The sequence below is a fragment of the Pseudomonas sp. 8Z genome, assembly GCF_902506535.1.
In the GTDB taxonomy this organism is placed as follows: domain Bacteria; phylum Pseudomonadota; class Gammaproteobacteria; order Pseudomonadales; family Pseudomonadaceae; genus Aquipseudomonas.
Genome location: NZ_LR733826.1, coordinates 226,581 through 282,187 on the forward strand (window position 1 = coordinate 226,581; position 55,607 = coordinate 282,187).

The window sequence follows — 55,607 nt, forward strand, 5'->3', positions numbered from 1 at the left end:
GCGCTCGTAAGAGGGTGTCTGGCCACGGATCAAGCGTTGTTTAAAGGCAGGGGAGCGCATGAGTTGTCCTTAAATCGCTACCTCCGGTCTGAGCCGGATCGAGTGTTGAGTCATGTCGACCCGCAATTGCATCCGGGCGATGACCGTTCTTTAACCCGTAGAAGCAGCTTCAGCCGCAAAGCCTTGTCCGACTGAAGCGCTCCTGCGTCGTTACAGACCTTGCTCGCTCAGCCACAGGTTGAGCGCCGCGAGTTGCCACAGCTTGGAGCCGCGCAGTGGCGTGAGCTGGCTCTGCGGGTTGGTCAGCAACTGGTCGAGCATGCTCGGGTTGAACAGGCCGCGATCCTGGCTTGGGTCGAGCAGCAGATCGCGTACCCAGCCGAGGGTGGCGCCTTCCAGATGCTTGAGGCCCGGCACCGGGAAGTAACCCTTGGGCCGGTCGATCACTGCACTGGGTATGACCTTGCGCGCGGCTTCCTTGAGCACGTACTTGCCGCCTTCGGGCAGCTTGAACCGTGCCGGGATACGCGCCGACAGCTCGGCCACGCGGTAGTCGAGGAACGGCGTGCGCGCCTCCAGGCCCCAGGCCATGGTCATGTTGTCCACGCGCTTGACCGGGTCGTCGACCAGCATCACCGTGCTGTCCAGGCGCAGCGCTTTGTCCACTGCTGCCTCGGCGCCGGGCATGGCGAAGTGCTCGCGGACGAACTCGCCGGCCATGTCGCCGGTCAGCCAGGCTGGCTGCACGCAGGCGGCGTATTCGTCGTGTTCGCGGTCGAAGAAGGCGGCGCGGTAGGCGGCGAAGGCATCCTTGGCGCCATCGACCTGCGGGTACCAGTGGTAGCCAGCGAACAGCTCGTCAGCGCCCTGGCCGCTCTGCACCACCTTGCAGTGCTTGGCCACTTCGCGCGAGAGCAGGTAGAAGGCGATGCAGTCGTGGCTGACCATCGGCTCGCTCATGGCGCGGAAGGCCTGCGGCAGTTGCTCGATAATCTCGTGCTCGCCGATGCGCAACTGGTGGTGGCGAGTGCCGAAATGCTGGGCGATCAGATCCGAATACTGGAACTCGTCACCGCGCTCGCCGCCGGCGTCCTGAAAGCCGATGGAGAAGGTCAGCAGGTTTTCTACGCCCGCCTCGCGCAGCAGGCCGACCAGCATGCTCGAATCGACACCGCCGGAGAGCAGCACGCCGACATCCACCGCCGCGCGCTGACGAATCTCCACCGCCTCGCGCATGGCTTGCAGCGTGCGGTCGCGCCATTCTTCAAAGCCGTAATTCACTTCCTCGCCTTGCGGGCCGAACTGCAGCGTCCACCAGGTCTGTTGCTCGACCTGGCCGTTTGCGTCGACACGCATCCAAGTGGCAGGCGGCAGCTTCTCGACACCCGCCAGGATGGTACGCGGTGCCGGCACCACGGCATGGAAGTTCAAATAGTGGTTGAGGGCCACGGCATCCAGCGTCTTGGCAATATCGCCACCTTGCAGCAGGGCCGGCAGCGACGAGGCGAAGCGCAGGCGCTCGCCAGTACGCGACAAGTACAGCGGCTTGACGCCAAGGCGGTCGCGGGCGATGAACAGGCTTTGCGTGTCGCGCTCCCAGACGGCGAAGGCGAACATGCCGTTGAGCTTGGGCAGCAGCTTTTCGCCCCAGGCGTGATAGCCCTTGAGCAGCACCTCGGTGTCACCGCCGGAGAAGAAGCGATAACCCAGCGTTTCCAGCTCGGTGCGCAATTCGGGGTAGTTGTAGATGGCGCCGTTGAACACCATCGACAGGCCGAGATCGCTGTCGATCATCGGCTGACCCGAGGCTTCGGCCAGATCCATGATCTTCAGGCGGCGATGACCGAGTGCGATGGGACCCTGACTATGGAAGCCATGGGCATCTGGGCCGCGAGGGGCCATGTGATGGGTGATGCGTTCGACAGCCGCCAGATCCGCGGGGCGTCGATCAAAACGTAGTTCTCCAGCTATTGCGCACATAGTTCCTTACCGGTGTTGCCGTTGGGGAGTGGCTCGTGACTGAGCCTTTTACACCAAAACAAAATAATGCTTTCATGTCAAAGTTTTGGTTGTGATGAATTGGTGCTTATGAGTGATAAAAAAGTTCCTGTTGAAATAGATTTGTCATCTGTCATGGCTTTTGAAATGCCGCTGTTCCAGGCCTTGCGTCGGTTGCAGCAAGCCGGAGAAGTGCACGCCAAGCGCCTGGCTCGCTTCGGCGGGCTGACGCCGATGCAACTGATGATCTTGCAGGTACTGGCCAGTGAGACGCGGCTGACCGCCAGCGTACTTAGCAGCCGCGTCAGCCTCACGGCGGCGACGCTTTCCGGCTTACTCGACCGCCTCGAAGAACGTGGCCTGTTGCAGCGCCAGCGCGATGACCAGGATCGCCGCCGCCAATGGCTCTTGATCAGCGATGCCGGGCGCGAGTTGATCGAGCAGGCGCCATCGCTGATGCCGCCGGGGTTCAATCAGCGTTTCGCGGCGTTGACGCAGTGGGAGCGGCACAGTCTCACTGCAGCGTTGCTGCGCGCTGCTGAACTGTGCGGAGAGATGGACTGAGGTTTCGTGCTTTTTTCAGAAAAAATTCAAGCAGGGTGTTGACTTAGCGTCGCTGCCTGCATAAAGTGCGCGCCTCGCTAAGGCACATGGGTGGTTAGCTCAGCCGGGAGAGCATCTGCCTTACAAGCAGAGGGTCGGCGGTTCGATCCCGTCACCACCCACCATTAGCGAATTTGGACGAAAGTCCAGCCGACGCGCAGCGGTAGTTCAGTCGGTTAGAATACCGGCCTGTCACGCCGGGGGTCGCGGGTTCGAGTCCCGTCCGCTGCGCCATTATTTCCCAGGTCGACCTTATGTCGGTTTGAGATGGCAAAGCCCGCAAGGGCGCCATCAGATGCAAGACGCTTTAAAGAGTTCTCTGGACGAAAGTCCAACCGACACGCAGCGGTAGTTCAGTCGGTTAGAATACCGGCCTGTCACGCCGGGGGTCGCGGGTTCGAGTCCCGTCCGCTGCGCCATATACGAAACCCGTCGATCGCAAGATCGACGGGTTTTTTATTGGGCGATTGGTGGGGGTAGAAGGGCTTCACGCTGGGCTGGCAGGTTTGTGTGCGGTGTTTTGGACGCCGCTGCTGTGTTCTCAGATATTCTGGGTTTCGCCCCCTCGGGCGACTCACTTTTCTTTGAAATGCGCAAAGAAAAGTAAGCCAAAGAAACGCACCCCCGCCATCCGGGTCTCGCTGCGCTCGACTTCCCTCACTCCGGCACCGCTCCGGGGTCGGCTTGCAAGGGCCATCCATGGCCCTTCAAGCCTCTCGTGGCATCCATGCCACTCGCCCCCTGCGCAGTGCCTACGTTCGGCCTCCTGAAGGGGGTATTCGCGCGCCTGAACGAACAGGCATGCCATGGGCTGCTCGGTGTGTTCTGGTAGTTGTGCAGGCGCGATGTGGCTGTCGAATTAAACCAATAAAACTCCGGGCTATTTCTGGGGTGCCTTCGGTTCAGGCGCGTGCAGAGCCCGCCCAGGAGGGCGAACGGAATCGTCGTGGAAGAGGTCGAGCGACAGGATGTCGCGAGAGCCACGGCGGGCCATGGATGGCCCATCGTGGCGGGCCTCTGGAGCGGCGATGGAGTGAGCGAACCCTCGCGCAGCGAGGGCCGGATGAACGGGCGGAGGGTTTGGTTACTTTGCCCGCAAAGTAACTCGCCTGGGAAGGCGAAACCAAAGACATCAGCAAAAACGCGGCAATTCGAAACAGACACCAGAACAACTCACACCGTATTGCCAGTCCGATATCAAGCCCGGCTTCCCCATGATTCCGCGAAGATCCTTTTTATTGGGCGATTGGTGAGGTGTTGGGGGAGGGTGGTGTTCGCGTCGGGGGCGTAGGTTTGTATGTTGGTGTTCTGGGCGTTGGTTGTGGTGCCGATTTATGCCAGAACGATTCCCCCTGCGGCTTTCCGTCATCTTGTCTTCATGCAGGCAAAGTAGCTTGCTATCGGTCAAACGAAATGAACCGAGGAGACCACCAGATGGACGATTATCAGGAAGAGCTGCTCGAACGCGACGCCTTCGATCAGGACGTAACTGAAGCGGACGATGCCACCGAGCTTTGAATCTCGCTGCTGCCTCGGCGTTGGGCGCGGCGGTAGTCGCCGGGCGTTTGCCCGAGCCAGCGTTTGAATGCGCGCTGGAAGGCTTCGGCCGAGGCGAAGCCGAGCAAGTAGGCGATCTCGCCGAAGGCCAGTTCGGTGTCGCGGATATAGGCCGTGGCCAGGTCGCGGCGGGTGTCGTTGAGGATGGTGCGAAACTGCGTGCCTTCCTCGGCCAGTTTGCGCCGCAGTGTCCAGCTCGGCAGTTGCAGGCGGCGCGCGACTTCCTGCAGATCCGGTTCATGACCGTGTAGCAGCGGCCCGAGTAGCTGAATCACCCGTTCGCGCAGGCTGCGGGTGCGGGTCAGTTGCTCCAGTTCCCGTTCGCATAGCTCCAGCAAATGCCGCCAGGTGCCCGGACAATGTTCCGGGTTGCGCAGGGCCAGGGTTTCGTTGCTTAGGCGCAGGCGGTTGGTGCCTGTCGCAAATTCCACCGGGCAGCCGAAGGCGTTCGCGTAACACTCGCCATACTCGGGCGCGGGAAATTCGATCTCGACCTTCTCCAGGCTGATTGAGTGGGCAATCACCTGGCTCAGATTGCTCTGCCAGCCAGCCAGCACTGAATCCACCACGAAACGGTTGTAGGCGTTGTACGGGCTGATGGAATAAAAGTGCAGCCAGGCGCCGCGTGCGTCCTCGTTAAAGCTGGAGCGACCTCGGTAGTTGGCGGTATACAGCGGCTCGAAGCGGGTCAGGGTGCGTGCCGCTTCGCGAAGGTCGGGGGCCTGGGCTGCGCAAATGCCCGCCAAGCCGATGTGCGCGAGGCGTATCAGTCGGCCCATGAGCAAGCCCAGCGAGGCATCGCCGCTTAGGGTGATAGCGCTGTGGCCCAGGCGCATGTAGCGCGGTATGGACAGGCGTGCACGTGGCTCGGCCAGGCGTTCGTGATCCAGGCCGAACTGTGCCAATAGCGGCTGTGGGTCATGGCCGTGCTCGGTGAGTGCAGCGGCCAGCGCCTGGGTAAAACCAACGGATAGATCGCCCAGGCGAACGCGGGAGGCTTTCATAGCCACACATTGATCAGTTGCGCGCCGCTGTGTGCGTCGCCGTAGAGCGGTTGGCCGGGCTCGACCGCCAGGCTGCGCGGTTGCATATTGTGGCTCCAGAGGCGGCCGCGCAATTGTACGGCGATGGCGGCGCGCAAGCCGTGTTGCTGTAGTCGCCCAGCTAGCGCCTGAGCCTGCTCGGCACTGGCTTGCTCGCTGGCTGGCAGGGCCAGCAGTTCGGCCTGTTGCTCGGCCAGCAGGTGGTGGTGTTGGGCGTCATGTGCGTCGTTGCCGAGCAGTACGCCGAGGCGGCCGGCTGGCGTTTCCAGTACCTGTAGTCGCGAGGCAGGCGCTGAGGCGACGGCCTGCTCGCCGTGTGTTTGGCGCTGGGGTTGGCCGAGCGGATTGCCAGCCTTATCGAATACCAAGCTGACGTTATAGAGCGGCCCTGTGGTGACCTTCAACTGGCCGTGCTCGACTCGCGGCTCTGGCAGGACGATGGAACCGGCCACCAGGGTGACGCCATAGTCGCGCGCCAGGCCGCCGAACAACTGTTGATAGTCGCGCGCCATGGTCTTTGCCTTGGTGCGCAGCAGTGCATCCTGCAGGCGGGATTCGCCTTGTGCCGTCAACAGCGCTTTGCTGAAGGCCAGTGGGTTGCTGGCGGCCAGCCAGCGCAGTGCTTGTTGTCGATCCTGGGCTTGATACAGCTCGTCCTTTTCCCCGACGGCCAGTAGCCAGGTGCCGATGTGCTCGGGCAGGACGACCACCGTGCGCGCGTTGAGCAAGCCCAAATCGCGAGCGTGGTCGAGGTAGGCGGCGAGTTTCAGGCGCAGGCGCGCGACACTCTGGTAATCGCTGGTGACCAGTTCGGGCTGGATGCCCAGCAGGTTGCCGCGTGCGCTCGGCCGCCCCTGATCCAGGGCAAGATGGCTGCGCAGGTCGGACAGATAGCGCACAGGGTCACGTTGCTCGCACCAGTGGGCGTAAGCCCCGAGGCTGCCAGTCAGGAGGATGGCGATGAAGAAGATGATCAGTCGCTGCATGACGGTAGGTTCTTGAAGCAGGCGGTTCAGGTTAGGTCGGGTTGGGCTTCGTGCCAAGCGTGGATGTTGCTTTTGATCATTATCTTGTCAGATTCGATCATTGAGCCTGTCGTTTGGCCTCTTTATCGTCTGGCCTCATAACCGACCGCGTGCCCATGAGACCGCGGCGATCCGTGAAGTGCACACCGATGTGGAGAATTCCATGACTGCTCGCTACCCGCACCTGCTGGCCCCGCTCGATCTGGGTTTCACCACGCTGAACAACCGCGCCCTGATGGGCTCTATGCACACCGGGCTGGAAGAAAAACCGGGTGGTTTCGAGCGCATGGCGGCCTATTTCGCTGAGCGTGCCCGTGGTGGCGTTGGCCTGATGGTCACCGGCGGCATCGGCCCGAACGAGGAGGGTGGGGTTTACTCCGGTGCGGCCAAGCTCACCACTATGGAGGAGGCTGAGCAGCACAAGATCGTCACCCAGGCCGTACACGCTGCCGGTGGCAAGATCTGCATGCAGATTCTGCATGCCGGGCGTTACGCCTACAGCCCGAAGCTGGTAGCGCCGAGCGCCATCCAGGCGCCGATCAACCCGTTCAAGCCACGTGAGCTGGACGAGGAGGGTATCGAGAAGCAGATCGCCGATTTCGTCAATTGCGCGGCGCTGGCCCAGCAGGCCGGTTACGACGGCGTCGAGGTGATGGGTTCGGAAGGCTACTTCATCAACCAGTTCCTGGTCGCCCACACCAACCACCGCACCGACCGTTGGGGCGGCAGCTTCGAGAACCGCATGCGCCTGCCGGTGGAAATCGTGCGCCGCGTGCGCGAGGCGGTGGGGACGAATTTCATCATCATCTATCGCCTGTCGATGCTCGATCTGGTCGAGGGCGGCAGCACCTGGGACGAGATCGTGCTGCTGGCCAAGGCCATCGAAAAAGCCGGTGCGACGATCATCAACACCGGCATCGGCTGGCACGAGGCGCGCATCCCGACCATCGCCACCAAGGTGCCGCGCGCGGCGTTCACCAAGGTCACGGCCAAGCTCAAGGGCGAGGTGGCGATCCCGCTGATCACCACCAACCGCATCAATACGCCGGAAGTGGCTGAACAGGTGCTGGCCGAGGGCGATGCCGATATGGTGTCGATGGCGCGGCCATTTCTCGCCGACCCGGAGTTCGTCAACAAGGCCGCTCAAGGGCGCGCGGACGAGATCAATACCTGCATCGGCTGCAACCAGGCCTGCCTGGATCACACCTTCGGTGGCAAGCTGACCAGTTGCCTGGTCAACCCGCGTGCCTGCCACGAAACCGAGCTGAACTACATCCCCACTACCACGATGAAGAAGATCGCCGTGGTGGGTGCCGGCCCCGCTGGGTTGGCAGCCTCCACCGTGGCTGCCGAGCGCGGCCACAGCGTGACCCTGTTCGATTCGGCCAGCGAAATTGGCGGCCAGTTCAACGTGGCCAAGCGCGTGCCGGGCAAGGAAGAGTTCTTTGAAACGCTGCGCTACTTCAAGCGCAAGCTGGAGACCACCGGTGTCGACGTGCGCCTGAACACTCGCGTGTCGGTGGACGATCTGGTCAAAGGCGGCTTCGACGAGATCATCCTGGCCACCGGTATCGCCCCGCGCACCCCGGAAATTCCCGGTATCGACCACGCCAAGGTGATCGGCTACCTGGATGCGATTCTCGAACGCAAGCCGGTTGGGCAGAAGGTGGCGGTGATTGGCGCCGGCGGCATCGGTTTCGATGTCTCCGAGTACATCACTCACCAAGGCCAGGCCACCAGCCTTGACCGCGAGGCGTTCTGGAAGGAGTGGGGTATCGATACAGCGCTGCAAGCGCGTGGTGGCGTGGCGGGCATCGAGGCGCATCCGCACCCGGCGGCGCGCGAGGTGTTCCTGTTGCAGCGCAAGAAGTCCAAGGTCGGCGACGGCCTGGGCAAGACCACCGGCTGGATTCACCGCACTGGGCTGAAGAACAAGAATGTGCAGATGCTCAACTCGGTCGAGTACGTGAAGATCGACGATGCCGGCCTGCATATCCGCATCGCTGGTGGCGAGGAGCAGGTGCTGCCGGTCGATACGGTGATCGTTTGCGCCGGCCAGGATCCCCTACGTGAACTGCAGCAAGGGCTGGAGAATGCCGGTCAGCGTGTGCATCTGGTCGGTGGCGCCGATGTCGCCGCCGAGCTCGATGCCAAGCGGGCGATCAATCAGGGCTCACGCCTGGCGGCTGAGCTCTGAGGGCGGGGGCTGATTTCTTTACCGGCTTCGTCACAGTTTCGGCGTTCAGCCGCCTTTGTCGCGGCTTGTGCGCCGATTTCGTGCTAACCGAGTCACATTGCCGAGGTTGCGTTTTCCCCTAGACTTGCCTGACCAATCACGGACGACGTCTGCGCCAAAGCATTTTTTGCTCTGGTGCACGGCGCCGTGCGCGCATATTCCCCCGTTGGTTCAGAGGGTCATCGATGAGCATGCAGAACAAGCCGCAGATGGTGGACGCCGTGATGTTCTTCAGCGATCGCGGAATCTGCAAGCAGATGCTGTATCCCGAGTTCGAGGCCTTGCTCGATGGTGTAGTGAATATGCCCGAGTTCGCCGACGAGCAGATGCGCGTGGTCTACGTGGTGATCAATCCGCGTTTGCTGGTTAAGGCTGCCGTGTTCTTCTTCCTCGACTTCGATGAGGATGGCCGCCCGGATCGTGGCTGGAACATGCCGCTACAGCATCTGGCTGACCGTGCCGGGCGTGGGCCGGACATGGGCGCCGGGCCGATTCGTCTGGCCTGCCGCAGCCAGTGCCCGGTGTCTTGGCATCAGATGCACCTGTGGGATCCGAGCTTGGCGCCAGGGCACAACGATCTGGTGCTGCTGCGTGATGCGGTCAAGCGCAACCAGCTCGGCTTGCTTGTCGAGGAAGAGGCTGCGCCTGCGGTGGTCGCTGAGCGTCTGCAGGTGGCCTCCGAGGATAAGTGGTACGCGCCGGATCCGGCCAAGGAGGTGGCCGATCAGATGGCGCAGAAGATGGATCAGGAACACCGCGCCAAGACCGCGCAACTGATCCAGCAGCAGCGTTTGCGCATCGCCAGTTTGACTCAGCAGCACGAAGAGGAACTGGCCAAGCTCAAATTGGCCGCTGAAGAGCAGACCACGCGGTTTCGTGCGCAGTTGCAGGGTATGCAGCAGACGCTACGTCAGCAGGAAGAACTCAACGCCAGTCTCAAGGCACAACTGGTTGCCCAGGCTGACAGCTATCAGCACAGCCGTGAGGAGCTGACCCAGCAATTGCAGGCCGTGCAGCGGCATGGCCGTACCGAGAGCGATATTCTGCGCGCGCAGTTCGAGGCCGAGCTGCAGGCCAAGGTGGCCGCTGCGGTGGCGGAGTACAAGGAGCAGGTGGCGGTGCGTGACGTCGAACTGGCTTACTGCAGTGAGCTGGAGGCGCAGCAGCAGGCGGAAATCGAGCGCTTGCAGCGAGAGCGTGACAGTTTCGCCAGTCAGGGCGGTGATCAAGTGCTGGAGCGTTTGGCGCGCTTGGGTGTGGTCTTCGTGGTTTATCATCCCGGCGCTGGGCATCTGACCATTGCCCTGCAGGATGTCGCCCGCTATCAGGACAACCCCATGGCCTATGCCGCTGCCAAATGTTTCGTTTCCGAAGACCAATACCGTCGCTGGCTTGATCACTACCAGCAGCCGACCTGTAACGCGCAGCTCGCGAGTGGCGAGCGCTGTGCGATCCCCATTGATCGCGTTGACACGCCCAGTCGCTTCGTACTCGGGGAGTCCAACTGCTGCGCCCGGCACAAGACCAATAGTCGTCTGCGCACTGTTGGTTGACCTTGGCGATTGTACTTCCTGACTGGCAACCCCGTGCGCCGGTGCAGCGTATTCACCTCGACTGGCTGGAGGCGGCAGGGGTCGAGTTGGCCTGCTTGCGTCTGGATCTGATCGATCCGCTGATCAGCGGCAACAAGTGGTTCAAGCTTGCCCCTCATTTACAGCAGGCGTGTGCAGCCGGTGCTCAGGGCGTGATCAGCCTGGGCGGTGCTCATTCCAACCACCTGCATGCTCTGGCGGCTGCCGGTCGGCGTTTTGGTTTTGCCAGCATTGGCCTACTGCGAGGTTCGCCCCAAGACACGCCAACCGTGCGTGACCTGCAGGCGTTTGGCATGCAGGTGCATTGGCTGAGTCACGGTGAGTACCGCACGCGTCACGCTGCTGATTTCTGGGCGCCCTGGTTGGTGCGTTACCCGCACTATCATCCCGTCAATGAAGGCGGTCTGGCCCTGGCTGGCGCCGAGGGTTGCCAGCCATTAGTGGCGATGGTCGAGCAGCAACTGCCTCGGTTGGGATGGACGGACTTCCACGGTTGGTGGCTGGCCGCTGGCACCGGCACGACATTGGCTGGGCTGGTATTGGCCGAGCGAGGGCGGCGCCTGGTGCACGGCGCCTTGGCTGTCCCTGCGCGCTATGGTGTGCCCGAACAGGTGCGTGCATTGCTGCGGGCAGCAGGGCATCAGGCGCAGGCTTATCACTTGTTTGAGGCTGCGCGCGGTGGCTTCGCGCGCGTCGATACGCAACTAGTGAACTTTATCAGCGTAACCGAACACGCCTGTGGCGTGCCTTTGGAGCCGCTGTATACCGGCAAGGCTCTGATGGCATTGCGGCAGCAGGTGCTGGGCGGTTACTTTGCTCGCGGCAGTCGCCTGGTCTTCGTTCATACCGGCGGCTTGCAAGGACGGCGGGCAGCGCTTGGCTCGCGTGCTGACTACACTGAGATGCAGAGCTTGGATGCCATCACATGACTGACCCGTTGACCCCCGAACAACTGCGCAGCTTTACGCCGCTCAATGCCCTTTCTGAATTACAGTGGCGCGAGTTGCGCAGCCAACTCGTTCCACAGCCCCTGCTGGCTGGGCAGTTGCTGTTTCGTCGGGGCGATCAGGCGCGCCTGACCTACTACCTGTTGGCTGGCGAGCTGTCCTTGCAAGGCGACGGTTTAGCACAGCATCTGGTCGCCGGCAGTGCCGCCAGTTGCCACCCTGTTTCGCCGAGTCTGCCGCGTTTGCATGAAGCCATGGCGATTACCGATGCCAGCGTGCTGGCCATCGACAGCGCCGTGCTCAACCGTCTGCTGACCTGGCGTTTGAGCTATCAGGATCTGCTGCTGGCGCTGGAGCAAGGTGGTGAGGAGGTCGAATGGCTCGAGCGCCTGCTGGAAAACCCATTGTTCGCCAAGGTGCCACCGGCCAATATCCAGGCCATGCTGGCTCGCCTGCAAACTGTGGAGCTGGCCGCTGGCAGCCAGGTGCTGGCTGAGGGCGAGACGGGCGATTGCTGTTTTTTTCTGCGCAGTGGCCGCGCCGAGGTGATGCGTGGTGCCGGTGGCGAAAGCCAGGTGCTGGCCGAGCTGGAGGTGGGCGCCTGCTTCGGTGAGGAAGCGCTGCTGTCGGATCGCCCGCGTAATGCGACGGTGACCATGATCGAAGAGGGCAGCGTGCTGCGTCTGGATCGCCAGGACTTCTTCGCCCTGCTCAAGGCGCCGGTGGTGGCCGAGGTGTCGCTGGGCGAGGCCTCGCGGCTGCTCAGCCAGGGTGGGCAGTGGCTGGATGTGCGCCTGCAGGAAGAGTACGAGCAGGCGCATGCGCTGGAGTCGCTGCATATGCCGCTACAGTTGCTGCGGTTGAAGGCGCGCTTGCTGGATCGCTCACGCACGTACCTGTGTTATTGCGACAGCGGCAAGCGCAGCGCCAGTGCGGTCTTTCTGCTGACGCAACTCGGTTACAGCGCCTATGCCCTACGTGATGGCCTCGATGCCTTACCGGCAGTGCAGCGCGATGCCTTGTTGTGCGAAAGCGGGGCTGGCTATCTGGCGCGTTCAGGTGGGCGAACAGAACGCAGTCGCTAAGCTGGGTCAGACCTCTGGCCACTGATCGTTTAGCACAAATAGCCGTTGCACCTCCAGCCAATCACCGGTTTGATCCTCTTCCAGGCGCACCAGCAATTGCGTCTTGGCGTGTTCGGGTTGGGCGTGCAGCCATTGCTGAACATTTTCTTCTGGCCAGCGCTCGCTGGCCTCGACTCGCGCGCGGGCCAGCCAGGCTAGTCTGGGCAAAGGCTGCCAGCAGGCGCCAGGATGTTGCGCGGCGAAGTCGGCCCAGTCACGGCGGTACAGCCAGTGGCCGCGTAGATGGGCGTCAGACGCGCCGCGCGGTGGCGTGCAGCCCTGTGGCCAGGGCTGAAACAGATAACCGCTCATCCAGAATGCTGCCGCTGGCTGCTCCATATGCAGTAGCCGCAGGGTGCTACGCGCTTCGCGTCGCGACGACAGCGGCAGTTGCTGTCGTGTCAGGTGCGCGAGTTTCAGATCGAGCCGGTCATGGCCGTTGGGGCCGAGCCAATGTGTGGTATCGGCACCATCGGCTGTGCGCGGGCCAAGGTAGAACTTTACCGCCAGCTCCAGGTGATGTTCGCCTTCCGCGTCGCGCAGCAGCAGATCCATTTCGCCGAGGGTTTTGCCGTTCTGGCGCAGCGGCAGGTTGGCGGCTACTACTTCCAGGTCAGGCGCGGCGTGCAGGGCGAATTGCCACAGACGTTCGTAGTACAGGCCCAGACGGTGCAGCGGCTTGTGCGTCAGCCAGCTCAGCAGGGCGGCGGGCGACTGCTCCTGTTGTAGCAACCAGGCATGCAAGCGTTCGGGCTCGCGCTGCCAGATACTGGCCTGCAGAGGGTGGCGTTGGGCTTTTGCCGTCGCAGCCAGCAGGGGCGGTGACAGCAGCGTCCAGATGAGGTCACGCACTGCGGGCGTGCGTGCATTCTGTAACGGGGTGTTGAGTATCATGCCCGCGAGCATAGCGCGGTTTGCTGCGGCTCAGAGCTTTGGCTGATAATCCCCCTTCGTTTCTTATTGTCTGGCAGGAGTCCCATGGAGCAGTTTCGCAATGTCGGCATCATCGGGCGCCTGGGTAGCACGCGGGTTTTGGAAACCGTGCGGCGACTCAAGCGCTTTCTCATCGACCGCCATTTGCATGTGATCCTTGAGGAGACCATCGCCGATCTGCTGCCCGGCCACGGGTTGCAGACCTCCTCGCGCAAGATGTTGGGCGAGGTGTGTGATCTGGTGATCGTTGTCGGCGGCGACGGCAGCATGCTCGGCGCCGCCCGCGCACTGGCCCGGCACAAGGTGCCGGTGTTGGGGATCAACCGTGGCAGCCTGGGGTTTCTCACCGATATCCGCCCCGACGAGCTTGAGCTGAAGGTGGCTCAGGTGCTCGAAGGGCAGTACCTGACCGAGAACCGTTTTTTGCTCGAAGCCGAAGTGCGTCGCCAGGGTGAGGCCATTGGCCAGGGCGACGCGCTTAATGATGTCGTCCTGCACCCCGGCAAATCGACGCGGATGATCGAGTTCGAGCTGTACATCGATGGCCAGTTCGTTTGCAGCCAGAAAGCCGACGGTCTGATCGTGGCCACGCCAACTGGCTCGACCGCCTATGCGCTGTCTGCCGGCGGGCCGATCATGCATCCCAAACTCGATGCCATCGTGGTGGTGCCGATGTACCCGCACACCCTGTCCAGTAGGCCCATCGTGGTTGACGGTAACAGCGAGTTGAAGGTGGTGGTATCGGCGGATATGACCATCTACCCGCAGGTGTCCTGCGATGGCCAGAACCACTTTACCTGTGCACCGGGCGACACCCTGCATGTGGCCAAGAAGGCGCAGAAGCTGCGCTTGATCCATCCGATGGATCACAACTACTACGAGGTCTGCCGAACCAAGCTGGGTTGGGGCAGTCGCCTGGGAGGGCAGGACTGAATGCCCATCGACCCCCATCGTGGCTATGATCTGATCGGTGACATTCACGGCTGTGCGCGCACCCTCGAACGCTTGCTAGAGCGTCTGGGCTACAGCCAGCATGCTGGTGTGTGGCGCCACCCGTCACGTATGGCGATATTCCTCGGTGACCTGGTCGATCGCGGCCCCGGCATCCGCCAAACCCTGCATTTGGTGCATGCCATGGTGAGCGCCGGTCAGGCGCTGTGCATCATGGGCAATCACGAGTTCAACGCACTGGGTTGGAGTACGCCAGCTCTGCCAGGCAGCGGTCGTCAGTATGTGCGTGAGCACAGTGCGCGCCACCAGCGCCTGATGCGCGAGACATTGGCGCAGTTCGAGGATCATCCGCAGGAATGGCGTGAATTCCTGCGCTGGTTCTATGAGATGCCGCTGTTTATCGACGCCGGGCGCTTCCGTGTCGTGCATGCCTGTTGGGATGCCGAGCTGATTGCGCCGCTCAAGGCGCAATTCCCCGATGGCTGCATCGACGAACACTTCATACAGGCTTCGGCTGTGCCCGGCAGCTTTGCCAGCATGGCGCTGGACCGTCTGTTGCGTGGTACCGACATGCGCCTGCCGCATGGCCTGACCTTGACCAGTGGCGACGGTTTTACTCGTTCCTATTTCCGCACCAAGTTCTGGGAAGAGGATCCGCAGACCTACGGCGACATCGTCTTCCAGCCCGACGCCTTGCCGGAGCTGGCGGCACAGACGCCGTTGACCGAGTTGCAAAAGGACGAGTTGCTCAAGTACGGCGCGCACGAGCCGCTGCTGTTCGTTGGGCATTACTGGCGGCGTGGCAAACCCGCGCCGATTCGCGCCAATCTGGCCTGTCTGGACTACAGCGCAGTGGTCGGTGGCCGTCTGGTGGCTTATCGCCTGGATCAGGAAACGCGCTTGGATGCGGGAAAATTCGTCTGGGTCGATGTCGACTCACAGGAGGCGCCGCGATGACGGCTGTTGTTGTCCTACGGGCACCGCTGGATACCGATTTGAGCGGATTTGTCGCGTTGCTGCAGCGTTTGCGCGTCCCGCATCGCGTGGCGGAAGAGGGCGGTGAGCAGGTGCTTTGGGTGCCGGGCGAGGCGTTGGCCGGACAAGTGCGTGAACTCTATGCACGTCACCCACAGGGGGATGCCGAAGGCGAACTGCCTCAGGTTGCGGCGCCTGCGCGGGAGGGCTTCGTCAGCCAACTGCGACGCAGCCCGGTGACCGCCTTGGTATTGCTCGCGACTTTTATCGTCTTCGCTGTGACCTTGGCGGGTGAAAACTTTTCCACGATCCGCTGGCTCAGTTTCGTCGACTTTCGCATCGACGGTGAAAGCCTCTACCTCAACTACCTGGACGCCACCTTGGCCAGTGGCCAATGGTGGCGGCTGATCACGCCGATGTTGATTCACTTCGGTTGGCTGCACCTGGCGATGAACAGCCTGTGGTACTGGGAACTGGGACGGCGCATCGAGTTTCGTCAGGGGGCGATCGGTTTGCTGGGACTGACCTTGCTGTTCGGTTTGTCGTCGAACTTCGCTCAATACTGGTGGGCCGGTCCGTCGCTGTTCGGTGGTTTGTCTGGCGTGCTCTACGGTCTGCTCGGGCACTGCTGGATCTACCAGCGCCTGGCGCCGAACCCGGCTTATCGCCTGCCGCCCGGCGTGCTGGTGATGATGCTGGCCTGGTTGGCGATCTGCATGACCGGCATCTTCGAGTTGCTGCAATTTGGCGCCATTGCCAACGCCGCGCATGTTGGCGGCCTGCTCACCGGCTGCCTGACAGGGCTGCTTGGCGGTATGCTGGCCCGACGTAGCGCTTGATCCGACTTTAGACCTGTAGGGCGGGTGCAACCCGCCTGCTCAGTGTTTCGGCGGGTTTTACCCGCCCTACGATTTATCTGGAGACCTGTATGTCGTCCTTTCTTGATGCGATTGAAAACATTACCCCGGAAATCTACGAAAGCCTCAAGCTGGCGGTGGAGATCGGCAAGTGGCCCGACGGGCGCAAGCTGACCCAGGAGCAGAAGGAGCTGAGCCTGCAGGCGATGATCGCCTGGGAAATGCAGAACCTGCCCGAGGAAGAGCGCACTGGCTACATGGGCGAGCAAGCGTGCAAGTCCAAGTCCGAGCCGGTGCCGAACCTGCTGTTCACGTCTTCGGATACCGTTCACTGATGATCGAGCTAGGACGTGGCTCGCTGAGCAAGATGGCGGCGCGCCTGGAGGCGCCGGTGCAGTACGCCTTCCGCTTGGGCGATGAAGAGGTGCCGGTCAATCCGCTGGTGGGCAAGAGCCTGCGCCTGGAATACCTCGGCGCGATTCATTGCACGCACTGTGGGCGCAAGACCAAGACCAGCTTCAGCCAGGGCTACTGTTACCCCTGTATGCAGAAGCTGGCGCAGTGCGACATTTGCATCATGAGCCCGGAGAAGTGTCACTACGACGCCGGCACCTGCCGCGAGCCGAGTTGGGGCGAGCAGTTCTGCATGACCGATCATATTGTCTACCTGGCCAACTCCAGCGGCGTGAAGGTGGGCATCACCCGCTCGACCCAAGTGCCGACGCGCTGGATCGATCAGGGCGCGACTCAGGCGCTGCCGATTCTGCGCGTGGCTACCCGGCAGCAATCCGGCTTCGTCGAGGACTTGCTGCGCACCCAGGTGGCGGACAAGACCAACTGGCGCGCGCTGCTCAAGGGCGACGCCGCACCGGTCGATCTATTGGCCATTCGCGAGCAGTTGTTCGACAGTTGCGGCGCGGGGATTGAGCAACTGCAGCAGCGCTTCGGTCTGCAGGCCATTCAGCCGCTTTCCGCCGCCGAGGTGCTGGACATTCGCTACCCCATCGAGGGCTACCCGGCCAAGATCACCAGCTTCAATCTGGACAAGCAGCCCCTGGCCGAAGGTACTCTGCTGGGTATCAAGGGCCAGTACCTGATGTTCGACACCGGCGTGATCAACATTCGCAAGTACACCGCCTACCAGTTGGCCATCCACGAGATCGCCGCCTGACCACCATTTGCAGCTTCAAGCCTGCCGCTTGAAGCTGCCTCGAAGAGGCCTCCGCCATGCGTACCGAACAATCCAAGACCATCTACTTGAAGGACTATCAGGTTCCCGATTACCTGATCGACGAAACCCACCTGACCTTCGAACTGTTCGAGGATCACAGCCTGGTGCATGCGCAGCTCGTCATGCGTCGCAACCCGCAAGCCGGCGCGGGTCTGCCGAAGCTGGTGCTCGATGGCCAGCAGCTTGAACTGTTGCACCTCAAGCTGGATGACCGCGAGCTGGGCGAGGGCGACTACAGCCTGAGCGACAGCCACCTGACCCTGCAGCCGACCCAGGAGCGCTTCGTCGTCGACAGCAGCGTGCGTATTCACCCGGAGAGCAATACCGCGCTGGAGGGCCTGTACAAGTCCAGCGGCATGTTCTGCACCCAGTGCGAGGCCGAGGGCTTTCGCAAGATCACCTTCTACCTCGACCGCCCGGACGTGATGAGCAAGTTCACCACCACGGTCAGCGCCGAGCAGCATGCCTACCCGGTGCTTTTGTCTAACGGCAACCCGATTGCCAGCGGCAGCGAGGAGGGCGGTCGGCACTGGGCGACCTGGGAAGACCCGTTCAAGAAGCCGGCCTATCTGTTCGCCCTGGTCGCCGGTGACCTGTGGTGTGTCGAGGACAGCTTCACCACCATGAGCAAGCGTGAGGTGGCGCTGCGCATCTACGTCGAGCCGGAGAACATCGACAAGCTGCAGCACGCCATGGACAGCCTCAAGCGTTCGATGAAGTGGGACGAGGAGGTCTATGGCAGGGAATATGATCTCGACATCTTCATGATCGTCGCGGTCAACGACTTCAACATGGGCGCCATGGAGAACAAGGGGCTCAACATCTTCAACTCCAGTTGCGTGCTGGCCAAGGCCGAGACGGCCACTGACGCCGCCCATCAGCGCGTCGAGGCGGTGGTGGCGCACGAGTACTTCCACAACTGGTCGGGCAACCGCGTGACCTGCCGCGACTGGTTCCAGTTGTCGCTCAAGGAAGGCTTCACCGTGTTCCGCGACAGCGAGTTCTCCGCCGACACCCACTCGCGCACCGTCAAACGTATCGAGGACGTGGCCTATCTGCGCACCCACCAGTTCGCCGAGGATGCTGGCCCCATGGCCCACCCGGTGCGCCCGGATGCGTACATGGAAATCTCCAACTTCTACACCCTGACCATCTACGAGAAGGGTGCCGAAGTGCTGCGCATGATCCACACCCTGCTCGGCCCGGAGCAGTTCCGCAAAGGTTCGGACCTGTACTTCGAGCGCCACGACGGCCAGGCTGTGACCTGCGACGATTTCGTCAAGGCCATGGAAGATGCCAGTGGCATCGACCTGACCCAGTTCAAGCGTTGGTACACCCAGGCCGGCACGCCGCGTCTGGCGGTCAGCGAAGCCTATGACGCCGCTGCGCAGACCTACAGCCTGACCTTCCGTCAGAGCTGCCCGGCCACACCGGGGCAGGGCGAAAAGCTGCCGTTCGTGATTCCGGTGGCGCTCGGCCTGCTCGATGCTCAGGGCAATGAGCTGCCGCTGCGCCTGCAAGGCGAGAGCGATGCGCAAGGTACCAGCCGCGTACTGTCGGTCACCGAAGCTGAGCAGACCTTCACCTTCGAAGGCATCGCCGAACAACCGCTGCCGTCCCTGCTGCGCGGCTTCAGCGCGCCGGTCAAGCTGCACTTCCCCTACAGCCGCGATCAGCTGATGTTCCTCATGCAGCACGACAGCGACGGTTTCAACCGCTGGGAGGCTGGCCAGCAGTTGTCCGTGCAGGTGTTGCAGGAATTGGTCGGCCAGTACCAGCGCGGCGAGCAGATGGTGCTCGATCAGCGCTTGGTCGAGGCGCTGCGTACCCTGCTGCTGGACGAGTCGCTGGATCAGGCGATGGTCGCCGAGATGCTCTCGCTGCCGGGTGAGGCCTATCTGACCGAGATCAGCGAAGTGGCCGATGTCGAGGCCATCCACGAGGCGCGCGAGTTTGCCCGCCTGCAACTGGCCGATGCCCTGTATGCGCCGCTGCTGGCGCGTTATCAGACCAACCGGGAAATCTCCAAAACCACGCCGTATGTGGCCGAGGCGGCGCACTTCGCCCGTCGCAGTCTGCAGAACATCGCCCTGTCGTACCTGATGCTCAGCGAGCAGCCGGAAGTGTTGGCGGCGTGTGTCGATCAGTTTGAGAATGCCGACAACATGACCGAGCGCCTGACCGCGCTGGCGGTGCTGGTGGGATCAATGTTCGAGGCCGAGCGCAGTCAGGCGCTGACGTCCTTTGCCGAGTTCTTCAAGGACAACGCGTTGGTTATGGATCAGTGGTTCAGCGTGCAAGCGTCCAGCACTCTGCCGGGCGGCCTGACGCGTGTGCAGGCGCTAATGGAGCACCCAGCCTTCACCCTGAAGAACCCAAACAAGGTGCGTGCGCTGATCGGCGCCTTCGCCAACCAGAACTTGATCAATTTCCATCAGGCTGACGGTTCCGGCTACCGCTTCCTCGCTGACCAGGTGATTACCCTCAACGCCCTTAACCCGCAGATCGCCTCGCGTCTGCTGGCGCCGCTGACCCGCTGGCGCAAGTACGCACCGGCTCGCCAAGCGCTGATGAAGGCCGAACTGGAGCGCATCCTCGCCTCTGGGGAGTTGTCCAGCGACGTCTACGAAGTGGTGAGCAAGAGCTTGGTCTGACGCCTGAGTCCCTAAATCCTGCGTTTTCAAGAAAGTGTTACTGGCCTTCGGCTGGTAACACTTTTTTGTTACCTAATCGAATAGGCTGGCGCGCAAAAAGCTGTCTGCTCGATTAAGGTTATAGGGCGATCTTGAAGTGGCACCGTTGGTCGCTCATTCGAATCGCGCTAAAGCAAGACAGGGGAGCATAAAGCTGTCGGATCGTCGGACAGGATTTGTCTTTTCGGCCGTAAAAATTGGCTGGTTGGTCAGTGAATGATCAGTCACATTCCCTCTCAGTACGAATGGGCTCTAGCACGAGGCTGCTGGCTAATACAAACGTTTGATTTGGCATCATGGTTGCAGCGTTAGCCGCGCTTGGGTTCAGCCGCTTTCGAGCGGATTGCCGGACAGATAACAACGAATCGGATCGATCAAACCGCCGCAGTGCGGTCCAAAGCGCCCACTGATCATGGGCCCACAAAAAGAACTACCCGCGGAGTAATGTCTCGATGGAAAACACCACCCGTAAACCCATTTTGCGTTTTGCACCTGCTAAGGCCGGTTTCGCTTTCGCTGGTGTGCTGCCGCTGCTGGTGGCTGCTCAAGCGCAGGCCGTGGAATTTAGCTTCGCCGATAACGAAGTGACTGGCTCGATCGATACCACGGTTTCCTATGGTCAGTTGTGGCGTGTCCAGGGCCAGGATAAAAACAACAACGACATCAACAGTAATGACGGCAATCGTAACTTCGATACGGGGCTAGTCTCCGAGGTGTACAAAGTCACCTCCGACCTGGGGATGGCTTATCAGAACTATGGTTTGTTCGTGCGTGGCACGGCGTTCTATGACACCCAGATCATGGATAAGCGCAATGACTATCTGAGTGCTGGTAGCTATCAGCCCAGCCAAAATCTTCCACGTGACAACAGTTTTACCTACGAAACCCGCCATAAAGCAGGCCGTGACGCGCAAATTCTCGATGCTTATGTTTATGGCAATTGGGATGTCGCCGAGATGCCAGTTTCCGGTCGCCTAGGGCGCCAAGTATTCAACTGGGGCGAAGGCCTGTTCTACCGTGGCGGTGTGAACACCACCAATCCGGTGGACGCCGCCAAGTTCCGTTTGCCTGGCTCGGAAGTGAAGGAGGTATTGGTGCCGGTCGAGGCGTTAAGCTTCAACATCGGCCTGACTGATAATTTGTCGATGGAGACTTTCTATCAGTTCAACTGGAAAGAATCGGCCATCGATCCGGCAGGTACCTATTTTTCCGAAACTGACTTGTTTGCCGATGGCGGCAATACTGCCTACAGCACCAATCAGGCTTTGGGAACCACGGCGTTTCGTACCAACTATGCCGCCCTGAGCGGGTTCGGGGTAGGTGGTTTGCAGGGAACCAACTACCTGGACAGCAATGGCGTGTTCAAAGTGGCGAACATTGGCTCTGATCTCAATGCCAAGAACGATGGTCAGTTTGGTGTCGCATTTCGCTACATCGCCGAAGAGTTGAACTCTACCGAATTTGGCTTCTATTTCGTGAATTACCACGCTAAAGAGCCGTCTATCTATGCCGATCTGGGTAATTACGCTGGTCTGAACATGGATGCCATCTCTACACAGGTCAGCGGTTTGAATTATCAGACCTTGCAGGGAGCCGCTCTTGGTAATGCTGCAGCTGCCCAGGCTCTGGGGCTTGTAAATGGTGCGGCGACTGTCGATGTTGCTAACCAGGTCAATGCGCGCCGCGAATATGCCGAAGATGTCCGCATGTATGGTATGAGCTTCAACACTACGGTCGGTAACGCGTCGGTGTTCGGTGAGCTGTCCTACCGCCCTAATCTGCCTATCGGTATCGCAACCACCAACGATCTGTTGGGGGATCTTCTGCTTCAGGCACCAGCAATCGCTTCCGGTAGCACCGTCAACGTCGGGGGTCAGCAGGTTGCGCTGGGCGGGCAGCTTCATAACTACACGCGTGTTGAATCATTCAATACCTCGTTGGGAGCCATTTATAACTTCGGTCCGTCGCTGGGCTTCGATTCGCTGTTTGGGATCGCTGAACTGGCATCTGAGCACCTGCGTGGTGATAGCCTGAAATACGAATCGCGCAATGGCACCCGCTATTATGCGAGCCGTGCCAATAACGCCTATGTCAATGGTTATGACCGTGATGATCAGGTCAATAAAGACGCTTACGGCTACACCCTGATGATGTCAGGTACCTGGAATGACGTTTACGCTGGGGTCAACCTGTCGCCGTTCGCCGTGTTCAAGCACGACTTCGAAGGTAACTCGCATCAGACCGGTAACTTCATCGAGGGGCGTAAGGCCTACACCTTGGGTCTGCGTGCCAGCTACTTGAATAGTCTGGAAGCCGAGATCCAGTACACCGAGTTCTATGGCGCCGGTCGTAACAACGTGATGCGCGACCGCGACAACATCGGCGTCAACGTCAAGTACTCCTTCTAAACCCCATAAACAGAAAAGGGCCGGGCGCCAGGTGCGCCTGGCTGCAATCCCTCACGGAGAAATACCATGATCAAGCGCAGGCTCATGGCTGTGGCCGTTGCCCTGGCATTTTCTGCCGGTAGCGCAGTGGCTGCCGTTTCCTCTCAGGAAGCTGCAAAACTCGGCACTACCCTGACCCCCTTCGGTGCCGAAAAGGCCGGCAATGCCGCTGGCACCATTCCCGCCTGGACCGGTGGTATCACTCAGGCGCCTGCAGGTTATGAAGGCCCTGGTCACCACCATGTCAATCCGTTCCCGGACGACAAGCCGCTGTTCACCATCACCGCGGCCAACCTGAGCCAGTATGAGGCCAACCTGACCCCAGGCCAGATTGCCCTGTTCAAGGCCTACCCGGAAACCTATCAGATGCCGGTCTACCAGACCCGTCGCTCTGGCTCCGCGCCGCAGTGGGTCTATGACAATACGCTGAAGAATGCCACCAGCGCCAAGCTGGTCGACGGCGGCAACGGTTTCACCGATGCCTTCGGTGGTACTCCGTTCCCGATTCCGCAGAGTGGTGTCGAGGCTCTGTGGAACCACGTCGCTCGTTATCGTGGTACTTATGTGGTGCGCCGCGCCTCGGAAGTCGCGGTACAGCGCAATGGCGCCTACACACTGGTGACGTCACAGCAGGAAGCGTTGTTCAAGTACTACGTGCAAAATGGCACGTTCGCCGGCCTGAACAACATCATGTTCTATTACCTGTCGTTCACCACCAGCCCGGCACGTCTGGCCGGTGGCGCAACGCTGGTGCACGAGACGCTGGATCAGGTCAAGGAGCCTCGTCAGGCGTGGGCCTACAATGCGGGCCAGCGCCGTGTGCGCCGTGCGCCGAACCTGGCCTATGACACGCCGATCGCTGCTGCCGACGGCCTGCGTACCGCCGACGATACCGATATGTTCAACGGTGCCCCGGATCGTTATGACTGGAAGCTGCTGGGCAAGAAGGAAATCTACATCCCCTACAACAACTACAAGGTCACCAGCCCTGACGTTAAGTACGAGGATCTGCTGAAACCCGGTCATATCAACCCGGCTTACACCCGTAACGAGTTGCACCGTGTTTGGGTCGTCGAGGGTACGCTGAAATCCGGCTCCCGCCACATTTACTCCAAGCGTACCCTGTTCCTCGATGAGGATAGCTGGCAAGCCGCTGTGGTTGATCAGTACGATGGTCGTGGTGAGCTGTGGCGCGTGTCCATCGCTTATCTGAAGAACTACTACGAGCTGCCGACCACCTGGACTGCGCTCGATGTGTTCCATGATCTGCAAGCGCGTCGTTATCATGTGCAGAACCTCGATAACGAGGAGAACAACACGATCGACTTCAGCCAGGCGGTACCGGACGACGGTTACTTCAAACCGGCAGCCCTGCGTCGCCGCGGTACGCGTTGATCGTCATGTAGTTCCACGAAAAGGCCGCTACAGTAGTAGCGGCTTTTTTGCATCAGTCGGGTCTATACCGCTCAATCACGCGGGTTTGGCTTAACAAAACATAACGTCGCAGCGATTGTCAGAGCTTTTCAATGCTCGCTAGGATGGGCCGTCTGCCAATTGGCAGCACCGCCTATAACAATAAGGGGGAAATCTATGAGTGAGCCCGTCATGCGGCGCACCCCATGCAGCCGTGCATCCACTCAGGAGGGCAAGCTGAAGCTCCGTTTTCATTCGCCGTTGACCAAGGCGCTCTCGTTGCTCGGTGTGATGTCGTTTCTGACCTTCGCGGTCATGCCGTTGCACGCAGAAACCTCCGCCACCTCCGTATTCGCCATTGAATCACCCAGAGCCCAGCATGGCCTGCTGCTCGACGTGGTTAATGTCGGCAAGCGGCTCGTCGCTGTCGGCGACCGTGGCCATATTCTTTATTCCGATGATCAAGGGCAGAGCTGGGTTCAGGCCAAGGTGCCGACTCGGCAGATGCTCACCGCTCTGTATTTCGTCGATGATCAGCATGGCTGGGCCGTAGGCCACGATGCACAGATTCTCGCGACCAGCGATGGCGGCCAGACCTGGAGCAAGCAGTTCGAGGATCTGGAGCGCGAAGCACCGCTGCTCGATGTCTGGTTCAAGGATCAGCAGACCGGCTTCGCCGTTGGCGCCTATGGCGCGCTGCTGGAAACCCTCGATGGCGGCAAGAATTGGGAGGACATCAGCGACCGCCTGGATAACGAGGACGCTTATCACCTCAATGCTATTGCGGCGGTCAAAGACAGTGGTTTGTTCGTCGTCGGCGAGATGGGCTCGATGTTCCGCTCCGCCGACTGGGGCGAAACCTGGGAGCGTATCGAAGAGCCGCCTTACGAGGGTTCGCTGTTTGGTGTCATGGGTACCGACCAACCGTCTACCTTGCTGGCCTACGGCCTGCGTGGTCACCTGTTCCGCTCCACGGATTTTGGCGATAGCTGGCAGCAGATTCCGTTGCAAACCGCCAGTGGCGGGCCGCTGGAATTTGGGCTCTCCGGTGGCGCGCGGCTGGCCGATGGTTCGTTGGTGATTGTCGGTAATGGCGGCAGCGTGCTGCGCAGTACCGATGACGGTCGTAGCTTCAGCCTGTTCAATCGTCCGGATCGTCAGTCTCTGGCCGCCGTGGCTGCTGGTGACAAGGGGCAGTTGGTGCTTGTGGGGCAGGGCGGTGTACGCCTGGCTAACGCACAAGGCGCTGATCTGGCCGCACAATAATAAGGGGTAGCTTTCGATGTCCGACCATCAAACGAACAAGGCGACCTTTCTGGAACGCCTGATCTTCAACAACCGGCCGGCGGTTATCCTGCTCTGTTTGCTGACTACGATTTTCTTGTTCTATCAAGCGATGCAGATTCGCCCCTCGACCAGTTTCGAGAAGATGATCCCGCTGTCGCACCCCTTCATTCAGAACATGATGGAGCACCGTAACGATCTGGCGAATCTGGGCAACACCGTGCGTATTTCGGTGGAGGCCAAAAATGGTGACATCTTCTCCAAGGAGTACATGGAGACGCTGCGCCAGATCCACGACGAAGTTTTCTACATCAATGGCGTGGATCGCTCCAGTCTGAAGTCGCTGTGGAGTCCCAGCGTGCGCTGGACCGAGGTGACCGAGGAGGGCTTCGCCGGTGGTGAGGTGATTCCGCAAACCTACGACGGCAGTGCTGACAGTTTGAACGAGCTGCGTGGCAATGTGCTCAAGTCAGGGCAGATTGGCCGTCTGGTCGCCAACAACTTCAAGTCCAGCATCATCGATGTGCCGTTGCTGGAGTCCTACCCGGATCCAAACGATCAGGGCAAGTTGATCAAGCTCGATTATCAGCAGTTCTCCCACGAGCTAGAGGCCAAGATTCGCGACAAGTATCAGGCGCTCAATCCGAATGTGCAGGTGCACATCGTCGGTTTCGCCAAGAAGGTCGGTGACCTGATCGATGGTCTGATTATGGTGGTGGGCTTCTTCGGCATCGTGCTGCTGATTACTTTTGCCCTGCTGTACTGGTTTAGCTGGTGTATCCGCAGCACCATCGGCGTTCTGGCCACTACGCTGATCGCCGTGGTCTGGCAATTGGGGCTGATCCATTTGATCGGCTTCGGTATCGATCCCTACTCAATGCTCGTGCCTTTCTTGATTTTCGCCATCGGCGTGTCCCATGGCGTGCAGAAAATCAACGGGATCGCCTTGCAGTCCAGTGGCGCGGAAAACTCGCTGATGGCCGCGCGGCTGACCTTCCGGCAATTGTTCCTGCCGGGCATGATTGCGATTCTGGCGGATGCGGTGGGCTTCATCGCGTTGTTGGTCATTGATATCGGTGTGATTCATGAACTGGCCATCGGTGCTTCGATCGGTGTGTTGGTCATCGTCTTCACCAACCTGATTCTGCTGCCGGTGGCTATTTCCTACCTGGGTATCAGCAAGAAGGCCGTGGCTCGCAGCAAGCGCGAAGAAACGCTTGAAAAGCCCCTGTGGCGCCTGTTGTCGAATGCCGCGCACCCGCGTGTGGCGCCGTTCATGGTGGTTATCGCGTTGCTGGCCGGTGTCGGTTGCTTCCTATACCAGAAGGCCAATCTGCAGGTTGGTGACCTCGATCAGGGGGCGCCGGAGTTGCGCCCGGATTCGCGCTACAACTTGGATAACGACTTCATCATCCAGAACTACTCGACCAGCTCCGACGTGCTGGTGGTGATGGTCAAGACCAATCGTGAGGGTTGCTCGCGCTACGATTCGCTAGCTGCCATGGATGAGCTGATGTGGCGGATGGAGAATACGCCCGGCGTGCAATCCGCCATTTCCATGGTCACGGTCTCCAAGCAACTGATCAAGGGTATGAACGAGGGCAACCTGAAGTGGGAAACCCTGTCGCGCAACCAGGATGTGCTGAACAACTCCATCGCTCGTGCTGACGGTCTGTACAACGCCGACTGCTCGCTGGCGCCGGTGCTGTTGTTCCTCGAAGATCACAAGGCGCAAACCCTCAAGCGTACCGTTGCCGCTGTACAGGCGTTCGCCGATGAGCACAATCGTGACGGTCTGCAGTTCCTGCTGGCTTCGGGCAATGCCGGTATCGAGGCTGCGACTAACGAGGTGATTTCCACCTCCGAGTTGCTGATGCTGTCGCTGGTGTATCTGTGGGTGGCGGTGATGTGCCTGATCACCTTCCGCTCGATTCCCGCGATGATCTGCATTGTGCTGCCGCTGATCCTGACTTCGATTCTGGGCAATGCCCTGATGGCCTGGCTGGGTATCGGCATGAAAGTCGCGACCCTGCCGGTGATTGCACTCGGCGTGGGCATCGGCGTGGACTACGGCATCTACATCTACAGCCGCCTGGAGAGCTTCCTGCGCGCGGGAATGCCTTTGCAAGAGGCCTATTACCAGACGCTCAAGTCAACCGGTAAGGCGGTGCTGTTCACGGGTCTGTGTCTGGCTATCGGTGTGGCAACCTGGATGTTCTCGGCGATCAAGTTCCAGGCCGATATGGGCCTGATGCTGACCTTCATGTTCATCGTCAACATGTTCGGCGCCATGCTTTTGTTGCCGGCACTGGCGCGCTTTTTGATCAAGCCCGAGAAACTGGCGGGCAAGAAGGGCGGTTCGCTGCTGGCTCACTGATCATCGCGCGCCATTGGCGCCGATGACTCAGCAAAACGCCGTGCCCATGGGCGCGGCGTTTTGCATTGCGGCATATCAGGTGCAGATGGCTTTGCCGGGCGCGCGTGGGATGATGCCCAGGCACAAACGAAAAGGGCGCAGCATATAGCTGCGCCCTCGGCTTAGCACGAATCAGCGCAGCATCTGGTTGACCATGCGTTGCTCGTCTTCCAGTTCGCGCTGGCGTGCGTCGATGCGTGACGCAAGCTGGAAGTTGTTGGCGGCGCGGCGTTTGGCGAAGTCCAGTTGTTCCAGCGCCTGTTTGTAGTCACCGACGAGCGCGAAGTATTCGGCGCGTGCCTGGTGCAGGCCAATGGTATTGCCGCTCAGGCCTCGTACTTCGGCGACTTGGTACCAGACATCCGGGTCTTTATCGCGTGACTTCAGCAACTCGTCCAGGGCACGCTCGGCATCTTGAATGCGGCGCTGCTTGAGCAGCAAGTCGATCCGCGTCTGCTGCAGTGAGTAGCTGCTGGGGTAGAGGGTAAGCAGTCGGCTCTGACGGCGCTGGGCGTCGTCCAGGTGGTTCTGCGCCATGTCCAGTTCGAGTTGAGCCAGGTTGTAGGTCAGATCATCAGGCGCGCTTTTCAGTAGCGGCTGCAGGGTCTGCTGGGCCTCGCTCAGTTGACCGCTTTTCATCTGCGCCAGAGCCAGGCCGTAGCGGGCGGCGTCGAGCTTGGGGTTCTCGTCGAGCATGGCGCGAAAACGCTTGGCCGCCACGCCGGGCGTTTCCTCGTAGGTCAGTTGCACGCGAGCGCGCATCAATTGGTAGTGCAGGCTGTCCTCAACGCCTTTGCCCGAATATTGCTCGGCGCGGTTACGGGTGTCGGCGATACGTGATTCGGACACCGGGTGAGTGAGCAGGAACTCCGGCGGCTTGGCGTCGTAGCGGTATTGCCGCATCAGGCGCTCGAACATGCTTGGCATCGCTCGCGGGTCATAACCGGCACGCTCTAGGTTGACCAGGCCGATACGGTCAGCCTCTTGCTCGTTCTGGCGAGAGAAGCGGCGTTGTTCCTGAATCGCTGCGGCCTGGGCTGAAAAAATGGTCGCCATGCCGGCATCACCCGCCCCGGCGGCGGCCGCCACGATGCCGGCCAGCATCGCGGCCATCACTGGCAGTTGCATACGCTGCTGGGCTTCAACCCCACGGGCGAAGTGGCGCTGCGACAAGTGCGCCAGTTCGTGCGCCAGAACCGAGGCGTATTCAGCTTCGGTCTGGGCATAAAGGAACAGGCCGCCGTTGACGCCGATGATCCCGCCGGGGGCGGCGAAGGCGTTGAGCTGGTTGCTGTTAAGTAGGATGAACTCCAGGCGCCGGTCTTGCACTTGGCTGGTCTCGGCCAGGCGATAGACGCTGTTTTCGACGAACTCCTTGAGCTGTGGATCGTCGAGCTGGGGTACTTGGCCGCGCAGCAGAGCCAGCCAGGCGCGACCAAGCTGGTGCTCCTGCTGGGGCGAGACGATGGATGAGCTGGCGTCGCCGAGCGAGGGCAGGTCATCGGCACTGGCGTTGGCGGCGAGTAGGCAGGCGAGCGTCAACAGGGTAGGGCGCAGAAAAGTCATGCAACTGAGGCTCTTGGCTGACGAAAGGGCTTACTGTAGCTGGCTGAGTGCTGTGCTGGCCAGGGATCGGACGCGTTCGGTATCCTAGGCGGCGTTGTTGTTTCGGTGTGAGCCGTGCGCCACTGCGCCCAATTCCCCCACTACGCGTGGATGCAGATAAGGCGCGTTCTTTGGTCCGGCTCGCTGCGCTGTGTAGCGCCAAGCCTCATGTAAAACCTGGCATCGCACGTGGTCATGCGTGCGGCGGCAGGGTCTAGCCCTTTTCTGCTGGAGTAAACGATGACAGATACGCCGGCTTTCGAGGCCGAACTCGATGCCAGTGGGCTCAATTGCCCTTTGCCGCTGCTCAAGGCCAAGCTTGAACTCAATCGTCTGGCCAGCGGCGCTGTGCTGAAGGTCATCGCCACTGATGCAGGCTCGCAACGCGATTTTCGTGCATTTGCGACGCTGGCCGGGCATACCTTGTTGCACGAGGACGTGCAACAAGGCGTTTATCGCTATTGGTTGCGCAAGGCCTGATAGCGAGGGCTCGCACTATCGTGCGGGCATTTTTTGAAGGATTTCTGATGGTCAAGGTTCTGCAAAACTGGATTCACCGCTACTTCTCCGATGAGCAGGCGGTGGTGCTGGCTGTATTGCTGGTGTTGGGGTTCGCGGTGGTGCTGACGCTAGGCGGCATGCTGGCACCGGTGCTCACGGGATTGGTGTTGGCGTTTCTGATGCAAGGGCTGGTCAACGGTCTGGAGCGCCTGAAAGTGCCGCAAGCGCTGGCTGTGTGGCTGGTCTTCACCTTGTTCATGGGGGCTCTGACGGTATTTCTGCTGGTGCTCATGCCGTTGCTTTGGCAGCAGCTTAGTACGCTGTTCAACGAATTACCGCGCATGGCATCGGAGTGGCAGGCCGTCTTTTTGCTGCTGCCTGAGCGCTATCCTCACCTGATCACCGATGCTCAGGTGGTACAACTGATTGCCAGCATGCGTGGCGAGGCGGGTAAGTTCGGTCAGTGGGCCTTGTCGTTTTCGCTCTCCAGCCTGCCGCTGCTGGTTAGTCTGATGATCTATCTGGTGCTGGTGCCGATTCTGGTGTTCTTTTTCCTCAAGGATCGCGAGTTGATCGGGCGCTGGTTCCGTGGCTATCTGCCGCGCGAACGTGCGCTGATCACGCAGGTGGCGCAGGAAATGAATCAGCAGATCGCCAACTACATTCGTGGCAAGTTCATCGAGATCATTATTTGTGGGGTGGTCACCTACATCGCTTTCGCTTATCTGGGGCTCAACTATGCGGCGCTGCTGGCGTTGCTGGTCGGTCTGTCGGTGGTGGTGCCTTACATCGGCGCGGTGGTTGTCACGGTGCCGGTGGCGCTGATCGGCTTGTTTCAGTGGGGCTGGAGCGACCAGTTCATCTATCTGATGGTGGTCTATGGCATCATCCAGGCGCTCGACGGTAATGTGCTGGTGCCGTTGCTGTTCTCTGAAGCGGTCAATCTGCACCCGGTGGCGATCATCTGTGCGGTGCTGCTGTTCGGCGGCTTGTGGGGCTTCTGGGGCGTATTCTTCGCCATTCCTCTGGCGACCTTGTTCAAGGCAGTGATCAACGCCTGGCCAAGAAGCGAGCCAGTGTCTGGCCAGTGAAGGTCGGGGTGTTAGGAGCGGCTTCAGCCGCTTAAATACCCCAGAAACAAAAACGCCGCGATCCTCAAGGGGGGGGGGGCGCGGCGTTTTTCATTGGCTGGGGCTCAGGCCTGGTTCAGCGCCTCGGCGGCAGCAAGCACCTTGTCGACGTGGCCGGCGACTTTCACATTGCGCCACTCTTCACGTAGCACGCCGTCCTTGTCGATCAGGAAGGTGCTGCGCACGATGCCCATGTATTCCTTGCCGTAGTTCTTCTTCAACTGATACACGCCGAACAGGTCGCAGAGTTGGTGCTCTTCGTCACTGATCAGTTCGAAGGGGAAGGCCTGCTTGCACTTGAAGCTCTCGTGCTTTTTCAGGCTGTCCATCGATACGCCGAAGATCAGCGTATTGGCGGCCTTGAACTGCTCGAAGCGGGCGCTGAAGTCCATGCCCTCGGTGGTGCAGCCTGGGGTTGCGTCCTTGGGATAGAAGTACAGCACCACCTGTTGGCCTTTCAGTTCGGACAGCTTGACCTGCTGACCGCTGGTGGCGGTGGCCTGGAAATCGGCAACGGCTTTGTCGAGCGCTACGGACATAAAAACTCCTTGCGTACGGCTATCAGGGGTTTTGGGGGCGCCAGGGTTCGATCAGCGCATCCAGATTCAGGGCATCGGCGAAGTCGAGGAACTGGTCGCGCAGCCAACTGATCTGCGTGCCGGCTGGCAAGGTCACGGTCAGTGTGGCATTGAGCATGGTGCCGCCGGTCTGCGGCGCCTGGTAGGTGTCGCAGGTCAGGCTCTCCAGTTCGACGCGATGATCGAGGAAGAACTGGCACAGTTCGTTGAGAATGTCCGGGCGATATACGGCACTGACGTAAGCCACGTAGGGCAGCGCCTGTGGGCGTACCTCGGCGGCGCCGCTGCGAATCACATTGACCGAGAAATCGTGCTTCTTGGCCAGTGCTGGCAGGCTGGATTCCAGGCGAGCCAGGGCATCCCAGTTACCGGAGACCTGCAGCACCAGCGCGCTGTACTCGCCATGACGGCTAAGACGGGTGCTGATGACTGCGCAACGGTTCTCGTGGGCGGTACGGCTGAGCAGATTGGTCAGGGCCATGGCGTCTGGGCCAAGTGCGCTGATGAGCAGGAACTGTTCGCGAACGGGGGGGGTGGACATTCAGCCTTCCTAAAGCGATGAAGGGCCCGGTCACCAAGGCGACGGAGCAAAGGCAGAAGGGTAGCGAAAAGCGCCGTCGAGGGGAATGCCGAGTGCGCTGATCGGACTGAGTGAAGACGCAGTGACGGCCGTGTTCCTTGCTTGTGCCGGACAAGAGGCGCCAGTACCATTACGGCTCAATTTTTCCGGCAGGAGCGGTTGCATGATTGCGGGCAGTATGGTGGCACTGGTCACGCCCATGGATGCGCAGGGGGAACTGGATTGGGACGCCCTGAGCAAACTGGTGGATTTCCACCTGCAGGAAGGTACCAATGCCATCGTCGCGGTCGGCACCACGGGTGAGTCCGCAACGCTGGAAGTGCCCGAGCATATCGAAGTGATCAAACGCGTGGTCAAGCAGGTCGCCGGGCGAATCCCGGTGATCGCTGGCACCGGTGGCAATTCCACTCGTGAGTCCGTTGAGCTGACCCGCGCGGCCCAGGACGTTGGCGCCGATGCCTGTCTGCTGGTCACGCCGTATTACAACAAGCCGACCCAGGAAGGCTTATATCAGCACTTTCGGCACATCGCCGAAGCCGTGGCCATCCCACAGATCCTCTATAACGTACCGGGCCGCACGGTGTGCGACATGCTCCCGGAAACCGTCGAGCGTCTGGCCAAGATCGACAACATCATCGGTATCAAGGAAGCCACTGGCGACCTGCAACGCGCTCAAGACATCCTCGATCGCGTCAGCAAGGATTTCCTCGTCTACTCCGGTGACGATGCCACTGCTGTTGAGCTGATGCTGCTCGGCGGCAAGGGCAATATCTCGGTCACCGCCAACGTCGCACCGCGCGCCATGAGCGACCTGTGCGCCGCAGCCGTGCGTGGCGAGGCCGCTATTGCGCGAGCCATCAATGATCGCCTGATGCCGCTGCACAAGGCGCTGTTCCTCGAATCCAACCCGATTCCAGTGAAGTGGGCGCTGCACGAGATGGGTATGATGGGCGATGGCATTCGTTTGCCACTGACCTGGCTCAGCCCTCGTTGTCATGAACCGCTGCGCCAGGCTATGCGCCAGTGCGGTCTACTGGCTTAACCTAAGGATTCTACGCATGAAGCGACTGGCCGGATTTTCCGCCCTTGCTCTGATCATCTCCAGCACCAGCGGTTGCGGCTGGCTCTGGGGTGAGGATGGCTATTTCCGTGATCGCGGTAGCGACTATCTGGAGGCGCGCCAAACCGCACCCATGAAGCTGCCTGCCGATGTCGACGCCAAGCGCCTTGACCCGTTGCTGCCAGTGCCAGCACAGGTGCCCAACGCAGCTCAGACCTCTGGTGAGTTTGAAGTGCCACGGCCAATGGCCATGCAGATCCGTGCCGACGAGCGCGAGTTCAGCTTGCAGAACAGTGGTGATTCGCGCTGGATCGTGGCGCAACGCGTACCGGCTGAAGTCTGGCCGCTGGCGCGTCAATTCTTCGAGGACAATGGTTTTCGGATTGCTGAAGAGCGCCCACAGGTGGGCGAATTCACCACCACCTGGCAGCGTTTCGATGAACTCTCTGCAAACATGGCGCGCCAGCTCAGTAGTCGCGTATCAGATGTTGCTGCCGATGCTGAAACGCGAGTACGCGTTCGCATCGAGCCAGGCGTGCAGCGCAATACCAGCGAAGTATTCATCGCCAGCGCTCAGCGTCCGGCCGGCAGCAGCGCTGATGTGGCTTTCGCCGACAAGGCAAATTCCAGTCTCGAAAGCGCCTTGCTGGATGAAATGCTCGTCAGCATGGCGCGCAGCGTAGAGCAGGGCGGTTCGGTTTCCCTGTTGGCTGCCCGCGACTACGACGCGCCGAGCCGCGTTAGCCTGAGCGAGGACGGTAACGGCAATCCGCTGCTCAACCTGGGGGCTGACTTCGACCGCGCCTGGTCGAGTGTGGGGCGCTCACTGGAGTTGGCCGACATTCGTGTTGACGACCTCAACCGCAGTCTGGGCGTCTACTACATCAACCTGGCTGAGGGGGCGCAGAAGCGTGATGAGCAGCCTGGCTTCTTCAGTCGTTTGTTCGGCGGCAAGCCGAGCAAGGAAGAGATTGACGCCCGTGCCGAGCGTTACCAAGTACGTCTGACCACTGTGGGTGACAGCGTGCAAGTAACGGTAGACAAGGACCTCAACACCGTGGCGCCGTCCGACACCGCGCGCCGCATCCTGAGCCTGATTCAGGACAATCTCGGCTAATAGGCCCTGGCCAGCCGATCATCGATAGGCGAAACCCGTGCAGGGTTTCGCCTGTTTTGTTTCTCAGAAACGGAAATGCCGACATGAGCACACCTACCACCCTGAGCCTGAAGAAGATCTACTCGGGCAAGGTTCGCGACCTCTACGAAATCGACGACAAGCGCATGCTGATGGTGGCGACTGATCGTCTGTCGGCATTCGACGTGATCCTCGAGCAGCCGATCCCGGAGAAGGGCAAGATCCTTACCGCCATCTCCAACTTCTGGTTCGACAAGCTGGCTGGCGTAGTGCCCAACCACTTCACCGGCGACAAGGTCGAAGACGTGGTCTCGGCCGCCGAACTGCCGCTGGTCGAAGGCCGCGCCGTGGTCGCCAAACGCCTCAAGCCGGTCGCCGTGGAGGCCATCGTGCGCGGCTACATCGTCGGCTCCGGTTGGAAGGAATACCAGAAGAGCGGCACGGTCTGCGGCATCGCCCTGCCGGCAGGTCTGAAGGAAGCGGCCAAGCTGCCGCAGCCGATCTTCACCCCCTCGACCAAGGCCGCCGTAGGCGACCACGACGAGAACATCAGCTTCGAGCAGTGCGAGGCCATCATCGGCGCCGAACTGGCCGCCCAGGTGCGTGACACCGCCATTGCCCTGTACAGCGCAGCGGTCGAATACGCAGCCACGCGCGGCATCATCATCGCCGACACCAAGTTCGAGTTCGGCCTGGACGAAGACGGCACCCTGACCCTGATGGACGAAGTGCTGACCCCGGACTCCAGCCGCTTCTGGCCGGCCGACAGCTACGCCGAAGGCAGCAACCCACCGAGCTTCGACAAGCAGTTCGTGCGTGACTGGCTGGAATCCACCGGCTGGAACAAACAGGCCCCGGCCCCGGCCGTACCGGCAGACGTCGCGCAGAAAACCGCCGACAAATACCGCGAAGCCCTGACTCGCCTCACCGCCTGAAAGCGTTGAAGCCGCCAAGGAAAGGCCGAGTAATCGTCGGTCTTTCACAAGCGACTGATAGCACAAGAATTTTTTTCAAAATAAGCTTCGCCAAAGCGTATTGAGCTGTTATCATGCGCGCCGCTTGGGAAGATGCCGGAGTGGTCGAACGGGACGGATTCGAAATCCGTTGTGTCAGCAATGGCACCTAGGGTTCAAATCCCTATCTTCCCGCCATATCTCAAGCCTAAGCCCCTGAAATTCCTAGAGTTTCGGGGGCTTTTGTTATCTGCGGCATGCAAGGTGTCGAAGAACTGTCGAAAGCGGGTGAGGCTGCTGTAAGGAGGCGCCGGATTTGGCACTTCCTTGCAGGATATTTGGCACCGCCTGTAAGGCGAATAACGTGCGGATTTAGCGGTTCATTTGGCACCGCGTATTGCGTGCTCTGGCGCCCTCTAATGCCGCCTAAATTTCCAATTCAAACCTATGGCCTTAGGCGATGCCTAACGCGCCGCCACACGTCAGGCTACCTGGCTGTAGGGTTGGGCGTCCTGGCGGGGACTGCTCAGCCAATGGATTCCTGTAGATTAAGCTATAGGCAATGTTATGGTCACTTGCCTATTGTTTTAGATGTCTGAGAAAAGCGGCTGAACCATTACAGCTCGTTAGCGCTCATCGGTGCTTAGCTGCTGACGCTCATAGGCGTTCATAGCCAGCCGCTTTTCCCAGACATCTGCAATTGTAAAAGATAGCGCCGCAAGCGCCGCTATCTAATCATGTCCCGCTTACTGCCCTCTTCTCGCTTGTATGCCCGCACGCCGCTCAACGTCGGCATAGATCATGTCCGAGTCCGTACGCACTTCAATGACCAGGGGCTGGCCGACCAGCGACTGGATCTGGTTGAGCAGGCCTTGCACGGCGCCCGCGACATCGGGCGTAAGCCCAGGCTGGCCCGCAAGCGGGGACGGTGGGTTATCCAACCTGGCCGCTGTGGCACCGGCCCATGCGCCAACGCCATCGGCACGGGTAATCTGCTGCACGTCATCACGAAACTGCTGCGAGTGGGTGACATCCAGCAGCTCCAAACCCGTGACTGGCTTGGCGCTGATGGCATTGCGTAGGCGGTTGTTGAGGTCGCTGGCCCAGGTCTTGGCGTCGGCAATGGACTGGCCCTGCGAGGTCAGCCCCGTTTGCTGGTGAGCGAGGTGCTGGGCATTGTCGTTGAGCCAGGTCTGCCGCTCACCGTAGCTCAGATCCTCGGGCGCCTCGTCGGCCAGGGCGATGCGGTTGCGATAGAAGGCTTCCTGGTAGGTTTTCTGGCCATCGGTCAGCGACTTGTCACGGGGCACCATGGCCAGGCGTGCTGCGTCGTCTTGCGCCCCCGACGCCCCGGATAACAGTAGGCTGCTGCCAACTACAAAACCTGCTGGCCCGAATCTTTTCGTCAGCTCCAACAGCCCGACGAGCTTGCCAAAGTTACTGACTCGATTATTAGAGGGTGAGGGCCGCGCTGGCGGCTTTTTGTTTGGCTTATCACCTGTCTCTGGCAGATCAATGCCACCAGCTAATCCTGCCGCAGGCCAGTTGGTGACGAACACCGACTGCACGCCGGTTGCTTCCTCCAGCACCTTGCCAACGGCCAGATTCTTGAGGGTATCCGTACCACCCAGGAACTTGTTCAGCAACGATCCAGCGCCTGCTTTGGCACCGCGCCCGGCGTAGTAGCCCGCCACACCAGTGCCTACAGCCCCTGCCAGCATCTGCTCACCAGAGAGATTCAGGTCATCGAGCAGGTAGGTGCCGAAGTCTGCGAGCTGTTTGTTCAGGGGTTGAGCCATCCGGTCGATGGCCTGGCCAAGTGTTGCGCGCATGCGGCCAGCGGTGCCGGATGCACTACCCGTGTTATCGGCCAAGTCTTTATTAAATACGGGTGCGCCTTCGCTAATAGCTTGAGTGTGGCTTGCAAACTTATCTAGAACGCCATCACTCAGCAGGTAGCGGACGCCGCGCAGCAAATCCTGATCCATCCCCTTAAAGACCGTACCCATGTATTTAGCGCGCTCTTTATCGGTGGTGAGCCGCCCATACTGCGTGCCGATATCCTGTAGGAAAGTCAGCGGACTGCGCGTGCTTCCGTCCTTGTTGTAGTACGAGAGGCCCGTGGTCTTGGTGATCTGGTCGCGGTACTGCGGGTTTGTGAACATGCGCAGTGTGGATGCCGCCAATGTGCCCAGCCGGTCGGGCGCCCCCTCCGTCGCGGAGAGCGTCTCAACAAACGCCAGGGACTGCTCCAGGCTCATACCTGCGGCCTGAGCGTCTCCCCCAATTTTGGGGAAAATATCGGACAGGTTCTCCAGCTCGGCCCGACCAAGACGGCCAGCGACTGTCATTTTCTGGAGCATGTCCAGGGCTGCGCCGCCTTTCTCTAGGTCGATATTGAAAGCAGCCGCACCGGACATAAGAGCGTCCGCCAAAATGGCCGGGTCAGCCGCAGTCACCGCGCTGGCCTGGCCCATTGCATCGGCGCTCGCCTTGACTGCCGCATAGCTGAGGCCACCCGCCAACAGGGCATCCCCACCCGTATAGATGGCCGCTGGATCAACCCCATAGGCCGATCCAATACGCTGCCCTTCTTGTCGCCATTCGTCGCGCTGTTGGGTGGTCATGCCAGCGGTTTGCTGAGTACGGATCAACTGCCGATCCAGCATTGCACTGCTCTTGAGGCTCGCCGCTGCCCCGACACCCACACCAAAGCCCGCCAACTGGCCCATCGTCGAGCTGCCCACATGCTTCAGTCGGTCGAACTCGGAGCGCATGCCCGCCGCAATGGTCTTCAGTGCTCGCAGGTTGCGGCCACCATTCTGCGCCATACGGCGTAGCGCGTTGTCGGTGTTGTTCACACTGCGGGCCAGCGGCTGCATACCTTCGCGGTCAGTTCTGACCAACTCGGCTTTAGCATCTTTGGCGGCCTGACGGCCGATGAGCCCCAGTTGCTTGAGTTCGGCCTGGGTCTTGATGACGTCCTGGCGCAACACGCCAGCGCCTTGCGTGGCAGCCTCACGCATCGCCTGGCGAATGATGCGATAGCTGGCGGCCCCCTCGCGCCCGGCCTTGTTGACCACCGCTCCAGCCTTGCTGGCTTCGTCGCTCAAGGCCTTGGCGCCGTTCTTACCAGCCTGGCGTAATTCACGCTCTAGCTGCTGCACCTCACGCCGGGTGTTGCCCGCATGGGCTTGAAAGCGCAGGGCTACGCGCAGGTCACTGGACATTGGCTTCTCCTATTATTCGGGTTACTTGTTCAGCTACTGGGTTGAACTCAGGGGCTGGGAATTAATTTTCGCTGGCTGGTTGAGCTAGACGCTCTTCCAGCTTCTGATCTGCGGCAGCCAGCAGGGCTAAATCAATTTCTGCCAGCTCTGCTTTGATCAGATCGAATGTCAGTGACTCACTGGGTATGTCGCCTACCGCTAACAACTGCCTGTGATAGGTCGCCATGGTTACAACCTGAAGCGGGGCGTTCGGGTGGTCTTCTTGTGCGGAAACTAAATCGCCAGCCATTGGAATGCGCATGATGAAATGCTTATGGCGAGCACCTGCGAACAAAATTCCGACTATCAGGGTTCCTTCTATGGTGAGGCCGTCCCATGTCTTGTCGATGGTTTGCATGCGTAGACCTTGTATCAATAAGTTGAAGTGGCCGACCTACTCACCAATTGGGTTGACTATTCCCCGCTGCCTGTTGAGCCGTAGGCCAGTTGCCAGAAGCCGTAGCCACCGGCTGCACGAGCCTCGGCACCGAACTTGAATTTCTTGCGGTTGAACACGTCATCCGCTTTCGGGTCGATCTGCTGTACGAAGTTGGGGGCTTCGCGTTCCTGGTAGATGAACGGCTTGACCGGCAGGCTGGTGTCGAGCAGGAACCAGGCGGTATCCGACTCGATGCGTGCATCCACCACCAGTTCGGCGGTGCCCTTGTAGGGGTTGGCCTTGCCATCTTCCAGGCGGTCGTTGGTTAGCAAGGCCTTGGCGATGTCTTCCAGGGCTGGGCCAACCAGCAGAATGGTCGGCTTGATGCCCAGCGGGCGCCCATCCTCATCCTTGAACTTGCGCATAGCGGTGCAGCCAGCGCCATAGCTGGCACGGGCTGCCGCCTGGCTGGCAATCGACAGCGCTGCCGTGCCCTTGTTGCTGACGCTGCCGCTACCAACCGGGTGGTCAGTGTCGAAGAAGTACTGCCCGTCATAGCAGCGGTTGGTGAAGGCACCATTAACCAGCTCGTAAACGATCTCGTCCGGCAACTGCTTGGCCGAGTGTCCCGCCATCTGCGCTTGCGGCGCATAGATGCCCATTTGGTCATCCTTGATGTGATTGCGGTCGACCTCGACGGTGGCTTCCCAGTCTTCGTTCTCGACGGTGTAGGTGTAGGCCTTCAGGTTCTTGACGTGCTTTTCACCGATCCAGCGGCGCATGCGCGGGAAGGCGCTCAGCCAGGCATACAGGTTGCTGCCCGTACTGGAGGGCACCTTCATGGCGATCTTTTCCCAACTGGTGGGCGCCGCCGCGAATGCGTTGTCGAACAGGGTTTTCAGGCCGACGAATGCCGCCTGGATGGACTCTTTATTGATCAGCATATATTGAGTGCCTATCTGTAATTTTGATTTTATGAATTCGGTGCATTGAAGGTTTTTCAATGCAGTATTGATGTGGCGTGTATTAGCCTGCTTGGAGTGCCTGGTTTATTTCATTGAGTTGGTGGAAAAGTTGATCGCGCTCATGCTTGAGGCGCTCTTCCTCTTCTTCCGCCTCTTGTACCAGTACCATCCGCTCAGCTCGGTCAAGATCACCTTGGGATGTCCAGTTAGATTGTTGGCTGTCACGCAAGCAACTCATTAACTTGCTTTGTATGGTTTCCGGGAATAGAAAACATAGGGCGTCACCTAGAGACTCAGGCGCAATGACCTCATCCAGTATCTTGCCAGCTTCGCGAGATTCAAATTCACTCCAGCGCATAGAGCTATGCGGAACAATCCCTGCGGCTCCGCTTCTAGATTTTCGGCTCCCGAGCCATAGTGCAGCATAGCGCTCTCCGCGCATCTTTATTTCATTCGAGAAATAATGCTCGTAATCCGCAAGGGATAAGGTTTTGTTTTGGAGTTTTCTTTTTTTATCGCTGGCTTGGGAGATTTTTAGGGTTAATTCTTCGACTCCCTGGTTTATAGCAAGCCTGGCCTCTCGGATGGACTCTAGCGCAGTCTTAGCAGCATCAATAGTTTTCATTGTTGACTCCTTATTTTTCTTGGCGCCGAGATTGGCGCTCTTTTGCAATTATGTCGTACGTGGTTTGGCTTGATATGCGATGACGTTTAGCTATGTTCGCTACAGGGTCGCCACTTTTCCACTCTTCAAAAATTTCTTGATTGCGTATTGCGAGCTCAATGGTGCGGCCAAGAGGAATATAAAGAACTTGCCCGCCAATGACGTTGCACAACTCCACCACGCAATCCCTGGCCAGCTCTTCTGCTGCTTTTGGGTTGTCGAGCTTTTTATTAATTGCGTGCTCAAGAACGCTTTTCATCTCCTGGATAGTCCCTGACCATTTTCGCTCTGTGTTTTTTATATGGGTCGAAGCCATGAATTTGCCCTGTTGGATTTCATTTCCTTGAAATATTTTGCTAGCCGATCTTATGAATCGCATTTCAGCCTTGTGAAAGAACTCACACAGCTAGCTTTGAATGGACGATGTTTAGAGGCAGGTGTCTTACAGAGCCTTGCTGCTGAGAAGCACCGGAAGACAACGCCAGGTTTTTCGCTAGTTTTCTGCAGAGGCGACGAATGGCATGCGAGTAACGGCAAGGTAGCGCCACTTATATTTGAAAGCTGGGCGGCTCTTATCGTTGTTGCCTAAGAAATGAGGGGGAGATTTGATAATCGAGGACGTCGTTGCGAAGCAAGAACAGCAACAAGCGTAAGGCTGAATCTGGAGGAAGCCCGTAGCTGCCTCTCACAGCGTTTTTCGAGGCAGGGTGCTACCGTCGCCCTCGCTCGCTGCTAGGGCCGCGTTAAACCTGCGTTAAATTCACGTATAGCCGTATTCTCGATGCGGGCGCGATGCCCAATACACCGACAGATGCTGATATCTGGATTTTCAGCGTTCTTCGGCTTAGCTGGTGAGTCGGTTGAGGGCTGCAACATACTGAGCGAACGGAATGGCCAGGCGCTTTGGGGCGGGGTAGTGATGGCCTTTTTTGTACCATGTGTCCCATAGGTCTTGTTCTGGGTGATCGTTGGTAATGCCCATGCACCACTTATAGCCAACCAGCGCGTTACACCAGCCAGCAAGATAGATAGCCAGAAAAATGTGCATGAGGTGCCTGGGGACGTCATTAACCGCTTGGGGGCGATCCAGAGAGACGGTTAAGCATTGCTGCGAGTTCATGTCTCTCCAGCCGGCACCAACGATCTCCCCTAAATTCTCAACCATGACCTTTGCCTGCTCACTTTTGGCGTTGGGCAGGTGCAGTGTTACATCTTTCAGGGATAACCCCAGTAGGCCTCTGACAGTTTCGATTTTTTCTTTGATGGTTTTCAACTGCTCGTCTGGCGCGAAGATAACGAACTGATGGCGTAGGTTTTTTTGCTTGAGGTCTGGCGGTAGCTGAATATAAAGCGGATAGAGAAGCGGGTTCAGGTAAATAAAGGTCTTGCGTTGCCCGAGTGGGTCAGTGTGCGTGGTGTCAGTTAGAGCCCGTTGTGCCCATTCAGGCGTTTGAACCGCCCCGGGTTTCGCGGAGGCTATTGTGTTTGAGTCAGGCGGTAGTTGGGATGGCCGTCTGACTCAAACACAATAGCCTCCGCGAAACCCGGGGCGGTTCAGTTATCTCTTCTAGTTTTAGGTCGGTTATGTCGATGGATATCAAGGGGTAGCCTGAGCATTTGCTAGCAATGGCTTTACGGCCATCGAATGCGTGCCCGTATTCAATTTCGACCCCCGCTAAGATTGTAGGATTCTTGAGAACAGCCTTTCCGAGCACCGCCACATCCAGCCTGTAATAGCTAGACAAGGGTGGTGGTGTGGCAATCTTGTGTTCCATAACAATCGCCTCAGCTCCCAGCAGCAGATTGCCTGCCAAATGGAACTCGGTTACTGATTCGTCTTTGTAAGCCCAGGGCAGGGCAAGGCCAGCGTCGAGGCGTCGCTGTAATTCGACGGCGATAAGCTCCTTGGCGCGTTTGTGTTGTGGGCTTTCACTGGTTTGCCGAAGCCGTTCTTTTTCTTCATCATCAAAAACGACTTTGGCATTAACGCCGCGCCGACCTGTATAGTTCCTGAAGTGAGAACGGCGAGTGCATTTGTCTCCCACGAATACAGGGCTGACCCAGCTAACAAGTCTTGGCGGGTCGTCAGGGGTGACTAGGGGCCAAAGGTTTCGGTAGTGCTCTCGGCTCGTAATATCGAAGCAGCTAATCGTTTCCTGCAGTTCGCCTTTCCGATTGAAAAATATGCGGGCTTTGTCCATTTAGCTGCTCTGCTACTCACTGATGACGGTGCTACGGTATCAGCACTCCAATCGGTGCCAAAGCCAAAACGTAGTCTTCAAGTTGCACAAGCCGGAATACCCTCGGGCTTGAGGATGAATACCACCTTGCCCAGGTTCGGGTCATAGAGCCGTCCGCCGCGTTGAACCATGGGCGGGCGCGGCCCGGTGTAGCGACTGCTGAGCAAGCTGTATCGGGCGTTTCTATCCCCTGGCTTTTCGGCAAGCAGCTCGACATAGCCGGCGCGGTTCAGCCACTTCAAGTAGCTGCGGGCACTCCAGAGCGAGACAGTCACTGTGGCCGACGCATGCTCTGCAAGTTGCCTGGCACTGAGCGTGCCGAGAATGCGCAGGGTGCGCCACATTGCTTCATTGCCTTGGCCTGCTGTACTGGCGTTGCCTTGCCGGGTTACAGCGGGCGCTTCGATGCCGGTGTCCTTTGTCAGGCGCAGTGTCTGCTCTTCAAAATGATCTGCCCCTGCAATGCGTTCCAGATAGCCAGCTTTCTCCAGGGACTGGATATAACTACGCACGGTTGCGTCATGGACATTGGCGCGGCGAGCGATATGGTAGCCGGTGAAGCCCTCGGCCTTCTCCCGCATGGCTTCCCACATGCGTTGCCGGTTGCTCTTGCCCCGGATCAGCTCTTTGTGTGCCGGTTTGCGGCCTTGTTTAGCCATGGCTCAGTTCCGCCGTAGCGGGGCATCGCCCGTGAACCAGCCACGTTCGCCCCATTGCGCCAGGCCGATGCTGTCGAGGCACAGCGCGGCGGCTTCGGACTGGACATAGTGAAGGTTGACGACGATACGGCGCAGACAGCCGCGCACGGCCTTGCAGAGGTCTTGCAGTAGGTCGTCCTGGATGTGCAGGTTTGGGCAGTTCGCATCGGCCAGGGCGCGCATGTCGTCAGGTGTGGCAGGTAGAGCGGGCACCCACTCCAGAACGCGATTGTGCAGTCGCTCGCGCTTGAGCATGGACTGCGGCACCCGCTCTTCACCGATCAGCACAATGGTGCCGTGACTGGCGTTGTAGATATCGGTGAGGACGTTGGCAATGGCCTTGTCCAGAAGGTATTGCGCGTCATCTATAAGCAAGGGCCGGCGACTGCGCGAGAGCTGTTCGGCAATCTGGTCGACCATCTCTGACATGGTGCGTAACGGGAGAATGGCCATTTCTTTCAGGATGGCAGCGAGGAAGGCTTTCTTCGTCCAGGTGTCCCGGCATTCGACGTAGTAGCCGCGATAGATGTTGGCCGCGAAGTTGGCGCCCACGGTTTTGCCCAGGCCGCTGGCACCGTACATCACCACCAGCCCAGGCAGATTGCTGGGGCGGTTTTGCGCACGCTCTATGGCACTAGCCAGCAGCCCCACATTGGTCAACGGTACGATCTGCGATCCGTTCATAGTCTTCTCCGTCTCGGCCTGCTCAACGTGCGGGTATGGCGTGCTCGAATACGCGCCGAATAGCGTGATAGTCAGGGTGTTCGGGGTAGCGCTGGTGCCATAGAGCCTCCTCATCTGACAGGCTTTCGCCAGCCTGCAGGCGGGCATCCAGGCGCTGCCAGAGTCGATAGCGGGCCATCGCATCGTCCGGCACCTTGAAGAGCGCTGGCACCGGCGCGGCCAGAAGTGCGGCATGCTGACGGGCGGCGGCTAGCTGCTCCTGGCTGTAGTCGATAACAGGTTCTGAAACTAGCTCGACACGCTGTCCGGTCAGGTTCTCCAGCTTGGCCACGGTCTTCTTGAACTGGCCCTTGGCCTGTTTGGCATAGCCTTGCTCGACTATCGACGGTGCTATGTAGTCGCTGGCATTACCGTTCAGCTTGGCTTCGCCGATCAGCTCGCCACTCATGGTGCGTACCCACACCCGAGATGCGTCGCGCACGTCATAGGCAACCCGTACCTGCTTGCCATGTAGGTCAGCCAGGGCATCCAGTGCATAGCGTTCGCCAGCCCAGGCGATTTCGCCGCGCATGGTCTTGCGGACGATCTGCGGGCGAAATAGGTCGTTCACCACTTCGGGCGGTGCCGTGAGTGGTTGCCAACCCTTGGCAATGGTGGCATCCCACGCTTCCTGCGGCGTCATGTGCCGACGCTGGTAAGTCTGCGGGTCGCGTATCTTGGGCAAGCCCCGGTGTGGCCTGTGGTTGTAGGCTTCTAGCTCTGCCTCAGCACCGGCCAGGAACTCTGCGAAGGTAGGCATCAGGCTTGTACGGCCAGCATCGCGCAGTTGTTGCCGAGTGATCTTGTGCACCTTATTACCTGCATGCCGATCCATGTCGGCGCCCAGGTAACTCGGGATCTTCTTGGCCGCGTTTACCCAGATGGTTTGATGGGCACGCTCGATCAATCCACGGGCCTGGCTGTTGTAGGGCAGGGCGTGAATCATGCTGCCGCCTAGGCGTTCTACGACTTCCCGGACGGTGTGGTTCTTGTAGCCTGGGCCGTTATCGACATAGAACATCACGAACATGCCGCCCCGTTGCACGGCATCACGTAGGGCATCGAGCACGACGATGTGTGACTCGGCCTCACCGACCGAAAAGCCAAGGGCGCGCCGCGTGGCTACATCTATTACTGTGGTGATTTCGGGGCGGTAGGGTTTGCCGGTGCGCGGGTTCAGCACCTCGGCATCAAAGGTATGCCCATCGGCGGTATAGACCTCGCCAGGCAGCATGTTCTTTGTGTCGCGCCGATTGAATGCCTTGTGCGCTTTGCCTTCCTGGGCGCTGCAGCGGCCAAGCATGCGGGCATCGACGCTCAGCTTATTAAGGAAGCGCCGCACCTGATGAATGCTCGGGCGTTCGCCAGAGTGTTTGCCTGCGAACTCCGCATAGCTGGCCTCAACGCTGGGCTTGGTCGGGCGCTGATAGCAGCGCAGAAAGTCCGCTGCCCACTCAGGCACGTTCACGTCCACCTTGCGGCGGGCCGGGGCTAAGCCAGCCTCGCCATGCTGTTTGTAGTCGGCCAGCCAGCGTTTTAGCGTCCGCTCCGATAGATTGCGACCGCTGGCTTTGCGGTCATTGGCACGCTCCAGGCGTTCAGCCAGGTAAGGGGAAAGCTCACCGGCCTTGGCCTGAGTAACCAGCAGAGCGATGGCCTGGCGTTGCGAGGTCACTTTGTCCAAATGCTCTATCTCGCGGATAAAGGCCAGGCGAGCGGCCATGACTGAGCGTTGCTTATCGTTCAAGCGTGACGACGAAAGCGCGTCACGCTCTATAGTTTCCGGCGAGGTGGAGGCACCCACAGCCTTTGCCAGCAAGGCCTGTTGGGTCTCGGCTGGCAGCGACGTGAAGGCGTATTCGCTGGCTTTGCTACCAATTCGGCGCTGGCTACTCCAGCTCGCACGCTGGGCGAAGCTGCGGATTGCGCGGGGCGTAGTAGGCAGGCCTGGCAGGCTGGCGAGTTCCTGGGCGGTGTACCAAGTATTCATAGGCACCTCTATCTGTGCCTGCCGGCCCAGTCATTTGGCTGGGCCGGCATGGTCTATCAAACGGCCTGGCGTGCGGTGCTGAACAGCGCTTCCGCGTCATCGACCAGCAGGAGAAGTGCCCGAGAGACCTGCGCCACATCACGGCGCCCGCCATCCTCGGTAGTGCAGGTGCTGAGAACAGTCAGCAGTTCCTGGACTGCGCCAAGGCGCCATTCAGCGGCGTCCATCAGCTCACGTTGCGGGGCGCTACCGTCCACATACAGCACGGGCTTGGTACCGCCTTGGGAGCCGGACTCCAGAGGTTTGAAGTTAGCCATGGGCCACCTCCTGAGCATTCAGGGCAGTTTGCAGGTGCTTGATCAGTTCGGTTGCAGCAGAGTGGGACAGCGCGAGGCTGATAGGGCCGGCATCCAGGGTGATGCGGCCTTGATTCCAGGCATACATTTCGACGCTGTGACCATCTAGTTTGCCGTCTGCAACGTAGACGACGCCTGAGATAATGCTGCTTCGCTGAGTGAGCTGGTTACGCATGGCTCACCTCCTGAGCATCCAAGGCGCGTGCCTTGGCCATGGCGGCGTTGTAGCGCTCCAGGCGAACGGAAAGGGACGAGTCAGCGCGAAGGGCCGCGAGAGCAAGGGCACGAAATGCTGCCGAGCGATTTTTGGCGGACGGATTGGGGGCGTGAGTCTGTTGCATGGTGGTGCTCCTAGAGTAGTGGAGCTGCCACGAACCGCTGCTAAACGATTATGGGTGGCAGCCGTGCGCGGGTTAGCAGACCGGGACTCTAGGCACCCGGCGCACCCGAAGGTGCCCCACGCACGGCCGCCATAACACGGAACGGCGGACACAAAAAAAGCGCCTGCTTACCGGTACGGTTGGCGCCTGTGCGCCTAGAGATGTTCGGGCTGCTAAACCCGGTCGCTGAATTGGCAGCGACAGGCGAACCTTAGCGATTTGTTTGGCACAGGGCAAGAGCTAACGGCCTCAACCGGATAGAGAGCACATGCAGAAAAGGGGTGGTTAGCGGGGCTTCCAGGCATTCAATTCCACTTGACTGAAAAATCCTGCTGATCCCGATAAAACTCATATGAATCAGTTGGTTGAGAGGAATCTAACGAATTGAATGCAGCAGTGTGGTGGCATTCGATTCAGGGGCTCAGAATCGAATGCTTGAGGGCCGATTTTTGCCTTGATTTATGGACTGTCGTATTGCTTAGAAAGGGCTGCCTTGCCGAGCGGGTGAGTTCCGCTTGAATTGTGTGGCGGAGCGAAGCCAAAACCTCCAGAGCGCCCGTTGTTTGTGGGTTCGGCACTGTCGGAACTGAAAATTTTGGCAGTGCCGATTGAGTGGGGCTCGATCGGAACTTGATCGACTGGCTAGGCTTTCTGATCTTGCCCAGCAGTTTTGGACGCTGGGAGCCCCCTAAGGGTGGGGACTGTAGCCGACTAAAGGGACGTCGTGCGGGAGCTGGCAGCGTCCGATTCTTCTGCGCCTATAGCCCTGCCTGGCTTTGTGTTGGTCTACATGAATATTGTTTTAAATCATTGGGTTATGATTTTTCGGATGATTCGTACGCGCATTTTTAAAGACGTCCGGTTCCTAGGCTTGGAAATGGATGTTCGCTGGCCCCCTTGAGAAGAGGGACGAGCCGGGGCTATTGGGAAGCTAGGAGCTGTGATTTGATGGTCAGCTGGTTTCAAGTTCGGTCAAGGTTGGCGGTCAATGCCCCCAGAGCCCTCTGCAATATAACCCTTTAAAATCAGTGGTTTGAGCGATATTTGACCGAAGTTGAAAAATCCATGGTTCGGTCAACCTACCTTTCAACATCTGTGACTGACCTTGAACGTAGTGGCATCAAGCAGGGCCACTGCGCATAGTGCTGCGAGGGCTTTTGGCGGCTTTAGGAGCAGTGCCAAATCTGCCTGCGAAATCCTGATTTTCTGGTGTTTTCGAGTTTTGGCACTGCTTTGGATATTTGGAGCTGCTTTGGTGGGCTGCCGTGGGCAGGAACTGTCCGCCTTCTTCCGGCCTATATGTATCCAATTTCCTCAAGGCGCCGAAGGATACGCTGTTCCTTCACTCGTAGAGCCCCAAGCTCTAGGAGCAGATCAACGGACTCTCGGTCGCTCAGGTCTTCCTGCATATCCCTGGCGATCATCGAAGCGGCCTTGTCCTTGGCTCTCAGCCCTTGAGAGTACTGGCCAAGCGCAGACTTACCAATGAACGTCCCGTGTGTCTGGTGCAGCCACTGGGAAAGCCCGACCAGCTCGGCATAGCCGTTCTCGCGCAGCTTCTGATCCAGTTCGTCACGTACATGTTTCGGTAGCAGCTCAGCTTTCGAGCGAGGTGGCATGGTTTCTACTCCTTCCGGCTTTTCCGGGAATATACACGGAAGATGTTGCCCCGAATAGTCCGGGCTTATCGCGCCTCTTCCGGCATTTTCCTCCCCCCTCCAGCAGTGCCAAAGCTGTCACTAACTCACAGGCGAGAATCCAGACCGCAGCACGCTCAGTCTGATAGACAAGTCGGTGGTTCTCGTGAGGGATCAGCTCGCGAGTACCGGCGACCAAACCCAACCCGCCCTTGTCGGGAAAGTCAGCCAAGCTGGCAGCCGCCGCACTGAACAACTCATCCATATGCACGGCAGCGCGAGGGTTTTCAGTGGCGATGTATTTCCAGATATCCAGACGATCCTGCAGGGCCTCGGGTGTCCAAATAACCTGCATCAATGATCCAAAGCCTTAGCACGGCGAGCGGCGAATTCAGCTTCTACATCATCATTGGATCGGCCCAGGCCAGCCTCTACCGATAGCCTGGCGGCAGCAACCTTACGTTGCACGAACTCATCATGCTCCCTGGCCTGTTGCTGCTGGCGAATAAAGTCACGCATAAGATCGCGCATTACCTGAGAGGCGGGCCGGTGTGCCGCTTGAGCGGCAGCCATGAAGTCTTCGCGCAACTCGGGCTCAAGCTTCAGGTTGAAAACGGCTTCTTTGGCCATGGTGCTTCACCTATCAGTCAATTCGTGATTACAACGTATATACGTTGTATGCATGCTAACTAATGCTCACGGTGCAGGAAAGCACGCGTCATCGGGTCGGGGAGGTGGGGCATAAAACTGAAACCTGCCGAACCGCTAGCGATTTTTGTTTCAGAGCATTAGATTTGGCCGGCGAATAAATCGCGTTAAAGGGACTTTAAGCATGCTCGGGCACAGGATGTTTCTGCTGGTACTGGCGTTTCTTGCCACATTCGCACACGGACAGGTGTACACCTGGGTTGATGAGAGTGGGCAGAAACATTTCAGCAGCCAACCTCCTGTAGCCCAGCCCAATATCGAGCCCGTAAAAATCAATCATGGCTACATCGGAGAAGGCAACGTCGTGCCGTCTCCACCTCTATCCTTTAGCAGCTCTCCAGCCCCGCTCAATGGCTCGAAAAGCCCCTACGGCCAACCCTTGAAGAAGGTCTCAAGGTTATCAACGGGATTGAACCGAATTGCATCCTGCACCGATCAAGACGCGCGATAGCGACCACCCTGCAAGTAGCTAGGCGCTGGTACGCCCGCAAGGAGAGGAGATTCAAGGATGAAGGCTGATAGAACCGATGCACCGGAATGGCTAACCAGCCGACCACGTAAACGCGGCAATGCTGGAGCGATAATCGCAGGCGTGCTCGGCACCGTAGTTACCCTTGGCGCACTCAATGTGGCTGGCCAAGCCTTCCTGCAGACCACCGTAAAGAACCTGGCCGAAAACAGGCAGCAACCAAAGCCCAAGCTGATTGCCGAGATCACCAGAGCAGAGCCAGCGGCTAGTAAGGACTGGCAACGGATAGTTGAGGAGCAGGTAAGGCGAGACGCAATGCCTCAGCAGCAACCTGAGCAGCCCACCGGCTCAGATAGCTCTGCAGAAAAACAGACCGTATTCAACGATGAGAACTACACACCGAGAGGGGCTGACAATGTGCTCAGCCTAGGGGGAAGCTATCAGCCAGTAGAACCGGAAAAACCGGCTGGGAAGGTGCGGGTGACTGTTATTAAGGAAACCAAGGATCAAACGTGCTGGCCCTTGAAGGAAGGGAGCATTGAACGGCGAAACTGCAAATCCTACCTTGGGTTGCAGAGATAATAGAAAAGAGGATGGTTTTGTCTGAAAAATACATAGTATTTATGCTAAGAGTTAAAGTAAATTTTCTATGTTGTCCTGTATTTCCAATAGATGCTTGTTGCAGGCTTCGCTTAATTGATAATAAAAAGAACTTTTTAAGGAGTCACTCCTTTCATCGTTGGTGACATAGGACTCAATAGTGTTCTGCACTTCTTTTGATCCATATACGAGAATTTTGCTAGTGACATCGGAAGGCCAGGTTTCGTCGGCAAGCGAAGAGCCAATTTTATCAAGAGCTTCGGTGTAAATAGATAAGAGACGGTCATGCTTCAGTCTAAGAAGCTCTATCTTCTTCTCAATGCGCCACTGCATGCGATTAATAATAAGTGTAGCTATTGGTACTATGCTGGCAATTAGAGCGCCAAAAAGTATACTTAAAGTTTGATCCATCATAGTAATCCTTTACGATTTTATTAATGTTGACTGTGCTAAGAGGCTCTACAGAGGAACGGGGGTAAGGATGAGTATGGATTAACTAAAATTTTCCTTGTATGCAGTGTGGGTTATATACTTAAGGTGTGTGGCAAATCTGCTTAAAGTGTCATCTGCAATGACAGGTGATTCGGCTTCATAGCTGTATCGGTATCTGGTGAAGGCGAAGTTATATTTTTCCAGGATTTTGGGAATGTCAAATTTAGACTGATTTAGAAGGTTTATTTTTTCAATCATGCTTGGATGTATTTTAGAGTAAAGATCAAGCAGACTGTGGCCATTGACTTTTTCAGCGAAAACATGATTAACAGGGCCGCCAAAAGCAGGGGTAAAACAGTCTTTCGAGATAAAGCTTTTAAGATATATTTCAACTGCAAGTGCGGCGTTGACGATCGAAGGCCAATAAAGTTTCTGTTCTAGACAAAGGCGTGATACATGTTCATATTCGTCGGCTTCTTCCCAGACATTTTTATTAGGCAATATGGTCATGATTGAATCCAGCATAGAAATGGGTTGAATAAGCGAATGAAAGCATAGATCAAAGGGACAGCCTCAGAAAAAGAAATGTCGAAATCAACGGGCAGCAGAGTGCCGCAATGGGCAGTAGGTATTAAGCGAAAGGCTTGATTTTTCTGGCTTTGGGCGGTGATGGGCAGCAACGGGCAACAGCTAAAACGGGTTCAAATCCCTATCTTCCCGCCATACGAAAAAGCCCCGTGATTCATAGAATCAAGGGGCTTTTGCTTTTCTGGCTCAAAGGGCTTGTCCTAACCGCTATTTGGGCTCGGTGAGGGCGCAGATGCTGGCCCTCACTGCAGGCACGGGTCAGGATTTGAAGCGGCCCACCAGGCCATTGAGCTCCTGGGAGAGCTGCGAAAGCCTGCCAGAGTCTTCCTGTGCCGAGATGGCCAAGTCTTCTACTTGCCGGGCTTCGTCGTAGATCTGCTGGATATGCCGGTTGATCTCTTCGGCGACGCTGTGCTGCTCTTCCGCCGCAGCCGAAATCTGTAGGTTCTGGTCGCGGATCTCGTTGACCGAGGTTTCGATGCCCTCGAAGCTGTCCTTGGCCTGCGTGATGGACGATACGCTTTCCTGAGATAGATTCAGACAGCTTTCCATCTTCTGCGACACTTCCTGAGTTTTTTCACTCAGGGTGCTGAGCAGTTGGTCGATCTCGCCGGTGGAGTCCGACGTACGCTTGGCCAGGGCTCGTACTTCATCCGCGACTACCGCGAAACCACGGCCCTGGTCGCCCGCGCGGGCGGCCTCGATGGCGGCGTTGAGCGCGAGCAGGTTGGTCTGCTCGGCGATCGCGCGGATGGTGCCGAGAATCTGGTTGATGTTGCGGCTGCCGGTTTCCAGCTCGACCATCGCTTGGGACGATTCGCTCAAGCGACTGCCGAGGCGGTTGACCTTGTTGGTGGTGACTTCGATTTGTTGTTTGCCTTCTGCTACCCGGCGATAGCCGTCTTCAGCAGCACTGGCGGCACTGCTGCAGGAACGGGCCACTTCGTTGGCGGTGGCAACCATCTCGTTGAACGCGGTGGAGACCAGTTCCACCGCCTCGCGTTGGCGACCGGCTGCCAGGTTCATGTCGCTGGCCAGTTGGCTGTTCGAGCTGGAGGCATCGCTGAGGTTGCTCGATGCCGCGCCGATGTTGTTCACCAACTGGCGGATGGCGGCGAGGAACTTGTTGAACCAGCCGGCCAGTTCGGCGGTTTCGTCGCGGCCCTGGATTGCCAGGTCGCGGCGCAGGTCGCCTTCACCCTGAGCGATCTGCTGCAGGCCGGTGGTGACTTGGCTGATCGGTTTGACGATGACGCGCGAGAAGGCCATCGCTACGCCGGCGAACAGCACGGCCAGCAACACAACGATGGCCGTGGTCACCAGGGTCATGCGAGTCGCCGAAGCCATCACCTCGCTGCGCTCGATCAGGCCGATGAAGCGCCAGCCCAGCTCTGGCGATGTCCATACGTTGGCCATGTACTTCACGCCGTCTATCTCGACTTCAGCCGAGCCTTGTTCGGTGGCGGCGAGCTGGGCGTACGCAGCGCCGAGTTCCTTGAGTGGCTTGAAGCCGTGATCAGCGTTGTGTGGGTCAACCAGCACGATGCCGTTTTCCACCAGCATGACGTAGCCGCTGTTGCCGAGCTTGATGGTCTTGACCAGCTCCGTGAGGTTCTTCAGCGAGACACTGACGACGAACACGCCCTTGGGCTTGCCGCTGGCGTCCGCCATGGTTCTGGCCACGCCGACCAGGGCCAGGTCGTCTTTATCGTAGTAGTAAGCCGGGGTTCGTACTGCCTTGCCGGGTGTGGCCATGGCGGCTTTGTACCACGGGCGTGCGCGTGGATCGTAGTTGGCTAGTTGAGGGTCGTCAGGCCATTTCGCGTAAGTGCCGTCCTCCAGGCCGATCGACAGGATGGCGGCCGCCGGGTGGCTGGTGCCATAGCGCGCAAAGGCATCGATGATGGCGCTGGTGCTGGCCGTCATGGGCTGACTGGCCGCATCGGCTGCGGTGTAGTTCTTGAGGGTGGTGATGGACGTGTACGTCTCATCTTTGGCCATTTGCTCGACGTTCTGCACGGTGGCATCGAAGAACTGACGCATGCTGCCGTCGATCTGGCGGATTTCACGCGTGCTGCTGTCGATGAAGTTGTTCATCGCTTCCGAGCGCGTATTCATTACCGAGATCAAGCCGACCAGGATCACCGGGATAAAGGCAACTAGCACAAAGGCCATCACTAGCTTGGTTTTTATTTTCATGTATAGATCCATCTAACTGTGTGCAGGAAAAATGCCTATATGGCTATGTTTCTCTATCGGCCGCGAGTTGAGAAACCGAAGAGCAAAGATTTTCCGGGGCGCTGTTTGCCATCCGTATCCTGATGTTTTCTAAGGCGCAGGCGCTGCAAAGCTGACTCTATGCCGTGTCCCTATACCGATAAATGCTCGGAGCGCTCTTGCCTGACCTCACTGAATCCGAGGTTCGGGCAAGGTCATTCGAGGGGGCTGATCGTGATGGCGTGGGGCGGTTACGTCTTGGATTGGAGGCTCAATCGTCGTCATCCTGCGGCAGTTGTATCTCGTCCATCTTGAGTTCGAGACGGTAGCCGAGGGCCAGGAATAAGGCCTGGCATAGGCAGAGGGTGGCGCTGAGTGAGCGGAAGGCGAAGGCGCTGCCTTCGTTGACCAGCAGCAGGGCATTGGCGCGTTTGGCCAGCGGGGAAAGTGTGCTGTCGGTGATGATCAGGGTCTTGGCCTTGTTGTGCTGGGCAATCCGCACGCACTGTTGGCTCTCTTTGCCGTAGGGGCTGAAGCTGATCGCGATTAGCAGGTCGCCCTGGGTGATGCTGCGCATTTGTTCGCGATATCCCCCTCCTAGGCCGGTGATGAGGTGAATGCGCTTGTTGGTGTGCTGCAGGTTGTAGACCAGGTAGTCGGCAACCGCGAAGGAGCGGCGCACCCCCACCACGTAGATATTTTCGGCGTTGACCAGCAGGTCGACGGCCTTCTCGAACGCCGCGTCGTCGAGTTCTTCGCTGAGCCGATCCAGGCCCGAGCGCGTGGCGTTGATGCATTCGCGTGCCAGATCGCCACTGCCGACGCGCTGGCTCTTGTTGGCAATCATGTTGCGGATGCGTTGCTGGTAGTTCTGTACCGGTGTGGTCTTGTGCGTGTAGGCCTCGCGGAACAGTGCCTGCATGTCGCTGAAGCCCTTGAAGCCGAAGCGTTGCGAGAAGCGCACGATGGCTGAGGGGTGAACCTCGCACTGGCTGGCGATGTCGCTGATACGGTCGACCATGACGCGGTCGCTCTGCTGACTGACGTAGGCCGCAACACGTTTAAGTTGTCGTGGCAGGGCTTCGTAGTCGCGGGTAATGCAGGCCAGCAGTTGCTCGACGTTGCCGGGCAGGTTGCTTAGCTGAGTGCTACTGCTGAGGTCGTCGGTCGAGGCATTGGAGGGCATGGGCAGTCTCATGGTGGGTTCTTATGTCGGCAAGTTAACCGATTCGGCAGGCGGCGTCGAAGCCACCTAGTGCTGATTTCCGGATTTTATGGAAATTAAATTCCATAAAATCAAATGTAGAAAATTTGTTGATTTGTCGGCGTCATCGTTCTAGCCTGAGCTCACCTTTCACGTGTCGGCCTCTTGGTCTGCACGTTTGGCCAATAACAATAAGCAAAGCAGGAGCCACCAATGGGTGACAATTTCTTCGCCAGTGGGCGCCAGTTGGATGTGATCTGCCTCGGACGCTTGGGCGTCGATCTTTACGCACAGCAAATTGGTGCGCCTCTGGAAGAGGTCGGCAGTTTCGCCAAGTACCTGGGTGGCTCCTCCGCCAACATTGCTTTCGGTACTGCGCGGCTCGGGCTCAAGTCTGCGATGTTGACTCGGGTTGGCGACGATCACATGGGGCGCTTTCTCACTCAGGCGCTTCAGCGCGAAGGTTGCGATACCCGCGGCATTGGCATTGATCGCGAGCGGCTGACGGCCATGGTGCTTCTGGGCATCAAGGATCGCGAGACCTTCCCTCTGGTGTTCTATCGTGAAAATTGCGCCGACATGGCGCTGAGCGAAGCCGATATCGACGAAGCCTTTATTGCCAGCAGCAAGGCGCTGCTGATTACCGGTACGCATTTTTCTACCGAGGGCGTCTATCGGGCCAGCAGCAAGGCGCTGGACTATGCCGAGAAGCATGGCGTGCGGCGGGTGCTGGACATCGACTACCGCCCAGTATTGTGGGGCCTGACTGGTAAGGCTGACGGTGAGACGCGCTTTATCGCCAGTGCCGAGGTCAGTGCTCATGTGCAGCGGATCCTGCCGCGTTTCGATCTGGTGGTCGGCACTGAGGAAGAATTTCAGATTGCCGGTGGCAGCGAGGATCTGCTCAAAGCACTGCGCCGGGTGCGTGAGGTGACCCAGGCGACGTTGGTGGTCAAGTTGGGCGCCCAGGGGTGCACGGTGATTCACGGAGACATTCCGGCGCGTCTGGAGGACGGCGAAATCCATCGTGGCATCCGTGTCGAAGTGCTCAACGTACTGGGGGCCGGTGATGCCTTCATGTCTGGTTTTCTGCGTGGCTGGCTGAGCGGCGGTGACGATGCCTTGTGTTGCCGCCTGGCCAATGCCTGTGGCGGCCTGGTGGTTTCGCGTCACGCCTGTGCGCCGGCCATGCCGACGCTGGCGGAGCTGGACTACATTGAC

Annotated in this window: 50 protein-coding genes, 4 tRNA genes and 2 pseudogenes (2 of these 56 cut by a window edge); 27 read left to right on the forward strand and 29 right to left on the reverse strand. The window is 59.1% G+C overall.

Going from position 1 to position 55,607, the window contains the following annotated elements; genetic code table 11:
* Positions 1-60, reverse strand: the 5' end (the start) of a protein-coding gene (ngg, locus tag AERO9A_RS10385; protein WP_159971886.1) for an N-acetylglutaminylglutamine synthetase. Its footprint begins 1,680 nt before the window's first position; the window shows 60 of its 1,740 coding nt (coding positions 1-60); its start codon is at positions 58-60; the stop codon falls past the left edge of the window.
* A gap of 150 nt (positions 61-210) precedes the next feature.
* Positions 211-1,980, reverse strand: coding sequence for an N-acetylglutaminylglutamine amidotransferase (locus AERO9A_RS10390; RefSeq protein ID WP_159971887.1), 1,770 nt, complete (start codon positions 1,978-1,980; stop codon positions 211-213).
* Positions 1,981-2,088: 108 nt separating this feature from the next.
* Here AERO9A_RS10390 and AERO9A_RS10395 point away from each other — a divergent pair, with 108 nt between their 5' ends.
* From AERO9A_RS10395 to AERO9A_RS10410, 4 genes are all read left to right on the forward strand, one after another.
* Entirely contained in the window at positions 2,089-2,562 is a 474-nt protein-coding gene (locus AERO9A_RS10395; RefSeq protein WP_159971888.1) for a MarR family winged helix-turn-helix transcriptional regulator, read from the forward strand.
* Positions 2,563-2,650: 88 nt separating this feature from the next.
* Positions 2,651-2,726 (forward strand) — tRNA-Val (locus tag AERO9A_RS10400).
* Positions 2,727-2,758: 32 nt separating this feature from the next.
* Positions 2,759-2,835: transfer RNA gene (locus AERO9A_RS10405), tRNA-Asp, on the forward strand.
* 108 nt (positions 2,836-2,943) lie between these two features.
* Positions 2,944-3,020: transfer RNA gene (locus AERO9A_RS10410), tRNA-Asp, on the forward strand.
* Between the two features lie 1,059 nt (positions 3,021-4,079).
* On the opposite strand, the gene AERO9A_RS10415 is transcribed toward AERO9A_RS10410, so the two are convergent.
* A complete protein-coding gene (locus AERO9A_RS10415; RefSeq protein ID WP_159971889.1) occupies positions 4,080-5,162 on the reverse strand; it encodes an AraC family transcriptional regulator in 1,083 nt (360 codons plus the stop codon).
* Complete coding sequence (locus AERO9A_RS10420) at positions 5,159-6,187, reverse strand: carbon-nitrogen hydrolase family protein (protein ID WP_159971890.1); 1,029 nt, start codon at positions 6,185-6,187, stop codon at positions 5,159-5,161. Before AERO9A_RS10420 ends, AERO9A_RS10415 begins: the two co-directional genes overlap by 4 nt.
* Positions 6,188-6,389: 202 nt before the next feature.
* Here AERO9A_RS10420 and AERO9A_RS10425 point away from each other — a divergent pair, with 202 nt between their 5' ends.
* The 4 genes from AERO9A_RS10425 (at position 6,390) to AERO9A_RS10440 (ending at position 12,086) form a co-directional block, all read left to right on the forward strand.
* Positions 6,390-8,423: an NADPH-dependent 2,4-dienoyl-CoA reductase gene (locus tag AERO9A_RS10425; protein ID WP_159971891.1), complete on the forward strand. Its 2,034-nt coding sequence runs from the start codon at positions 6,390-6,392 to the stop codon at positions 8,421-8,423.
* A gap of 224 nt (positions 8,424-8,647) precedes the next feature.
* Positions 8,648-10,015, forward strand: a complete 1,368-nt coding sequence (locus AERO9A_RS10430; protein ID WP_159971892.1) for a chromosome partitioning protein ParA — start codon at positions 8,648-8,650, stop codon at positions 10,013-10,015.
* A gap of 2 nt (positions 10,016-10,017) precedes the next feature.
* The gene (locus AERO9A_RS10435; protein ID WP_159971893.1) at positions 10,018-10,983 is read left to right on the forward strand and encodes a 1-aminocyclopropane-1-carboxylate deaminase/D-cysteine desulfhydrase; all 966 of its coding nucleotides are present in this window, start codon (positions 10,018-10,020) and stop codon (positions 10,981-10,983) included.
* Entirely contained in the window at positions 10,980-12,086 is a 1,107-nt protein-coding gene (locus AERO9A_RS10440; protein ID WP_159971894.1) for a cyclic nucleotide-binding domain-containing protein, read from the forward strand. The genes AERO9A_RS10435 and AERO9A_RS10440 overlap by 4 nt, the downstream gene beginning before the upstream one ends.
* Before the next feature lie 6 nt (positions 12,087-12,092).
* Here the strand turns inward: AERO9A_RS10440 and AERO9A_RS10445 are convergent, their stop codons facing one another.
* Complete coding sequence (locus AERO9A_RS10445) at positions 12,093-13,019, reverse strand: DUF1853 family protein (RefSeq protein WP_256665912.1); 927 nt, start codon at positions 13,017-13,019, stop codon at positions 12,093-12,095.
* A gap of 84 nt (positions 13,020-13,103) precedes the next feature.
* Here AERO9A_RS10445 and AERO9A_RS10450 point away from each other — a divergent pair, with 84 nt between their 5' ends.
* The 10 genes from AERO9A_RS10450 to AERO9A_RS10495 all read left to right on the forward strand — a co-directional run bounded on the left by AERO9A_RS10450 (position 13,104) and on the right by AERO9A_RS10495 (position 27,286).
* Positions 13,104-13,991 (forward strand): NAD(+) kinase, encoded by an 888-nt coding sequence (locus AERO9A_RS10450; RefSeq protein WP_159971896.1) that lies wholly within the window; start codon positions 13,104-13,106, stop codon positions 13,989-13,991.
* Positions 13,992-14,966, forward strand: a complete 975-nt coding sequence (locus AERO9A_RS10455; RefSeq protein WP_159971897.1) for a metallophosphoesterase — start codon at positions 13,992-13,994, stop codon at positions 14,964-14,966. It abuts the gene before it with no gap.
* Positions 14,963-15,823: a rhomboid family intramembrane serine protease gene (locus tag AERO9A_RS10460; RefSeq protein ID WP_159971898.1), complete on the forward strand. Its 861-nt coding sequence runs from the start codon at positions 14,963-14,965 to the stop codon at positions 15,821-15,823. The genes AERO9A_RS10455 and AERO9A_RS10460 overlap by 4 nt, the downstream gene beginning before the upstream one ends.
* A gap of 89 nt (positions 15,824-15,912) precedes the next feature.
* A complete protein-coding gene (locus AERO9A_RS10465; protein WP_159971899.1) occupies positions 15,913-16,176 on the forward strand; it encodes a YeaC family protein in 264 nt (87 codons plus the stop codon).
* Entirely contained in the window at positions 16,176-17,012 is an 837-nt protein-coding gene (locus tag AERO9A_RS10470; RefSeq protein WP_159971900.1) for a DUF2797 domain-containing protein, read from the forward strand. The genes AERO9A_RS10465 and AERO9A_RS10470 overlap by 1 nt, the downstream gene beginning before the upstream one ends.
* 56 nt (positions 17,013-17,068) lie before the next feature.
* On the forward strand, positions 17,069-19,726 hold the full coding sequence (pepN, locus tag AERO9A_RS10475) for an aminopeptidase N (RefSeq protein WP_159971901.1): 2,658 nt from the start codon (positions 17,069-17,071) through the stop codon (positions 19,724-19,726).
* Positions 19,727-20,217: 491 nt separating this feature from the next.
* Positions 20,218-22,173, forward strand: a complete 1,956-nt coding sequence (locus tag AERO9A_RS10480; protein WP_159971902.1) for a DUF1302 domain-containing protein — start codon at positions 20,218-20,220, stop codon at positions 22,171-22,173.
* A gap of 66 nt (positions 22,174-22,239) precedes the next feature.
* The gene (locus AERO9A_RS10485) at positions 22,240-23,607 is read left to right on the forward strand and encodes a DUF1329 domain-containing protein (protein WP_159971903.1); all 1,368 of its coding nucleotides are present in this window, start codon (positions 22,240-22,242) and stop codon (positions 23,605-23,607) included.
* Between the two features lie 195 nt (positions 23,608-23,802).
* Positions 23,803-24,891 (forward strand): YCF48-related protein, encoded by a 1,089-nt coding sequence (locus AERO9A_RS10490; protein ID WP_159971904.1) that lies wholly within the window; start codon positions 23,803-23,805, stop codon positions 24,889-24,891.
* Between the two features lie 16 nt (positions 24,892-24,907).
* Positions 24,908-27,286 carry an RND family transporter gene (locus tag AERO9A_RS10495; RefSeq protein ID WP_159971905.1) on the forward strand — a complete coding sequence of 793 codons (2,379 nt, stop codon included), beginning with the start codon at positions 24,908-24,910 and terminating at the stop codon, positions 27,284-27,286.
* Positions 27,287-27,457: 171 nt separating this feature from the next.
* Here the strand turns inward: AERO9A_RS10495 and AERO9A_RS10500 are convergent, their stop codons facing one another.
* Positions 27,458-28,891, reverse strand: coding sequence for a M48 family metalloprotease (locus tag AERO9A_RS10500; RefSeq protein WP_159971906.1), 1,434 nt, complete (start codon positions 28,889-28,891; stop codon positions 27,458-27,460).
* 279 nt (positions 28,892-29,170) lie between these two features.
* On the opposite strand from AERO9A_RS10500, the gene AERO9A_RS10505 reads away from it, so the two are divergent.
* Together AERO9A_RS10505 and AERO9A_RS10510 are read left to right on the forward strand one after the other, a co-directional pair.
* Complete coding sequence (locus AERO9A_RS10505) at positions 29,171-29,410, forward strand: sulfurtransferase TusA family protein (protein WP_159971907.1); 240 nt, start codon at positions 29,171-29,173, stop codon at positions 29,408-29,410.
* A gap of 47 nt (positions 29,411-29,457) precedes the next feature.
* Complete coding sequence (locus tag AERO9A_RS10510; RefSeq protein WP_159971908.1) at positions 29,458-30,522, forward strand: AI-2E family transporter; 1,065 nt, start codon at positions 29,458-29,460, stop codon at positions 30,520-30,522.
* 104 nt (positions 30,523-30,626) lie between these two features.
* Here the strand turns inward: AERO9A_RS10510 and AERO9A_RS10515 are convergent, their stop codons facing one another.
* Positions 30,627-31,100, reverse strand: a complete 474-nt coding sequence (locus AERO9A_RS10515) for a peroxiredoxin (protein ID WP_159971909.1) — start codon at positions 31,098-31,100, stop codon at positions 30,627-30,629.
* Between the two features lie 22 nt (positions 31,101-31,122).
* Entirely contained in the window at positions 31,123-31,680 is a 558-nt protein-coding gene (locus AERO9A_RS10520) for a glycine cleavage system protein R (RefSeq protein WP_159971910.1), read from the reverse strand.
* 202 nt (positions 31,681-31,882) lie between these two features.
* On the opposite strand from AERO9A_RS10520, the gene dapA reads away from it, so the two are divergent.
* From dapA to AERO9A_RS10540, 4 genes are all read left to right on the forward strand, one after another.
* Positions 31,883-32,761 (forward strand): 4-hydroxy-tetrahydrodipicolinate synthase, encoded by an 879-nt coding sequence (gene dapA, locus AERO9A_RS10525; protein WP_159971911.1) that lies wholly within the window; start codon positions 31,883-31,885, stop codon positions 32,759-32,761.
* A gap of 16 nt (positions 32,762-32,777) precedes the next feature.
* Positions 32,778-33,896, forward strand: a complete 1,119-nt coding sequence (bamC, locus tag AERO9A_RS10530; protein WP_159971912.1) for an outer membrane protein assembly factor BamC — start codon at positions 32,778-32,780, stop codon at positions 33,894-33,896.
* Between the two features lie 83 nt (positions 33,897-33,979).
* Positions 33,980-34,849, forward strand: a complete 870-nt coding sequence (locus AERO9A_RS10535; RefSeq protein WP_159971913.1) for a phosphoribosylaminoimidazolesuccinocarboxamide synthase — start codon at positions 33,980-33,982, stop codon at positions 34,847-34,849.
* A gap of 126 nt (positions 34,850-34,975) precedes the next feature.
* Positions 34,976-35,065 (forward strand) — tRNA-Ser (locus AERO9A_RS10540).
* Positions 35,066-35,613: 548 nt separating this feature from the next.
* On the opposite strand, the gene AERO9A_RS10545 is transcribed toward AERO9A_RS10540, so the two are convergent.
* The 16 genes and pseudogenes from AERO9A_RS10545 to AERO9A_RS10620 all read right to left on the reverse strand — a co-directional run bounded on the left by AERO9A_RS10545 (position 35,614) and on the right by AERO9A_RS10620 (position 48,798).
* Entirely contained in the window at positions 35,614-38,097 is a 2,484-nt protein-coding gene (locus tag AERO9A_RS10545) for a phage tail tape measure protein (RefSeq protein ID WP_159971914.1), read from the reverse strand.
* A gap of 61 nt (positions 38,098-38,158) precedes the next feature.
* Positions 38,159-38,494, reverse strand: a complete 336-nt coding sequence (locus AERO9A_RS10550; RefSeq protein WP_159971915.1) for a hypothetical protein — start codon at positions 38,492-38,494, stop codon at positions 38,159-38,161.
* A gap of 56 nt (positions 38,495-38,550) precedes the next feature.
* A complete protein-coding gene (locus AERO9A_RS10555; RefSeq protein WP_159971916.1) occupies positions 38,551-39,459 on the reverse strand; it encodes a Mu-like prophage major head subunit gpT family protein in 909 nt (302 codons plus the stop codon).
* Positions 39,460-39,541: 82 nt separating this feature from the next.
* Complete coding sequence (locus AERO9A_RS10560) at positions 39,542-40,105, reverse strand: hypothetical protein (RefSeq protein ID WP_159971917.1); 564 nt, start codon at positions 40,103-40,105, stop codon at positions 39,542-39,544.
* A 10-nt stretch (positions 40,106-40,115) separates the two neighbouring features.
* Positions 40,116-40,460, reverse strand: coding sequence for a Mor transcription activator family protein (locus AERO9A_RS10565; RefSeq protein ID WP_159971918.1), 345 nt, complete (start codon positions 40,458-40,460; stop codon positions 40,116-40,118).
* 528 nt (positions 40,461-40,988) lie between these two features.
* A complete protein-coding gene (locus tag AERO9A_RS10570) occupies positions 40,989-41,417 on the reverse strand; it encodes a hypothetical protein (RefSeq protein WP_159971919.1) in 429 nt (142 codons plus the stop codon).
* Between the two features lie 217 nt (positions 41,418-41,634).
* The gene (locus AERO9A_RS10575; protein ID WP_159971920.1) at positions 41,635-42,345 is read right to left on the reverse strand and encodes a hypothetical protein; all 711 of its coding nucleotides are present in this window, start codon (positions 42,343-42,345) and stop codon (positions 41,635-41,637) included.
* A gap of 77 nt (positions 42,346-42,422) precedes the next feature.
* A complete protein-coding gene (locus AERO9A_RS10580) occupies positions 42,423-43,043 on the reverse strand; it encodes an HTH domain-containing protein (protein WP_159971921.1) in 621 nt (206 codons plus the stop codon).
* A 3-nt stretch (positions 43,044-43,046) separates the two neighbouring features.
* Positions 43,047-43,766: an AAA family ATPase gene (locus AERO9A_RS10585; protein ID WP_159971922.1), complete on the reverse strand. Its 720-nt coding sequence runs from the start codon at positions 43,764-43,766 to the stop codon at positions 43,047-43,049.
* Positions 43,767-43,788: 22 nt separating this feature from the next.
* Positions 43,789-45,795 carry a Mu transposase C-terminal domain-containing protein gene (locus AERO9A_RS10590; RefSeq protein WP_159971923.1) on the reverse strand — a complete coding sequence of 669 codons (2,007 nt, stop codon included), beginning with the start codon at positions 45,793-45,795 and terminating at the stop codon, positions 43,789-43,791.
* Positions 45,796-45,851: 56 nt separating this feature from the next.
* Positions 45,852-46,112 (reverse strand): hypothetical protein, encoded by a 261-nt coding sequence (locus tag AERO9A_RS10595; protein WP_159971924.1) that lies wholly within the window; start codon positions 46,110-46,112, stop codon positions 45,852-45,854.
* A complete protein-coding gene (locus tag AERO9A_RS10600; RefSeq protein ID WP_159971925.1) occupies positions 46,105-46,326 on the reverse strand; it encodes a hypothetical protein in 222 nt (73 codons plus the stop codon). The genes AERO9A_RS10595 and AERO9A_RS10600 overlap by 8 nt, the downstream gene beginning before the upstream one ends.
* The gene (locus AERO9A_RS10605) at positions 46,319-46,492 is read right to left on the reverse strand and encodes a hypothetical protein (RefSeq protein WP_178111126.1); all 174 of its coding nucleotides are present in this window, start codon (positions 46,490-46,492) and stop codon (positions 46,319-46,321) included. Before AERO9A_RS10605 ends, AERO9A_RS10600 begins: the two co-directional genes overlap by 8 nt.
* A 1,334-nt stretch (positions 46,493-47,826) precedes the next feature.
* Positions 47,827-48,150, reverse strand: a complete 324-nt coding sequence (locus tag AERO9A_RS10610) for a phage protein Gp27 family protein (protein ID WP_159971926.1) — start codon at positions 48,148-48,150, stop codon at positions 47,827-47,829.
* A 130-nt stretch (positions 48,151-48,280) separates the two neighbouring features.
* A pseudogene (locus AERO9A_RS10615) lies at positions 48,281-48,523 on the reverse strand (type II toxin-antitoxin system RelE/ParE family toxin); the annotation flags it as partial.
* Positions 48,523-48,798, reverse strand: coding sequence for an antitoxin of toxin-antitoxin stability system (locus tag AERO9A_RS10620; RefSeq protein ID WP_159971927.1), 276 nt, complete (start codon positions 48,796-48,798; stop codon positions 48,523-48,525). The gene AERO9A_RS10620 and the pseudogene AERO9A_RS10615, both read right to left, overlap by 1 nt.
* A gap of 217 nt (positions 48,799-49,015) precedes the next feature.
* Between AERO9A_RS10620 and AERO9A_RS22785 the strand changes: the two genes are divergently transcribed.
* Positions 49,016-49,327 carry a DUF4124 domain-containing protein gene (locus AERO9A_RS22785; protein WP_218580140.1) on the forward strand — a complete coding sequence of 104 codons (312 nt, stop codon included), beginning with the start codon at positions 49,016-49,018 and terminating at the stop codon, positions 49,325-49,327.
* Between the two features lie 57 nt (positions 49,328-49,384).
* Positions 49,385-49,927 (forward strand): hypothetical protein, encoded by a 543-nt coding sequence (locus tag AERO9A_RS10630; RefSeq protein ID WP_159971929.1) that lies wholly within the window; start codon positions 49,385-49,387, stop codon positions 49,925-49,927.
* 51 nt (positions 49,928-49,978) lie between these two features.
* Here the strand turns inward: AERO9A_RS10630 and AERO9A_RS10635 are convergent, their stop codons facing one another.
* From AERO9A_RS10635 to AERO9A_RS10650, 5 genes and pseudogenes are all read right to left on the reverse strand, one after another.
* Complete coding sequence (locus AERO9A_RS10635) at positions 49,979-50,356, reverse strand: hypothetical protein (RefSeq protein ID WP_159971930.1); 378 nt, start codon at positions 50,354-50,356, stop codon at positions 49,979-49,981.
* An 81-nt stretch (positions 50,357-50,437) separates the two neighbouring features.
* Positions 50,438-50,887, reverse strand: a complete 450-nt coding sequence (locus AERO9A_RS10640) for a hypothetical protein (protein ID WP_159971931.1) — start codon at positions 50,885-50,887, stop codon at positions 50,438-50,440.
* A 336-nt stretch (positions 50,888-51,223) separates the two neighbouring features.
* On the reverse strand, positions 51,224-51,991 hold the full coding sequence (locus tag AERO9A_RS22790; RefSeq protein ID WP_372239672.1) for a methyl-accepting chemotaxis protein: 768 nt from the start codon (positions 51,989-51,991) through the stop codon (positions 51,224-51,226).
* 87 nt (positions 51,992-52,078) lie between these two features.
* Positions 52,079-53,176: pseudogene (locus AERO9A_RS22795) on the reverse strand (cache domain-containing protein); the annotation flags it as partial.
* Positions 53,177-53,453: 277 nt separating this feature from the next.
* Positions 53,454-54,368 (reverse strand): MurR/RpiR family transcriptional regulator, encoded by a 915-nt coding sequence (locus AERO9A_RS10650; protein WP_159971933.1) that lies wholly within the window; start codon positions 54,366-54,368, stop codon positions 53,454-53,456.
* A gap of 231 nt (positions 54,369-54,599) precedes the next feature.
* Between AERO9A_RS10650 and iolC the strand changes: the two genes are divergently transcribed.
* On the forward strand, positions 54,600-55,607 hold the 5' portion of the coding sequence (iolC, locus tag AERO9A_RS10655; protein WP_159971934.1) for a 5-dehydro-2-deoxygluconokinase. The gene runs 930 nt beyond the window's last position; only the first 1,008 of its 1,938 coding nucleotides appear in the window; it begins with the start codon at positions 54,600-54,602; its stop codon lies beyond the right edge, outside the window.

What these genes read in the sequence shown, in the direction of transcription:
- AERO9A_RS10390 (WP_159971887.1), bottom strand. Translation starts at nt 1,980, where the DNA reads ATGTGCGCAATAGCTGGAGAACTACGTTTTGATCGACGCCCCGCGGAT.
- AERO9A_RS10395 (WP_159971888.1), top strand. Translation starts at nt 2,089, where the DNA reads ATGAGTGATAAAAAAGTTCCTGTTGAAATAGATTTGTCATCTGTCATG.
- AERO9A_RS10415 (WP_159971889.1), bottom strand. Translation starts at nt 5,162, where the DNA reads ATGAAAGCCTCCCGCGTTCGCCTGGGCGATCTATCCGTTGGTTTTACC.
- AERO9A_RS10420 (WP_159971890.1), bottom strand. Translation starts at nt 6,187, where the DNA reads ATGCAGCGACTGATCATCTTCTTCATCGCCATCCTCCTGACTGGCAGC.
- AERO9A_RS10425 (WP_159971891.1), top strand. Translation starts at nt 6,390, where the DNA reads ATGACTGCTCGCTACCCGCACCTGCTGGCCCCGCTCGATCTGGGTTTC.
- AERO9A_RS10430 (WP_159971892.1), top strand. Translation starts at nt 8,648, where the DNA reads ATGAGCATGCAGAACAAGCCGCAGATGGTGGACGCCGTGATGTTCTTC.
- AERO9A_RS10440 (WP_159971894.1), top strand. Translation starts at nt 10,980, where the DNA reads ATGACTGACCCGTTGACCCCCGAACAACTGCGCAGCTTTACGCCGCTC.
- AERO9A_RS10445 (WP_256665912.1), bottom strand. Translation starts at nt 13,019, where the DNA reads ATGATACTCAACACCCCGTTACAGAATGCACGCACGCCCGCAGTGCGT.
- AERO9A_RS10450 (WP_159971896.1), top strand. Translation starts at nt 13,104, where the DNA reads ATGGAGCAGTTTCGCAATGTCGGCATCATCGGGCGCCTGGGTAGCACG.
- AERO9A_RS10455 (WP_159971897.1), top strand. Translation starts at nt 13,992, where the DNA reads ATGCCCATCGACCCCCATCGTGGCTATGATCTGATCGGTGACATTCAC.
- AERO9A_RS10460 (WP_159971898.1), top strand. Translation starts at nt 14,963, where the DNA reads ATGACGGCTGTTGTTGTCCTACGGGCACCGCTGGATACCGATTTGAGC.
- AERO9A_RS10465 (WP_159971899.1), top strand. Translation starts at nt 15,913, where the DNA reads ATGTCGTCCTTTCTTGATGCGATTGAAAACATTACCCCGGAAATCTAC.
- AERO9A_RS10470 (WP_159971900.1), top strand. Translation starts at nt 16,176, where the DNA reads ATGATCGAGCTAGGACGTGGCTCGCTGAGCAAGATGGCGGCGCGCCTG.
- pepN (WP_159971901.1), top strand. Translation starts at nt 17,069, where the DNA reads ATGCGTACCGAACAATCCAAGACCATCTACTTGAAGGACTATCAGGTT.
- AERO9A_RS10480 (WP_159971902.1), top strand. Translation starts at nt 20,218, where the DNA reads ATGGAAAACACCACCCGTAAACCCATTTTGCGTTTTGCACCTGCTAAG.
- AERO9A_RS10485 (WP_159971903.1), top strand. Translation starts at nt 22,240, where the DNA reads ATGATCAAGCGCAGGCTCATGGCTGTGGCCGTTGCCCTGGCATTTTCT.
- AERO9A_RS10490 (WP_159971904.1), top strand. Translation starts at nt 23,803, where the DNA reads ATGAGTGAGCCCGTCATGCGGCGCACCCCATGCAGCCGTGCATCCACT.
- AERO9A_RS10495 (WP_159971905.1), top strand. Translation starts at nt 24,908, where the DNA reads ATGTCCGACCATCAAACGAACAAGGCGACCTTTCTGGAACGCCTGATC.
- AERO9A_RS10500 (WP_159971906.1), bottom strand. Translation starts at nt 28,891, where the DNA reads ATGACTTTTCTGCGCCCTACCCTGTTGACGCTCGCCTGCCTACTCGCC.
- AERO9A_RS10505 (WP_159971907.1), top strand. Translation starts at nt 29,171, where the DNA reads ATGACAGATACGCCGGCTTTCGAGGCCGAACTCGATGCCAGTGGGCTC.
- AERO9A_RS10510 (WP_159971908.1), top strand. Translation starts at nt 29,458, where the DNA reads ATGGTCAAGGTTCTGCAAAACTGGATTCACCGCTACTTCTCCGATGAG.
- AERO9A_RS10515 (WP_159971909.1), bottom strand. Translation starts at nt 31,100, where the DNA reads ATGTCCGTAGCGCTCGACAAAGCCGTTGCCGATTTCCAGGCCACCGCC.
- AERO9A_RS10520 (WP_159971910.1), bottom strand. Translation starts at nt 31,680, where the DNA reads ATGTCCACCCCCCCCGTTCGCGAACAGTTCCTGCTCATCAGCGCACTT.
- dapA (WP_159971911.1), top strand. Translation starts at nt 31,883, where the DNA reads ATGATTGCGGGCAGTATGGTGGCACTGGTCACGCCCATGGATGCGCAG.
- bamC (WP_159971912.1), top strand. Translation starts at nt 32,778, where the DNA reads ATGAAGCGACTGGCCGGATTTTCCGCCCTTGCTCTGATCATCTCCAGC.
- AERO9A_RS10535 (WP_159971913.1), top strand. Translation starts at nt 33,980, where the DNA reads ATGAGCACACCTACCACCCTGAGCCTGAAGAAGATCTACTCGGGCAAG.
- AERO9A_RS10545 (WP_159971914.1), bottom strand. Translation starts at nt 38,097, where the DNA reads ATGTCCAGTGACCTGCGCGTAGCCCTGCGCTTTCAAGCCCATGCGGGC.
- AERO9A_RS10550 (WP_159971915.1), bottom strand. Translation starts at nt 38,494, where the DNA reads ATGCAAACCATCGACAAGACATGGGACGGCCTCACCATAGAAGGAACC.
- AERO9A_RS10555 (WP_159971916.1), bottom strand. Translation starts at nt 39,459, where the DNA reads ATGCTGATCAATAAAGAGTCCATCCAGGCGGCATTCGTCGGCCTGAAA.
- AERO9A_RS10560 (WP_159971917.1), bottom strand. Translation starts at nt 40,105, where the DNA reads ATGAAAACTATTGATGCTGCTAAGACTGCGCTAGAGTCCATCCGAGAG.
- AERO9A_RS10565 (WP_159971918.1), bottom strand. Translation starts at nt 40,460, where the DNA reads ATGGCTTCGACCCATATAAAAAACACAGAGCGAAAATGGTCAGGGACT.
- AERO9A_RS10575 (WP_159971920.1), bottom strand. Translation starts at nt 42,345, where the DNA reads ATGGACAAAGCCCGCATATTTTTCAATCGGAAAGGCGAACTGCAGGAA.
- AERO9A_RS10580 (WP_159971921.1), bottom strand. Translation starts at nt 43,043, where the DNA reads ATGGCTAAACAAGGCCGCAAACCGGCACACAAAGAGCTGATCCGGGGC.
- AERO9A_RS10585 (WP_159971922.1), bottom strand. Translation starts at nt 43,766, where the DNA reads ATGAACGGATCGCAGATCGTACCGTTGACCAATGTGGGGCTGCTGGCT.
- AERO9A_RS10590 (WP_159971923.1), bottom strand. Translation starts at nt 45,795, where the DNA reads ATGAATACTTGGTACACCGCCCAGGAACTCGCCAGCCTGCCAGGCCTG.
- AERO9A_RS10595 (WP_159971924.1), bottom strand. Translation starts at nt 46,112, where the DNA reads ATGGCTAACTTCAAACCTCTGGAGTCCGGCTCCCAAGGCGGTACCAAG.
- AERO9A_RS10600 (WP_159971925.1), bottom strand. Translation starts at nt 46,326, where the DNA reads ATGCGTAACCAGCTCACTCAGCGAAGCAGCATTATCTCAGGCGTCGTC.
- AERO9A_RS10605 (WP_178111126.1), bottom strand. Translation starts at nt 46,492, where the DNA reads ATGCAACAGACTCACGCCCCCAATCCGTCCGCCAAAAATCGCTCGGCA.
- AERO9A_RS10610 (WP_159971926.1), bottom strand. Translation starts at nt 48,150, where the DNA reads ATGCCACCTCGCTCGAAAGCTGAGCTGCTACCGAAACATGTACGTGAC.
- AERO9A_RS10620 (WP_159971927.1), bottom strand. Translation starts at nt 48,798, where the DNA reads ATGGCCAAAGAAGCCGTTTTCAACCTGAAGCTTGAGCCCGAGTTGCGC.
- AERO9A_RS22785 (WP_218580140.1), top strand. Translation starts at nt 49,016, where the DNA reads ATGTTTCTGCTGGTACTGGCGTTTCTTGCCACATTCGCACACGGACAG.
- AERO9A_RS10630 (WP_159971929.1), top strand. Translation starts at nt 49,385, where the DNA reads ATGAAGGCTGATAGAACCGATGCACCGGAATGGCTAACCAGCCGACCA.
- AERO9A_RS10635 (WP_159971930.1), bottom strand. Translation starts at nt 50,356, where the DNA reads ATGGATCAAACTTTAAGTATACTTTTTGGCGCTCTAATTGCCAGCATA.
- AERO9A_RS10640 (WP_159971931.1), bottom strand. Translation starts at nt 50,887, where the DNA reads ATGACCATATTGCCTAATAAAAATGTCTGGGAAGAAGCCGACGAATAT.
- AERO9A_RS22790 (WP_372239672.1), bottom strand. Translation starts at nt 51,991, where the DNA reads ATGAACCTGGCAGCCGGTCGCCAACGCGAGGCGGTGGAACTGGTCTCC.
- AERO9A_RS10650 (WP_159971933.1), bottom strand. Translation starts at nt 54,368, where the DNA reads ATGCCCTCCAATGCCTCGACCGACGACCTCAGCAGTAGCACTCAGCTA.